Annotated in this window: 64 protein-coding genes and 3 pseudogenes (2 of these 67 running past the window's edge); 29 read left to right on the top strand and 38 right to left on the bottom strand. The window is 64.2% G+C overall.

What is annotated here, in order from left to right; genetic code table 11:
• The 4 genes in view from W823_RS0128560 to W823_RS38895 are tightly spaced (at most 7 nt apart) and all read left to right on the top strand, a layout consistent with a single transcriptional unit that may run on beyond the window.
• Nucleotides 1–341, top strand: partial view of a hypothetical protein gene (locus W823_RS0128560; RefSeq protein WP_023956581.1) — the 3' portion only. It extends 70 nt beyond the left edge of the window; 341 of the gene's 411 nt are visible here — the last part of the coding sequence; the start codon falls outside the window, past its left edge; it ends in the stop codon at nucleotides 339–341.
• A complete protein-coding gene (locus W823_RS38905) occupies nucleotides 292–666 on the top strand; it encodes a YbaB/EbfC family nucleoid-associated protein (protein WP_051406427.1) in 375 nt (124 codons plus the stop codon). Before W823_RS0128560 ends, W823_RS38905 begins: the two co-directional genes overlap by 50 nt.
• Nucleotides 667–673: 7 nt before the next feature.
• Nucleotides 674–1285 carry a recombination mediator RecR gene (gene recR, locus W823_RS38900; protein ID WP_023956577.1) on the top strand — a complete coding sequence of 204 codons (612 nt, stop codon included), beginning with the start codon at nucleotides 674–676 and terminating at the stop codon, nucleotides 1283–1285.
• A gap of 5 nt (nucleotides 1286–1290) precedes the next feature.
• The gene (locus W823_RS38895; protein WP_023956575.1) at nucleotides 1291–1848 is read left to right on the top strand and encodes a uridine kinase; all 558 of its coding nucleotides are present in this window, start codon (nucleotides 1291–1293) and stop codon (nucleotides 1846–1848) included.
• Nucleotides 1849–1852: 4 nt separating this feature from the next.
• Here the strand turns inward: W823_RS38895 and W823_RS38890 are convergent, their stop codons facing one another.
• The 8 genes from W823_RS38890 to W823_RS38860 all read right to left on the bottom strand — a co-directional run bounded on the left by W823_RS38890 (nucleotide 1853) and on the right by W823_RS38860 (nucleotide 8473).
• Nucleotides 1853–2587: a phosphoribosyltransferase gene (locus W823_RS38890; protein WP_023956573.1), complete on the bottom strand. Its 735-nt coding sequence runs from the start codon at nucleotides 2585–2587 to the stop codon at nucleotides 1853–1855.
• A gap of 18 nt (nucleotides 2588–2605) precedes the next feature.
• Complete coding sequence (locus W823_RS38885; RefSeq protein WP_023956571.1) at nucleotides 2606–3154, bottom strand: hypothetical protein; 549 nt, start codon at nucleotides 3152–3154, stop codon at nucleotides 2606–2608.
• Entirely contained in the window at nucleotides 3154–3711 is a 558-nt protein-coding gene (locus W823_RS38880; protein ID WP_152538017.1) for a hypothetical protein, read from the bottom strand. The genes W823_RS38885 and W823_RS38880 overlap by 1 nt, the downstream gene beginning before the upstream one ends.
• Before the next feature lie 22 nt (nucleotides 3712–3733).
• Nucleotides 3734–4459: a type 1 glutamine amidotransferase gene (locus W823_RS38875; RefSeq protein WP_023956567.1), complete on the bottom strand. Its 726-nt coding sequence runs from the start codon at nucleotides 4457–4459 to the stop codon at nucleotides 3734–3736.
• Entirely contained in the window at nucleotides 4459–5730 is a 1272-nt protein-coding gene (locus tag W823_RS38870) for a Mur ligase family protein (RefSeq protein ID WP_023956565.1), read from the bottom strand. The genes W823_RS38875 and W823_RS38870 overlap by 1 nt, the downstream gene beginning before the upstream one ends.
• A 47-nt stretch (nucleotides 5731–5777) precedes the next feature.
• Nucleotides 5778–6716 carry an EamA family transporter gene (locus W823_RS38865; protein WP_023956563.1) on the bottom strand — a complete coding sequence of 313 codons (939 nt, stop codon included), beginning with the start codon at nucleotides 6714–6716 and terminating at the stop codon, nucleotides 5778–5780.
• Nucleotides 6717–6786: 70 nt separating this feature from the next.
• Nucleotides 6787–7752, bottom strand: a complete 966-nt coding sequence (locus W823_RS0128555; RefSeq protein WP_235189464.1) for a glycosyl hydrolase — start codon at nucleotides 7750–7752, stop codon at nucleotides 6787–6789.
• 268 nt (nucleotides 7753–8020) lie between these two features.
• The gene (locus W823_RS38860; protein WP_023956561.1) at nucleotides 8021–8473 is read right to left on the bottom strand and encodes an ATP-binding protein; all 453 of its coding nucleotides are present in this window, start codon (nucleotides 8471–8473) and stop codon (nucleotides 8021–8023) included.
• 256 nt (nucleotides 8474–8729) lie between these two features.
• Between W823_RS38860 and W823_RS38855 the strand changes: the two genes are divergently transcribed.
• On the top strand, nucleotides 8730–9839 hold the full coding sequence (locus W823_RS38855) for a GGDEF domain-containing protein (RefSeq protein ID WP_023956559.1): 1110 nt from the start codon (nucleotides 8730–8732) through the stop codon (nucleotides 9837–9839).
• 46 nt (nucleotides 9840–9885) lie between these two features.
• On the opposite strand, the gene W823_RS38850 is transcribed toward W823_RS38855, so the two are convergent.
• From W823_RS38850 to W823_RS38830, 5 genes are all read right to left on the bottom strand, one after another.
• Nucleotides 9886–10092, bottom strand: a complete 207-nt coding sequence (locus W823_RS38850; protein WP_023956557.1) for a helix-turn-helix transcriptional regulator — start codon at nucleotides 10090–10092, stop codon at nucleotides 9886–9888.
• Nucleotides 10092–10571, bottom strand: a complete 480-nt coding sequence (locus W823_RS38845; RefSeq protein WP_023956555.1) for a DUF2975 domain-containing protein — start codon at nucleotides 10569–10571, stop codon at nucleotides 10092–10094. The genes W823_RS38850 and W823_RS38845 overlap by 1 nt, the downstream gene beginning before the upstream one ends.
• A 100-nt stretch (nucleotides 10572–10671) precedes the next feature.
• Nucleotides 10672–11436 (bottom strand): triacylglycerol lipase, encoded by a 765-nt coding sequence (locus W823_RS38840; protein ID WP_023956552.1) that lies wholly within the window; start codon nucleotides 11434–11436, stop codon nucleotides 10672–10674.
• A 32-nt stretch (nucleotides 11437–11468) separates the two neighbouring features.
• Complete coding sequence (locus W823_RS38835; RefSeq protein WP_023956550.1) at nucleotides 11469–11762, bottom strand: hypothetical protein; 294 nt, start codon at nucleotides 11760–11762, stop codon at nucleotides 11469–11471.
• 71 nt (nucleotides 11763–11833) lie between these two features.
• Nucleotides 11834–12493: a TetR/AcrR family transcriptional regulator gene (locus W823_RS38830; RefSeq protein ID WP_031331821.1), complete on the bottom strand. Its 660-nt coding sequence runs from the start codon at nucleotides 12491–12493 to the stop codon at nucleotides 11834–11836.
• A 175-nt stretch (nucleotides 12494–12668) separates the two neighbouring features.
• Between W823_RS38830 and W823_RS38825 the strand changes: the two genes are divergently transcribed.
• Both W823_RS38825 and W823_RS38820 read left to right on the top strand, forming a co-directional pair.
• A complete protein-coding gene (locus W823_RS38825) occupies nucleotides 12669–13892 on the top strand; it encodes an oxygenase MpaB family protein (RefSeq protein ID WP_023956546.1) in 1224 nt (407 codons plus the stop codon).
• 38 nt (nucleotides 13893–13930) lie between these two features.
• On the top strand, nucleotides 13931–14353 hold the full coding sequence (locus W823_RS38820) for a globin domain-containing protein (RefSeq protein WP_023956544.1): 423 nt from the start codon (nucleotides 13931–13933) through the stop codon (nucleotides 14351–14353).
• A gap of 30 nt (nucleotides 14354–14383) precedes the next feature.
• On the opposite strand, the gene W823_RS38815 is transcribed toward W823_RS38820, so the two are convergent.
• Nucleotides 14384–14977, bottom strand: a complete 594-nt coding sequence (locus W823_RS38815; protein ID WP_023956542.1) for a bifunctional 2-polyprenyl-6-hydroxyphenol methylase/3-demethylubiquinol 3-O-methyltransferase UbiG — start codon at nucleotides 14975–14977, stop codon at nucleotides 14384–14386.
• Nucleotides 14978–15034: 57 nt separating this feature from the next.
• Nucleotides 15035–15670, bottom strand: coding sequence for a TetR/AcrR family transcriptional regulator (locus W823_RS38810; protein ID WP_023956540.1), 636 nt, complete (start codon nucleotides 15668–15670; stop codon nucleotides 15035–15037).
• A gap of 101 nt (nucleotides 15671–15771) precedes the next feature.
• Here W823_RS38810 and W823_RS38805 point away from each other — a divergent pair, with 101 nt between their 5' ends.
• Both W823_RS38805 and W823_RS38800 read left to right on the top strand, forming a co-directional pair.
• Nucleotides 15772–17109: a cytochrome P450 gene (locus W823_RS38805; RefSeq protein ID WP_051406424.1), complete on the top strand. Its 1338-nt coding sequence runs from the start codon at nucleotides 15772–15774 to the stop codon at nucleotides 17107–17109.
• Nucleotides 17110–17161: 52 nt separating this feature from the next.
• Entirely contained in the window at nucleotides 17162–18055 is an 894-nt protein-coding gene (locus tag W823_RS38800) for a LysR family transcriptional regulator (RefSeq protein WP_023956536.1), read from the top strand.
• Nucleotides 18056–18079: 24 nt separating this feature from the next.
• Here the strand turns inward: W823_RS38800 and W823_RS38795 are convergent, their stop codons facing one another.
• From W823_RS38795 to W823_RS59540, 5 genes and pseudogenes are all read right to left on the bottom strand, one after another.
• Nucleotides 18080–18496, bottom strand: coding sequence for a thioesterase family protein (locus W823_RS38795; protein WP_023956534.1), 417 nt, complete (start codon nucleotides 18494–18496; stop codon nucleotides 18080–18082).
• Nucleotides 18484–20340 carry a 2-isopropylmalate synthase gene (gene leuA / locus W823_RS38790; protein ID WP_023956532.1) on the bottom strand — a complete coding sequence of 619 codons (1857 nt, stop codon included), beginning with the start codon at nucleotides 20338–20340 and terminating at the stop codon, nucleotides 18484–18486. The genes W823_RS38795 and leuA overlap by 13 nt, the downstream gene beginning before the upstream one ends.
• 156 nt (nucleotides 20341–20496) lie before the next feature.
• Complete coding sequence (locus W823_RS38785; RefSeq protein ID WP_023956530.1) at nucleotides 20497–21069, bottom strand: nitroreductase family protein; 573 nt, start codon at nucleotides 21067–21069, stop codon at nucleotides 20497–20499.
• 29 nt (nucleotides 21070–21098) lie between these two features.
• Nucleotides 21099–22184: an MFS transporter gene (locus W823_RS38780; protein ID WP_369792594.1), complete on the bottom strand. Its 1086-nt coding sequence runs from the start codon at nucleotides 22182–22184 to the stop codon at nucleotides 21099–21101.
• Nucleotides 22185–22245: 61 nt separating this feature from the next.
• Nucleotides 22246–22506, bottom strand: a pseudogene (locus W823_RS59540) (MFS transporter); the annotation flags it as partial.
• 342 nt (nucleotides 22507–22848) lie between these two features.
• Between W823_RS59540 and W823_RS38775 the strand changes: the two are divergent.
• Nucleotides 22849–23574 (top strand): TetR/AcrR family transcriptional regulator, encoded by a 726-nt coding sequence (locus W823_RS38775; RefSeq protein ID WP_023956528.1) that lies wholly within the window; start codon nucleotides 22849–22851, stop codon nucleotides 23572–23574.
• 8 nt (nucleotides 23575–23582) lie between these two features.
• Here W823_RS38775 and W823_RS38770 read toward each other — a convergent pair whose 3' ends face one another.
• A complete protein-coding gene (locus W823_RS38770; protein WP_369792596.1) occupies nucleotides 23583–24746 on the bottom strand; it encodes a hypothetical protein in 1164 nt (387 codons plus the stop codon).
• A gap of 369 nt (nucleotides 24747–25115) precedes the next feature.
• On the opposite strand from W823_RS38770, the gene W823_RS38765 reads away from it, so the two are divergent.
• The 3 genes from W823_RS38765 (at nucleotide 25116) to W823_RS38755 (ending at nucleotide 28921) form a co-directional block, all read left to right on the top strand.
• Nucleotides 25116–26381: an aspartate kinase gene (locus tag W823_RS38765; protein WP_023956524.1), complete on the top strand. Its 1266-nt coding sequence runs from the start codon at nucleotides 25116–25118 to the stop codon at nucleotides 26379–26381.
• Between the two features lie 2 nt (nucleotides 26382–26383).
• On the top strand, nucleotides 26384–27409 hold the full coding sequence (locus W823_RS38760; RefSeq protein WP_023956522.1) for an aspartate-semialdehyde dehydrogenase: 1026 nt from the start codon (nucleotides 26384–26386) through the stop codon (nucleotides 27407–27409).
• Between the two features lie 99 nt (nucleotides 27410–27508).
• Entirely contained in the window at nucleotides 27509–28921 is a 1413-nt protein-coding gene (locus W823_RS38755; protein ID WP_023956520.1) for a hypothetical protein, read from the top strand.
• A 9-nt stretch (nucleotides 28922–28930) separates the two neighbouring features.
• Here the strand turns inward: W823_RS38755 and W823_RS38750 are convergent, their stop codons facing one another.
• A complete protein-coding gene (locus W823_RS38750) occupies nucleotides 28931–29548 on the bottom strand; it encodes a pyridoxamine 5'-phosphate oxidase family protein (RefSeq protein ID WP_031331814.1) in 618 nt (205 codons plus the stop codon).
• 104 nt (nucleotides 29549–29652) lie between these two features.
• On the opposite strand from W823_RS38750, the gene W823_RS38745 reads away from it, so the two are divergent.
• Complete coding sequence (locus W823_RS38745) at nucleotides 29653–30378, top strand: hypothetical protein (RefSeq protein ID WP_369792593.1); 726 nt, start codon at nucleotides 29653–29655, stop codon at nucleotides 30376–30378.
• Between the two features lie 3 nt (nucleotides 30379–30381).
• Here W823_RS38745 and W823_RS38740 read toward each other — a convergent pair whose 3' ends face one another.
• Nucleotides 30382–31092: a FadR/GntR family transcriptional regulator gene (locus W823_RS38740; protein ID WP_023956516.1), complete on the bottom strand. Its 711-nt coding sequence runs from the start codon at nucleotides 31090–31092 to the stop codon at nucleotides 30382–30384.
• A gap of 123 nt (nucleotides 31093–31215) precedes the next feature.
• Between W823_RS38740 and W823_RS38735 the strand changes: the two genes are divergently transcribed.
• Nucleotides 31216–31716 carry a gluconokinase gene (locus W823_RS38735; protein ID WP_023956514.1) on the top strand — a complete coding sequence of 167 codons (501 nt, stop codon included), beginning with the start codon at nucleotides 31216–31218 and terminating at the stop codon, nucleotides 31714–31716.
• Entirely contained in the window at nucleotides 31716–33116 is a 1401-nt protein-coding gene (locus W823_RS38730) for a gluconate:H+ symporter (RefSeq protein ID WP_023956512.1), read from the top strand. Before W823_RS38735 ends, W823_RS38730 begins: the two co-directional genes overlap by 1 nt.
• A 79-nt stretch (nucleotides 33117–33195) precedes the next feature.
• Here the strand turns inward: W823_RS38730 and W823_RS38725 are convergent, their stop codons facing one another.
• The 3 genes and pseudogenes from W823_RS38725 to W823_RS38715 all read right to left on the bottom strand — a co-directional run bounded on the left by W823_RS38725 (nucleotide 33196) and on the right by W823_RS38715 (nucleotide 35056).
• Nucleotides 33196–33651, bottom strand: coding sequence for a hypothetical protein (locus tag W823_RS38725; protein WP_023956510.1), 456 nt, complete (start codon nucleotides 33649–33651; stop codon nucleotides 33196–33198).
• Between the two features lie 164 nt (nucleotides 33652–33815).
• Entirely contained in the window at nucleotides 33816–34454 is a 639-nt protein-coding gene (locus tag W823_RS38720) for a carboxymuconolactone decarboxylase family protein (protein WP_023956506.1), read from the bottom strand.
• 36 nt (nucleotides 34455–34490) lie between these two features.
• Nucleotides 34491–35056 (bottom strand): annotated as a pseudogene (locus W823_RS38715) (VOC family protein).
• Between the two features lie 65 nt (nucleotides 35057–35121).
• Here W823_RS38715 and W823_RS38710 point away from each other — a divergent pair.
• Nucleotides 35122–35748, top strand: a complete 627-nt coding sequence (locus W823_RS38710; protein WP_031331811.1) for a TetR/AcrR family transcriptional regulator — start codon at nucleotides 35122–35124, stop codon at nucleotides 35746–35748.
• Nucleotides 35749–35750: 2 nt separating this feature from the next.
• Here the strand turns inward: W823_RS38710 and W823_RS0128525 are convergent, their stop codons facing one another.
• Nucleotides 35751–36410 carry a DUF2231 domain-containing protein gene (locus W823_RS0128525; RefSeq protein ID WP_023956502.1) on the bottom strand — a complete coding sequence of 220 codons (660 nt, stop codon included), beginning with the start codon at nucleotides 36408–36410 and terminating at the stop codon, nucleotides 35751–35753.
• 138 nt (nucleotides 36411–36548) lie between these two features.
• Between W823_RS0128525 and W823_RS38705 the strand changes: the two genes are divergently transcribed.
• The 6 genes and pseudogenes from W823_RS38705 to W823_RS38680 all read left to right on the top strand — a co-directional run bounded on the left by W823_RS38705 (nucleotide 36549) and on the right by W823_RS38680 (nucleotide 41599).
• Entirely contained in the window at nucleotides 36549–37028 is a 480-nt protein-coding gene (locus W823_RS38705) for a Fur family transcriptional regulator (RefSeq protein ID WP_023956500.1), read from the top strand.
• A gap of 94 nt (nucleotides 37029–37122) precedes the next feature.
• Nucleotides 37123–38577, top strand: a pseudogene (locus W823_RS38700) (catalase).
• A gap of 137 nt (nucleotides 38578–38714) precedes the next feature.
• The gene (locus W823_RS38695; RefSeq protein WP_030168942.1) at nucleotides 38715–39188 is read left to right on the top strand and encodes a Dps family protein; all 474 of its coding nucleotides are present in this window, start codon (nucleotides 38715–38717) and stop codon (nucleotides 39186–39188) included.
• A gap of 132 nt (nucleotides 39189–39320) precedes the next feature.
• Nucleotides 39321–39803 (top strand): fluoride efflux transporter CrcB, encoded by a 483-nt coding sequence (gene crcB / locus W823_RS38690; protein WP_031331807.1) that lies wholly within the window; start codon nucleotides 39321–39323, stop codon nucleotides 39801–39803.
• Nucleotides 39800–40165, top strand: coding sequence for a fluoride efflux transporter CrcB (crcB, locus tag W823_RS38685; RefSeq protein ID WP_023956494.1), 366 nt, complete (start codon nucleotides 39800–39802; stop codon nucleotides 40163–40165). The genes crcB (W823_RS38690) and crcB (W823_RS38685) overlap by 4 nt, the downstream gene beginning before the upstream one ends.
• 219 nt (nucleotides 40166–40384) lie before the next feature.
• Nucleotides 40385–41599, top strand: coding sequence for an HNH endonuclease signature motif containing protein (locus W823_RS38680; protein ID WP_031331805.1), 1215 nt, complete (start codon nucleotides 40385–40387; stop codon nucleotides 41597–41599).
• Nucleotides 41600–41729: 130 nt separating this feature from the next.
• Here the strand turns inward: W823_RS38680 and W823_RS38675 are convergent, their stop codons facing one another.
• Genes W823_RS38675 through W823_RS38665 form a run of 3 tightly spaced genes read right to left on the bottom strand, consistent with a single transcriptional unit; the run spans nucleotide 41730 to nucleotide 43853 of the window.
• Complete coding sequence (locus W823_RS38675; protein WP_023956490.1) at nucleotides 41730–42488, bottom strand: AIM24 family protein; 759 nt, start codon at nucleotides 42486–42488, stop codon at nucleotides 41730–41732.
• Between the two features lie 10 nt (nucleotides 42489–42498).
• Nucleotides 42499–43224 (bottom strand): AIM24 family protein, encoded by a 726-nt coding sequence (locus tag W823_RS38670; protein ID WP_023956488.1) that lies wholly within the window; start codon nucleotides 43222–43224, stop codon nucleotides 42499–42501.
• Between the two features lie 5 nt (nucleotides 43225–43229).
• Nucleotides 43230–43853 (bottom strand): AIM24 family protein, encoded by a 624-nt coding sequence (locus tag W823_RS38665; protein ID WP_023956486.1) that lies wholly within the window; start codon nucleotides 43851–43853, stop codon nucleotides 43230–43232.
• A gap of 205 nt (nucleotides 43854–44058) precedes the next feature.
• Here W823_RS38665 and W823_RS38660 point away from each other — a divergent pair, with 205 nt between their 5' ends.
• Complete coding sequence (locus tag W823_RS38660) at nucleotides 44059–44538, top strand: hypothetical protein (protein WP_038252721.1); 480 nt, start codon at nucleotides 44059–44061, stop codon at nucleotides 44536–44538.
• Between the two features lie 44 nt (nucleotides 44539–44582).
• Here W823_RS38660 and W823_RS38655 read toward each other — a convergent pair whose 3' ends face one another.
• Nucleotides 44583–45431 (bottom strand): hypothetical protein, encoded by an 849-nt coding sequence (locus tag W823_RS38655; RefSeq protein WP_023956482.1) that lies wholly within the window; start codon nucleotides 45429–45431, stop codon nucleotides 44583–44585.
• Nucleotides 45432–45503: 72 nt separating this feature from the next.
• Nucleotides 45504–46457, bottom strand: coding sequence for a GlxA family transcriptional regulator (locus W823_RS38650; RefSeq protein ID WP_023956480.1), 954 nt, complete (start codon nucleotides 46455–46457; stop codon nucleotides 45504–45506).
• A gap of 83 nt (nucleotides 46458–46540) precedes the next feature.
• Here W823_RS38650 and W823_RS58065 point away from each other — a divergent pair, with 83 nt between their 5' ends.
• Nucleotides 46541–46711, top strand: coding sequence for a hypothetical protein (locus tag W823_RS58065; protein WP_023956478.1), 171 nt, complete (start codon nucleotides 46541–46543; stop codon nucleotides 46709–46711).
• Between the two features lie 39 nt (nucleotides 46712–46750).
• Here the strand turns inward: W823_RS58065 and W823_RS38645 are convergent, their stop codons facing one another.
• Nucleotides 46751–47416, bottom strand: a complete 666-nt coding sequence (locus W823_RS38645) for a hypothetical protein (RefSeq protein ID WP_031331802.1) — start codon at nucleotides 47414–47416, stop codon at nucleotides 46751–46753.
• 248 nt (nucleotides 47417–47664) lie between these two features.
• On the bottom strand, nucleotides 47665–48144 hold the full coding sequence (gene bfr / locus W823_RS38640; RefSeq protein ID WP_023956474.1) for a bacterioferritin: 480 nt from the start codon (nucleotides 48142–48144) through the stop codon (nucleotides 47665–47667).
• Between the two features lie 113 nt (nucleotides 48145–48257).
• Between bfr and W823_RS38635 the strand changes: the two genes are divergently transcribed.
• Together W823_RS38635 and W823_RS57170 are read left to right on the top strand one after the other, a co-directional pair.
• Complete coding sequence (locus W823_RS38635; protein WP_235189463.1) at nucleotides 48258–48911, top strand: fatty-acid--CoA ligase; 654 nt, start codon at nucleotides 48258–48260, stop codon at nucleotides 48909–48911.
• A gap of 16 nt (nucleotides 48912–48927) precedes the next feature.
• Entirely contained in the window at nucleotides 48928–49119 is a 192-nt protein-coding gene (locus W823_RS57170) for a bacterioferritin-associated ferredoxin (RefSeq protein ID WP_030168973.1), read from the top strand.
• Nucleotides 49120–49136: 17 nt separating this feature from the next.
• Here the strand turns inward: W823_RS57170 and W823_RS38630 are convergent, their stop codons facing one another.
• The 3 genes from W823_RS38630 to W823_RS38620 all read right to left on the bottom strand — a co-directional run bounded on the left by W823_RS38630 (nucleotide 49137) and on the right by W823_RS38620 (nucleotide 53200).
• A complete protein-coding gene (locus tag W823_RS38630) occupies nucleotides 49137–50261 on the bottom strand; it encodes a nitronate monooxygenase (protein WP_023956470.1) in 1125 nt (374 codons plus the stop codon).
• Nucleotides 50262–50367: 106 nt separating this feature from the next.
• A complete protein-coding gene (locus W823_RS38625; RefSeq protein ID WP_023956468.1) occupies nucleotides 50368–52749 on the bottom strand; it encodes an FdhF/YdeP family oxidoreductase in 2382 nt (793 codons plus the stop codon).
• 172 nt (nucleotides 52750–52921) lie between these two features.
• Entirely contained in the window at nucleotides 52922–53200 is a 279-nt protein-coding gene (locus W823_RS38620; protein WP_152538016.1) for a hypothetical protein, read from the bottom strand.
• Nucleotides 53201–53379: 179 nt separating this feature from the next.
• Between W823_RS38620 and W823_RS38615 the strand changes: the two genes are divergently transcribed.
• Both W823_RS38615 and W823_RS38610 read left to right on the top strand, forming a co-directional pair.
• The gene (locus W823_RS38615) at nucleotides 53380–53748 is read left to right on the top strand and encodes a nuclear transport factor 2 family protein (RefSeq protein WP_023956464.1); all 369 of its coding nucleotides are present in this window, start codon (nucleotides 53380–53382) and stop codon (nucleotides 53746–53748) included.
• Between the two features lie 55 nt (nucleotides 53749–53803).
• Nucleotides 53804–54229 (top strand): MarR family winged helix-turn-helix transcriptional regulator, encoded by a 426-nt coding sequence (locus W823_RS38610; protein ID WP_235189469.1) that lies wholly within the window; start codon nucleotides 53804–53806, stop codon nucleotides 54227–54229.
• On the opposite strand, the gene W823_RS38605 is transcribed toward W823_RS38610, so the two are convergent.
• On the bottom strand, nucleotides 54226–54647 hold the 3' portion of the coding sequence (locus tag W823_RS38605) for an SDR family oxidoreductase (RefSeq protein WP_031331800.1). The gene runs 325 nt beyond the window's last position; 422 of the gene's 747 nt are visible here — the last part of the coding sequence; its start codon lies off the right edge, out of view — the gene reads right to left on this strand; the stop codon is at nucleotides 54226–54228. The genes W823_RS38610 and W823_RS38605 overlap by 4 nt on opposite strands.

Here is a 54647-nt window from a genome sequence, read left to right as displayed (position 1 = left end):
AGAGTGGGGATTGTTTCCAGGTCCAGCGCGACCTCCCCGCCGGCGACAACGGCTACGAGATCAGCGCCGGGGTCGGGCCGCCGGTGCGAGGGGGTATCGCCGCGTGGCAACGGGTCGGCGACGAGTTTCAGTTCGCGCTGACACCCGAGGCGTCGATGATGTTCGGTGGCAACGCGCGACTGCGGTTCGAGGCCGAGTCGGCGGGCGGCGATACCATCGACAGCATTGCTGCTCATCTCGAACGCATGATGCGCCCGCAAGACAACCCGCCCGACGGCCCGATCGGGCCCGATGACCCCGATCAGCCCTATGAGACAGAGGACAGCAGTGGAACCAGATAACCCGATGGCAGGACTCCTGCAGCAGGCTCAGCAGATGCAGCAGCAGTTGCTGGCCGCGCAGGAACAGATCGCCGCCGCCGAGGTCACCGGAACCGCCGGTGGAGGGCTCGTCACGGTCACCGGTAACGGCACCGGCGAGGTCACCGCGGTGACCATCGACCCCAAGGTCGTGGACGCGGACGACGTCGAGACCCTGCAAGATCTCATCGTCGGTGCTCTTGCCGATCTGAACAGCAAACGCGACGAGCTCACCCAGCAGAAGATGGGTCCGCTCGCCGGCGGACTCGGCGGCCTGGGCGGCGGATTCCCCGGTCTGGGTGGATAGCTGACCCGTGTATGAAGGACCGATCCAGGATCTGATCGACGAGCTGGCGAAGCTGCCAGGGCTCGGTCCCAAGGGTGCCCAGAGGATCGCGTTCCACCTGCTGGCCGTTCCGGCAGGCGACATCGACCGGCTGACCGCCGCGTTGGTGCACGTCCGCGACGACGTGGTCTTCTGCGAGGTCTGCGGCAACGTCTCGGCACAGGTGCGTTGCCGGATCTGCCGTGATGCCCGGCGTGATGCCAGCAAGATATGTGTGGTCGAAGAGCCCAAGGACGTGCAGGCCATCGAGCGAACCAAGGAGTTCACCGGCCGCTACCACGTTCTCGGTGGGGCCCTGGACCCGCTCGGCGGGGTCGGCCCGGACCAACTGCGGATCCGAGAGTTGTTGCGTCGCTTGGGTAACCAGGAAGATGGCGTGGACGTCAGCGAGGTGATCGTCGCCACCGACCCCAACACGGAGGGCGAGGCGACGGCGACCTACCTGCAACGGATGCTTCGGGATTTCCCCGGTCTGTCGGTGACCCGGCTGGCGTCGGGTCTGCCGATGGGCGGCGACCTCGAGTTCGCCGACGAATTGACGCTCGGCCGGGCACTGTCCGGTCGCCGGATCCTGACGTAGCTCTCATGGTCGACGACGCGTGGATCGAACATTTCGCCCGGCAACTCAAGTCGGGCATCGTGGCCATCGACGGCCCGTCCGGCGCGGGCAAGTCGACGTTCGCGGACCGGTTGATGGCCGTGCTCCACGATGTCGGTACCCCGGCTGTGCTGGTGCGTACCGACGACTTCGCGACATGGGACGACCCGGTCGGTTGGTGGCCCGAGCTCGACGAAGAGGTGATCCGGTCGTACTGGCGTGGACACGACTTCCGCTACCACCCGCGTGTGTGGCGGGACGGCCGTCCCGAGCACGGTCCTCGCGTCTGGGTGAGATGGGAGCCGTTGCTGGTGATCGAGGGTGTGTCCAGTGCGCGTGCGCCGGTTCGCAGGCAGCTCACCAGGGCGCTGTGGCTCGATGGCGGCGACGAATCGGAACGTCTGGAACGAGCGGTCGCCCGCGACGGTGAGGCCGAACGCCGGCACCTGATCCGTTGGCAGAACTTCGAACGCGGCTGGTTCGCGGTCGACCGCACCCGCGAGCACTGTGAAGTGGTACCCGAGTTCGCGCCGGAATCGGTCTGACCCGTCAGTCTGGTTCGGTCGTCGGGGTGCGCAGCAGCTCCTGCACCTCGTCGTCGGACACCTGACTGAAGTCGCGGTATGACCGCCCGACCGCAGTGAAGTGGTCAGGTAGTGCGCCGCAGACGATTTCGTCGGCGGCCCCGGTCAGCAGCGAGCAGGTCGACTCCGGTGCGGTACCGGCGGCGACGATCACCTGTGCGGGCCGGCGACTGCGCACCGCGTCGACCGCCACACGCATGCTGGCCCCCGTCGCCAGTCCGTCGTCGACGAGGATGACAACCTTGCCGGTCACCTCGGCGGGTGGGCGCCCCTCCCGATAGACCTTTTCGCGACGCATCAGCTCCCGGGTCTCGGCCTCGAGGACGCGCTGGACGTCGTCGCGACTGATACCGAATTCGCGGATCATCCGATGATTGAGCACCGGTTCCCCGCCCGAGGCCACCGCGCCCATCGCGAGCTCCTCGCGTCCGGGTACCCCTAGTTTTCGGACCACCATCGCGTCGAGTGGGGCATTGAGCGCATAGGCGATCTCCCAGGCGACCGGGACGCCTCCGCGGGCCAGCCCGAGCACGAGGACGTCGCTGCGGTCGGCCAGCTCGAGTTCGCCGAACTTGAGCTGATCGCCGAGAGCGCGGCCTGCTGCACGGCGATCCAAGAACTCGCGTGCTTCCTCACGGCTGTGTCGCAGTCGCATCTGCCTGTCCACCTGCTCCCGTTCACGCTCGGTCTCGGCCGACATCTCCGCCGGCGCGGCGTGCTAGAAGAACTGGGCGGTGGTGATGCACGGCCGGCCGGCTTCGTCGGCCACCTGATACACCGCCCGCGTCTTCTCCGAGATGTCACCTTGCTCCCACGAGAATGCCACGATCACCTCGACTTGGGCAGAGGGTGCAGGGCGCGGCACCACCGCCATCGAATCGATGGTCAGGGTGCTCGACGAGTTACGCGTCTTGAGCTGGTCGGTGGACGTGATCAGGTCGGGCAACGTCTTCTTGGCGAACTCGCCACAGCTGTTCGCCTTGAACACCGCAACCTGCTCGTCCGCGGTCGCCGGGCCGACGTCGTACATGCTGCGCGTCACTGCGGTCGCGACGTCGCGGGCCTGCTGATCGGTGATCGTCGGGCCGGCCGGCGTCGTCGGTGACCGTGTCTCGCCGTCGCCGTCGCCGTTGTCGGGGGCGGTGAGTGTCGCGACGACGGCGGTGAGTGCCACGAGCACGATCAGCACGCCGCCGAGGACCAGTAGCAGTCGGAGGCGACGGTGTGACCCGGGCGGACGGGTCGGGCGCACATGTGGGCCCGTCATCACAGCACCTTCATCATGTTGACGCACAGGGGAATTGCGGAGCGGCTCACGGTGAACTCGATGGCAGCGGGTTCGATGGGGGCCGGTTCGGCGTTGTCCTGACTCGCGGACACCTCGAAGACCGCGAGCACGGTCACCGACTCCGCATCTTGCCGGGCGATGCCGTAGTGCGCGTTGCTGGTCACCAGGCTGCGGCCGGTGGTGGTGACCGTCTGCAGCAGCGAATCGGCGGTGTCGTTCCACTCCTGAAGGGCCGTTCCACAGAGCAGGGCCTGCGCGGACTTCATCGTCGATCTGATGGTGTCAGGGGTGAAGTTGTAGATCGATTCCGTGGTGGCGCGCACCGTGTCGAGGATGGTGTCTTCGGTCGACACGGTGGTAGACGCGGTAGGAGCGCTGGTGGGCGAATCGTCTTCGCCCACAACCGACCACGTGATCATCCACGTTGCGGTGACCACCACCGCGACCACCACCAGGGCGACGGCGAACAACGCGGGAGCGGCGCGGCGTTGGCCGCCCGGATGTGGTGATGTGGGCCTCGACCGAGGGGATGTCATCGGTGCCGGGGTCTGAAGTCGTTCACCCTCGACGGCCCGCGGCAAGGCGCTCACGGCGCAGCAGATCGACCTCTGCCAACGGCAGCGGATCGAGTTGTTCGACGCCCAGTGCGCGGGCGAGCAGCATGTCGGCCAGCTCGGGATTGCGGGCCAGGGCAGGGCCGTGCATGTAGGTTCCGATCACCGAACCCTGCACCACGCCTTCCACCTTCTCGCCCGCGCCGTTGCCGACGCCGTGCTTCACCTTGCCCAGCGCGTGGGCCTCCGGCCCGAGAGTGGTTCCACCGCGGTGGTTTTCGAATCCCGTCAGTGGGGTGGTGAGCCCGGAGGCCGGTGACGGTTCGGTGATCAGCTCGCCGATGCTGCGTTTGTCCTGCGGTGTGGTGGTCACGTCGAGCATCGAGATCCCCTCGACGCGCTCACCAGAAGATGTCTCGTACCAGTGCCCGAGTACCTGGATGGCGGCACAGATGGCGAGAACGGGCCGGCCTGCTTCTGCCGCGCGCTGCAGGCCCGGGTATTTGGTCAGGTGTCGCGTGGCCAGCCGTTGTGCGTAGTCCTCGGCGCCGCCGAGGGTATAGACGTCGAGCGATTCGGGCACGGGATCGGTGAGGTTGATCTGGATGATCTCCGCCTCGATGCCTCGCATGCGTGCGCGCTGGCGCAACACCAGGGCGTTACCGCCGTCGCCGTAGGTGCCCATCACATCGGGGAGTACCAGTCCGATGCGCAATGTGGAGTCGGACATCAGCGAATTCCCTTCTGCGCGCGCGCCAGTGCGTTGTTGAGGTCGCGAAAAGCGGTGTAGTTGGCGAGTACCTCCACCCGGCCGGGCGGGCAGGACTCGATGGCGGCCATCGGATCACCGATGGTGGTGTGCTCGGCGCCCGCATAGATCAACCGGACACCGAGGTCGGTGGCGCGTTCGCCGGAAGCGACCACCTGCATGTTCTCGAATGCTTCGAAACGGACGTCCCACAGCCACGACAGGTCCTCGCCGTCCGGCACCTGACCGTTGACGGCGATGACCAGGCCGTCGGCGTCCTGGTCGATCATCGCCATCGCTTCCTGCCATCCCGCAGGGTTTTTCGCCAGCAGCATGCGGACGCGATGTTGGCCGATCTGCTGTACCGAGTATCGGCCCGCGACCTCGCCGACGGTGCCCACCGCGGCAATGGCTTTTACGGGGTCGGCGCCCAATGCCACTGCCGCGGCAACGGCCTGCGCCGCGTTGCCGCGGTTGGCGTTGCCGGGCACCGCGAGCGTCATCGGGTGCTCGAAACCGTCTGGCCCGTAGAGGTTCTTGTCGTCAAACCACCAGGCGGGGGCCGGCCGCTCGAAATCGGTTCCGGTGGAATACCAGTGGGAACCGTCACGCAGAATCGGCTCACCCGAACGCGGACAGCTCACCGAATCGCCGGCCCATCCTGCGCCCGCGGCGACCCACACCACCTTCGGTGCGTCGTAGGCGGCGGAGGTCACCAGTACGTCATCGCAATTGGCGATCACGGTGGTCTCCGGGTGCCGTGCGATCCCGTCGCGCAGCCGGCGCTCGATCATGTTGATCTCGCCGACCCGATCGAGCTGGTCTCGTGAGAGGTTCAGCAAGATCAGCGCTTCGGGGTTCACGGCGTCGCTCACGTGGGGGACGTGCAGTTCGTCGACTTCCAACGCAGCCCATTCGGCGGGCCGGTTCAACGACAGGGCGGCGACGATGCCTGCGTCCATGTTGGCGCCGTCGGCCTGCGAAGCCACCTCGCCGAGATCGGCCAGCGCTGCCGCGGTCATACGGGTGGTGGTCGATTTTCCGTTCGTTCCGGTGACGACCACCGATCGCTTCCCGCGCGCGAGTGCAGCCATCAGGGTGGGGTCGATCTTGAGGGCCACCAGGCCGCCGATCATCGAGCCCTTGCCGCGACCGGTTTTCTGCGACGCCCATCGCGCCGTGGCAGCGGCTCGCAGGGCGAGTCGTGCCCGCATCGGCAAGCCTGTGGAACTCTTTCGGTCCTCGTCACGCATGGCTGCGAGTTTGTCATATGCCGCCCCGCGTCCGCCGTATGTGCAAGTCAGGGGACCGCCATCGGTTCGTCCGTGGATGAGGGTTCGACGTTCTTCTCTTTGGCGGGTTTCGACTTGGCGCCGGTCACTCCCGCGAAGCAGCCGATGATCACCACTGCTCCGCCGACCAACTCCCACACCGTCGGTGTCTCCCCGAGAATCGCCCAGGCCGCGCTGATGCCGACTATCGGGACGAGCAACGAGAACGGTGCGACCTTGGATGCCGGATGCCGTGTCATCAGGTATGCCCAGAGCCCTGCGCCACCGATGGTGCCGAGAACCACGATGTAGGCCAGGCCACCGAGGGCCACGAGGCCTGTATGTGTTCCCACTGTGGCGATCGACTCGAACCCGGCGGACGGTCCCTCGACAGCCAAGCTGAGGGCATAGAGCGGGATCGGTGGGATCACGGACATCCACAACGCCATGTAGAGGGCGTTGCGGGGGTGGGCAAGCCGTGACCCGATGTTGCCGAAGGCCCAGCCGAGCCCGGCGAGAAGTGTGAGCAGGACCGGGATCAATCCCGCTGAGGCCCCGTGTGCGGCGCGGTCCACGCCGATCACCACCATGCCGCCGACGGCCACGGTGATCCCGACCGTCTGTCGCAGCGACATCTTCTCGCCGAGCAGGAGGACACACAAGATGACCGTGAAGGGGGCCGACGACTGCAGCACCAGGGATGCCAACCCGGTTGGCATGCCCTGGTCCATCGCGAGGAACAGGAAAGCGAATTGCAGCGTGCCGAAACCGAATCCGTAGAGCAGGAACCAGCGCAGGGGAACATCGGGCCGCGGTACGAACAGGATCACCGGAATGGCCATCACGCCAAAACGCAACGCCGCGAAGAACAGTGGCGGGAAGTGTTCGAGCCCGGCGTGGATCGCGAGGAAGTTCAGGCCCCAGAACACCACGACGGTCAGTGCCAGCAGGCGATCGCGGAGTGTCATGGGGACAATTCTCGGGGCTATTGATGGTTCAGTTCAATCGAATTAAACTGCATCGGTTGTGTAGCTGAACTTAACCTTTGGTGGCAATCGGCCCACACGGTTCATTCGGCCCGAATGCCAGCCAATCGGGCAGCGCCGCGGTGAACTCCGCACGGACGGCCGGATCGGCCATCGTCCGCCAGTCGACCTGCGTGTCCGCCTCGGGTTCGTACCTGTCCCATTCGACCCAGTTGACCATCTTCAGCAGGGGGAACTCGTCGGGCACCGTGGGCGCGAAGATCTGGGTCCACCACGACTTCTTGATCGCGAGGGCGCCGGGACCTTCGGGCTCGCCGGGGTTGAACAGAGCTGCGGTCTCCGGGATCGCCACCGGCTTGTTCCGCTGGGTGCCGTACTCGTCGTAGAAGTCGGGTAACACGGTGTCGTCGCCATTCGCCCCGACATAGCTCCCCGTCAGTTGCTGTGCGAACTTGTTCGGTTCGGCGAGTTCGTTCTCGCTCCAGGGAAAGCGGTTGCCCCAGTGATAGAGCGACATCCCGACCCAATCAACCGATTCATCGCCGGGGTAGAAGGCGGCGTAGGGGTCGTCTTCTCGCGTCAGCTGTCCGTTGCGATCACTGTCCAGGTCCGTGAACTCGGCTGTGCCGGGCGCCGGCGAGTATTCACCGTCAGCGAAGGGATATCCACCGGCATAACTGGGAGCCCACATCATTGCCGAGCCGGGAGCGGCGGCGTGCACGGCCGCAGCGACGCGAGCGAATGTCTCTTTGTAGAGCGCCGGTTGCTGACCCCACGGATACCAGGAACCGTTCATCTCATGGGCGAAGCGGACGACAACCGGGACTCCGGATTCATTGAACTCTGCGAGATCGGCGGCAAAGGCCTCGGCGACCTCAGGGGTGACCGTGCGCAGGCCACCAGATGGCTGCACCGTCAGCAACAAGACTTTTCCGTCTTCGCGGACGGTGTCGACGGTCTGTCTCAGGTCGGCTCGCGCGGCATCGTCGTAGGGGATCTCGGTGAAGAACACCGTCACCGCAGGATGGCTACCGAGGTCTTCCGAATAGTCCGCGATCGTTGTTTTCTCCCAGTCGAAACTGGCGCCGTACCAGACCCCTGTGATGGTGACACGGATTCTGACACCGCTGCCGCGCAGTCGGTTGCCTTGTCGTCGGCTTCCGAGTCGGATGTGACGTAGATGTTGCCGACTCCGATGGCCAACGCCACCACTCCCGCCGCGATCGGCGCCCAGAACGTCCTGACGAAGTACCCGAGCCGGCGACCGAATGTTTTGAGATGAAGCGTCACCCTGCCGACGATAACGAATATGCCCGCACTTGGACCCACTCCAGAGTCAAAGTGGTGCCAGACGCTTCCTTGACGAACACGGGCCGGTCACACAGGGCCCGGATGAGTGGAATCCCCCGACCCCGGAAGCGATTGTGCGCGGGCGGTCGCCATCGGCCTCGATCGGACACGGTCACCGAGAGGCGGTCACTCGAGGGGGAGTGGCGTGCCTCGATCGACATGGTCCCCGGGTGTGGGTCACCGACGTAGGCGTGTTCGGCCGCATTGGCGAGAGCCTCATATGCCGCCAGGACGATGGCGTACAGGTGCTCGTCCGAGATCGCGAAGTTCTCGTGGAGCCATCGTCCGAACTCCTGACGCAGGTGGCTGGCTCCCGCAGCGGTCGCCGGCACGTCCGGACGGCTGAACGCGGTGTCGTCATATGAGTCTGCTACCGGTTGTAGGGACATGGTGTTTGCCTACCCAGTCGCTCGCGAACTATGCACGAATGCGGTGGAGAGCCCCCGAATGAGTGGCCCGGATCACTCACACAACCGATCAGTGCCGATGAGTCTGCGATCGGGGAAGGTCCGGCCTCCACGGTTCCGCGTTGATACAGTCAGGTGATTTTTTCGGTGGTGCGGGCGCAAAGCGTTGCTACACATCACGGCTGTCGGGGGGCGGCCAGTACGTCGATGCAGTAGTGACCTGGGGGAGTCCATCACCGTGGAGTTTCTTCGTTCGTGGTGGCGGCAGCCGTTCGACTACCAGTGGACGGTCAACTATCACCGCGTGCGTGGAACGCTGGCAGTCAATCGCATATCCGTCGGGCTGTGGTGCTGCTGCTTCAGCGTCGGAGCCTTCTGTGCACTGACGTCGCCTGCCGGTCCCCGAGGCGGCGCCCCGATCGACATCCTCGTCGGCGTACTCGCTGTCGCCTGTGCTGTCATCGGCGTCGTCTGGCTTGCCGGGCGCTGGCCCCGCCAGTGGATGACCCGGCTGTTCGTCGTCTACACCGATGTCGGCGTCGCGGTGGTGCTGTTCACCTTCGCCGACCTGTTCATCGCGATGATGGGCTGCTCGCTGTTCTCGGTGACCGGTGCGCATGTGACCGCTTTCCACAGTCCGCGGTGGCTGCTCGGGCACCTGAGTTTCGCAACGGCGGTGACGCTGGCTCTCTACGCGTGCGTGGTGTTGGGTTCGGACGCGGACAAGGGCATCGCCACGGCACTGTTGATGGTGTTGCTGCCGGTTCTGCTGGCAGCGCCGATCATCATGCAGTCGGGCCTGCTGGATCTGCGCGAGGACGCCAATGACGCATTCCGGGACCACCTGACCCAGCTACGCAATCGTCGTGGACTCGAAGCGGGGTTTCATCAGCTCCAGTACAGCGGGATCCCGGTGGGGCTGGCGGTGCTGATGCTCGACATCGACGGCTTCAAACAGATCAACGACCAGCACGGACACAGCGGTGGAGACGCGGTACTCGAACGTGTCGCAGCCCGGCTGGTGGAAGTCGCCGGTACTCACGCGCTGATCGCCCGCGTGGGCGGCGAGGAGTTCGCGATCACGCTCGTCGGCACCCCCGAGCAGGCGATCGCATTGGCGCATCGGGTGCGTTCGACGCTGCACAACACGGACGATCGACATCCGATCACGGTGAGCGTCGGGGTTGCGGTCGCCACCCACCAGCAGCTGCGGGCGAACAAGCGGCAGCCGAGCACGGCAACCCTGAGAGCGCTGATGAGGTCTGCGGACATTGCCATGTACCAGGCGAAAAAGCTTGGGGGTAATGGTGTTTCGGTGGATTCCGATCTCGATGACGCGAACTGCTGATCGCGGGATCGCCCGGACCTGGTGTGTCACATCGGCGGTGACACCCTCAGTCGTCGATCCATTCCAATAGATCCCCGGGCTGGCATTCGAGTACCCGGCACATGGCTTCCAGGGTGCTGAATCGAACCGCCTTGGCACGGCCGTTCTTCAGCACCGCGACATTCGCGGGAGTGAGCCCCACACGCTCGGCGAACTCCCCGACACTCATCTTCCGCTTCGCCAACTCCACGTCGATACGCACGACGATCGACATCAGATCACCGCGTCCATGTCCGACCGCAGCGTAGTGGCCTGGCGCAGCAGTGCGCGCATCACAACCATCAACAGGCCCAAGACGGCTCCGCCCATCAGCATCAGGAAGAGGAGAAGCGGCAAGCCCGGATCGTTCGCGTTGAAACCGACGAAGAGGAACACGCCGAGAAGTGTGAGCCAACCGGCGCCGATCGCCCAGACGATTGCCGTGACCCAGACGAGTGAGGCGTGGGTGAAGATGCGGTCGCTGCGCACCAGGGTGAGCAACTTCCAGGTGCAGACGATGACCACCTGGGCGCAGAGCACCCAGAACACGGTGACGGCTGTCGCCGGCCAACGCAGGTAGGCCTGATCGGGTGATTCCTCGGCCATGTGTGCGAATTGTCCTGGCAGGGACATGGTTTGGAACAAGACCAGTATTGCGAAGAGCGATACGAGGAAGACTCGCAGTGCGGTGACGACCCAGCGTTCGTTGAACATGCATCGACTATCACGACAAATCTATCGAATGTCAATAGGTCGATCGGAGCGACGAACTCTGGGTCTGTCCGGTTTCGGTGATATGGATGGTCTGTCGAACTCAGCGTGGCGCGGGGAAAAGTGTTGACGCCAAGGTGATCTCGCCGTCCCGTTCGTTGACGAACGCCCCGGGACACCCTCCGCTCAACGCGCTCGAGACCGCAGCGATCACGCGGTCGTCTGCGGGCTCGACCGCGTGCTCGAGGTTCGGAATCGGGGCCAGCCTGCAGTGGCCGCCATCGAGCCGCCCGTCGGCCAGTTCTTCGTTGCTTCTGATCGAGTAGTACTCGACGTCTCCGGGTGTGTCGTCGCCGTTGTTGAGTTCGGCGATGAACGGGGTCACCGGGCAGCCGTCGAAGCCGAATCCGGGCAATTGGACGCAGCCACCGGGCGAGCCGTACTGAGGGGTGCCGATCGCAATGTAGTCGTCGATACGCTCGGAGCCGCCCAGCGCTTTCAGGTAATGGCGCGACGACAAACCCCCGTAGCTGTGCGCCACCAGCGACAGGCTCTCCACTTCGACTCCGGCCGCGGCACTTTCGACCGACTCCTGGATGGCCTGCGAGTCCGCGTAGAGGTCGAGGCCCTTCACGTCGACCGTGTCGACGGTGTACCCGTCGGCAGCCAACTCGTCCGCCATGTCCTGGAAGAGGTCCACGCTGGAGGTTCCCGGGGCCGGTTGCTGGCCGGGTACCAGCAGCACGATGCGTTGAGGCTGAGTCGGCGTCGATCCGGCCGATGCGGTGGCGGAGCCGATGAGAGTGGCCACCGAAGCAATCGCGAGCGTGCCCATGAGTTTTGTGAGGGCACCCTTAGTGGAAGTCATGGGGGGAAGGTACCCGGCGTTCGGCTTGCAGGCTAGGCCCCCTCCACAAACCTCCCGTCGGGATATTTGCGACCGAACCGCGACACTGCCTTTCCGAACAGCGAGCGCCGTCCGGTCTCGGTGACGCGAACCCCGAGGGTGTAGACATTTGCTCCCTGTTCACGCCACACGGTTGATTGGACCGTGTAGTGAACGCCGTCCTCGACCACCTCCCGGCTGGTCGTCGATTCGTTGTCGTCCGCCCATGCGAGTTCGGTGTAGTCCACGCGCCGGCCCCATTCGGCCAAGTGGGTGTCTGCGAGCCTGCCGGCCACATGTTTGTCCATGGGCAGCAATACTAGGCGCCGCCGACGAGACGCGACGTAGTACAAGACCTACAAACGAGCTGCCGGACAGATCATTTCGGCAATCGACCGACATCGAGCATGGGTACGAGGAATTGCCACGCGATCGCGGCGAGTTGCTCGTCGTCATCGAGGTCGACGACATCGCTGCGGATCGTCAGGAACGACGCGGAGATGCGCACCATCATTTCCGCGATGAGGTCGATGTTCAGTTGTTTGTCGACGTTGCCTGCTTGTTGCTCGCGACGGAGCTGACCCGCCACGAATTCGCGGACCGCCGCGACCATGCGGCCGTCGTCGCCGATCATCGATCCGGCGACCAGGCCGGGTTCGGCGTCGATCAGCCCGCCGATCATCGGATTGCCGCGGATGGCGCGCAGAGAGCTCACGAATCCGAGAACAACTCGCTCGGCCGCGGTCTCGGCGGATCGGATGTCGGTGAGGAAGCGCTCGAAGTACCGCCGGAACTCTCGAAAGATGACCTGCTCGATCAGGGCGTCCTTGGTGGCGAACCGGCGATAGACCGTGATGCGGGACATGTTGGCCCGCCTTGCGACGTCCTCCATGGACGTGCGCTGGACACCGGTGCGGCTGAACTGCTCGTAGGCCGCGTCGAGCAATCGGGTGCGGGTGGTGTCGTCGCCGGCGTCGGTCCTTCTGATCGCGTCTTTGTACGCGCGTTCGAGCATCGCTCGGGTGCTCGACGTCGCCATAGACGAAGACGGTACCGGTTCCCGGGGCTCAGTTCGTTCGAACAGGTGTGAGTCGCACGAGGAAACTGCACCGCTTGTGACCGGCAACACTTTTGTGCTAACCATGTTACTAAGAAACGCTGATTGTTTCATTGCATCAGCGAATGAATTCATGGTCGGACGGGGAGTGAATAGCGTGGACAACTTCAGTAGGCGCAACGCGTTGAAAGCGGGCGGGGTGTTGGGTGCGGCCGGCGCTGCAGCGGTCATCGTTCCGGCGACCCCGTGGACATGGTCGCCGGCAGGTTCGGTGCCGGGAACCGGTAGCGGGGCCGACCCTCGGGGCGTGTGGGACAACGAGGCCGATCCGGTGGTTGCGTCGTTGATCGACCGCGGCGAGGTGCCGCGCGTGAACGAGTTGTTGAAGCACTGGACCAAGAACGGCCAGGCGTTGCCCGCCGGCCTGCCGAATGACCTGCGGGATTTCATCGAGTACGCGCGGCAGATGCCGTCGTGGGCGGATCAGGGCAAGCTGGCCACAGCGGTCGAGTTCAACCAGAAGCGCGGCACCTATCTGGGTGTTCTGTACGGCTTCGCCAGCGGCATGATGAGCACCGTCATCCCCAAAGAGGCGCGGGCGGTGTACTACTCCAAGGGCGGCGCGGACATGAAGGACCGCATCACCAAGACCGCCAAACTCGGGTACGACATCGGTTCGCTCAATGCCTACCAACCTGACGGTGAAATGGTGATCACCTGCGTCAAGACTCGGCTCGCGCACGCGGCGGTTCGGCACCTGCTTCCGCAGTCGCCGCACTGGACAGGGTCTGCGCCAGAAGACATCCCGATCAGCCAGGCCGACATCATGGTCACCTGGCACAGCTTGCCGACCACCGTGATGCGAAACCTGAAGAAGTGGAACGTGCAGATCCCGGCCGCCGAGTCGGAGGGCTTCCTGCATTCCTGGCAACTGGCCGCACACCTGCTCGGTGTGCAAGACCAGTACATCCCGGCCTCGTGGGATCAGGCCGACTCGCAGGCCAAGCAGGTTCTCGACCCGATCCTCGCGCCCACACCCGAGGGCATCAAACTCGCCGACATCCTCCTGGGTCTGGGTATGAATCTGGACCTGACGTTGCTCAGCCGGCCCATTCTCGGTGCGTTGACCCGATTCATGCTCGGCGATCAGGTGGCCGAGTGGCTGCGGATTCCGCGGGAGCCCGTCTGGACGCCGTTGCTCGAAACCGCCTGGGGTCCGTTTGTGGCTGTGCGTGAAGGGCTTCTCGACGTGGGTGTCCCGGAAGAGGCCTACTGGTTGTTCGACGAGTTCTTGCGCCAGTTCGTCTTGTTCTACACCTCAGAACTCCGGATGCCGATCAACATCGAGATACCGGTGATCAACAACCCGAACTACAAGTGATGCCACGGCGCGCATAATCCGCCGGAGTCTTGGAGAGGGTGAACGTGGACAAGGTGTTGCTCGAGCGGAGCCTCATGCTGGTCGCCGACGACGACGTTGGGCTCACAACCGACTTCTATGATCGATTGTTCGCCGAATACCCCTCGGCACGAGCGCTTTTTAGCAGCGACATCCGCCCGCAAGCGCGAATGCTCCAGGATGCCATCGTCGCCGTGCTCGACCACCTCGAGGATCCGACGTGGCTCCGTGCCTCGCTGGGGGCGCTGGGCCAGAGGCACGCATCGTGGGGCGTCACGCCTGAGATGTACAACTGGGTCGCGTCCACGATGATCGCCACCATGGCTGACCGCGGAGGTGCCGAGTGGACGGGTGCCATGACGGATGCGTGGTCCGAGGCACTCGGAGCAGTCGCCGGCATGATGCTGGAGGCCTACCCCGTGCGCACGGATGGATTGGGCTGACCGGGAGGCGGCAAACCTGATGTCGTAGTCCTACTGTGAGCGAACAGCTTTTAGGACCGTGTCGTGTGTGTGGTGTGAGTTTCCGGGAGGGGCGGTCGTCCGGGGCTGGGTGCGGTCGATCAGCACCGTCCACTCGTCGCCGAGGAGCTCGGCGAAGTCGTGTGGGTCGTAGAAGTCCCGCGGGTCGATTCCCTTCCAGTTGTGGCCTTCTCGGATCTCGTGGCCCACGATGAGCAGCGTTCCGCCTGGCGCGACGGCGTTCGCGAGCGCGCGGGCGGTCTGGCCGCCGTCGGACCGGGGAACGCTGTGGAGGTATTGCATCGACACGAGGTCGTATGAGGTCGGCGTCGGCGGGTCGGCGAGCGGATCACCACGTACCCAGGTGATGGCGTCCGAGTCGCCCAATTTCATGGCGCGGTCGATGGCGACCTGCGAGATGTCGACGGCGGTCACCTGCCATCCGCGCTCGGCGAGCCAGCGGGCATCGGCGCCCTCACCGCATCCGAGGTCGAGCGCCCGTCCGGGTGGCAGGTCCGCCACCTCGTCGACGAGGACTGGATTGGGGTTGTTGCTGAAGAGTTGTTCGGCGCTGCTGTAGTGCTCGTCCCAGAATTCTTGGCTCATGTCTCCACAATGGCCGCGAACCGCTGTTTTCGACAACTATTCTTGCTGTTTCGGCAACTACGTCCGAGGAACGTCCGGTCGGGGGCCCAGAAGCGCAATGCAGGCCTCGACCATGGTCTCGGTCATCGAGTTGATCGGCCTGCCGTCCTCGACTGCGACCGCCGTCAGTTCGCGTAGACCTCCCAGCAGCAAGGTGGCCATCGACCGCGATACCGACTCCACGCCTACAGCCCGCATCTGAGGTGTGCTCGTCAACATGACGAGGGTGCCGATCAGTTCTTCCATTGCGTGCCGCTGAACCGGTCGGGCACTGGTTCCCAGGGCGGGGAGCTCGCGAATCCAGCTCAATGTGATGGCTGGATCCATCTCGATCGACTTCACGTATGCGCCGATGGCCTGCCTGATCTGCGTGATCCACCCGGCGTTCGGATCCACAGCTGCCACGATCTCATCGATCATGGAGGTGTTCGCACGCCGTAGCAATTCGATGAAGCAATCTTCTTTTCCGGAGAACTCCTGGTAGAAGGTTCGTCGCGACGTCCGGGCGATGCCGACGATGTCGGCGATGGTGCTCGCCCGGTACCCACGGACCTCGATCGAAGTGGCCAGCGCGTCGAGCAGCCGAACCCGGAATGCTGACCCGCCGGCGTCGGCGGGCTGCAGTTGGTCGACTGACTGCGGGTTGGTTGCCATCGATTCAACGATACGACCCCTTGTTGTCGCCTGGTACGGGAGCGTACCGTCGCAGTGGTACGGCGTAGTACCGGGCGGCGCCGAGACGGGAGCGTTCGAACATGGGGCCAGCTCATACAGAAACGAAAGACAGTCGTCAGGCAGAGGAGTCGGTACACCTGCCGCCTGGTCCACGACTGCACCGGCACGTGCAAGGACTCGCGTTTGTCGCCGCACGTCGGCAGACGATGCAGGTGCTCGCCAGGCGCTACGGGCCGGCGTTCACACTGAACATCCCGGTCTTCGGGAACACGGTGGTGGTATCGGACCCGCACTTGGCCAAACAGCTGTTCACCACACCGGCCGGAGTGCTGAGCAACGTGCAACCCAACCTCGGCCGGATCCTCGGCGACCACTCGATGTTCTCGCTCGAAGGTGACGACCATCGCCGCAGACGAAAACTGCTCACTCCTCCGCTGCACGGCAAGAGCGTGAAGGGCTACGAGCAGATAATCGAGGAAGAGGTCCTGCGCGAGACCGAAGCCTGGCCGGAAGATCGCGAGTTCGAAAGTCTGGCTCCGATGATGCGGATAACGCTCAATGCGATTCTTCGTGCGGTGTTCGGCGCCGATGGGGAGCAGCTCGACTCACTACGGCGCATCATTCCGCCGATGGTCGAATTGGGCTCGCGCCTCGCGACATTGCCGAACACGGCGATCAACCTCGGCCGGTTCGACCCCTGGGAACGATTCATGGCTCGCCGTCGTGAATACGACTCGATCATCGAAGACCTGATCTCCACGGTGCGCAGCGACCCTGACTTCGCCGAACGTACCGACATCGTCTCGCTGATGCTGCGAAGTACTTACGACGACGGGTCGCCGATGTCGACCACAGAGATCGCCGACGAACTGGCGACGCTGCTCGCCGCGGGCCACGAGACCACCGCCACCACGCTGGCGTGGGCGTTCGAGCGATTGCGCCGCAACCCGGATGTGTTGGCCCGCTTGACCGCTGAGGTCGACGAGGGGGACACCGCGTTCCGGCAGGCGACGATCCTGGAAGTGCAGCGCAGCCGGCCCGTGATCGATCTCGCCGGGCGGACAGTGGTGGCTCCTGTGCTGGAGCTGGGCGAGTGGCGCATCCCGCAGGGGCACACGGTGCTTGTCAGCATCTCTCTGCTGCACGACGACAGTGAGCAGTTCGAGGATCCAGAACGATTCGACCCCAGTCGATTCCTGGATCACAAGCCGTCCGCCGCATGGCTCCCGTTCGGCGGTGGAACCCGCCGGTGCATCGGTGCGGCCTTCGCGAACATGGAAATGGATGTCACCCTGCGGACCGTGCTCGAGAAGTTCGAACTGCTTCCGACGACGAAACCTGCTGAGCGGTGGCACAGTCGCGGCGTCGCTTATGCTCCCCGCCGCAAAGGGCAGATTGCTGTTCGTCGCCGCCGTTGAGAATGATGTGGCAGACCTGAAGGTAGGGCCGCCAACTGTGTAGCGTGACCACATGGATCTGCAGCGACTACGAATCCTGAGGCAGCTCGCAGACCGCGGCACCGTGGGAGCCGTAGCTCAGGCGATGAACATGACACCGTCAGCGGTGTCGCAGCAGTTGAAGGTACTGGGCCGCGAAGCCGGGATCGCCTTGCTCGAACAAGATGGCCGGCGGGTTCGTCTCACGGACGCCGGTCGCGCGTTGGTACTACGTGCCGACGAGGTCATCGCCGCTGTGCAGCGGGCCGAGGCGGAGATGGCGTCGTACCGCGATGACGCAGTCGGCGAAGTGCGCTTGGCGATGTTCCCTTCGGGAGCGGCACTTCTGCTGCCGGGTGTCCTCAACCGGATGAGCGATCGTCGGATCCGGGTGATCGCAGGCGACGAAGACGTGAAATATGTTGATGCACCTGCATTGCTGGCCGACTTCGTCGTTGTCCTGACCCATCGGGATGAGCGAGCGCCGCAGGTTGTCGAGGCGAGGGTGTCGGTGACCACCGTGATGCGTGAGCCCATCGACCTGGTGGTCGGGGGTGGTCATCGTCTGGCCGGCCGCAGCGAGGTGACACTGGCCGAACTTGAAGATGAGGACTGGATCAGCGTCCGCGGCGGGTTCCCGGTTGACGACGTGCTGCTCTCCCTTGCGGCGGCGACCGGGGTGGCGCCGCGAGTCACCCACCGCATCAACGACTTCCGCGTCATCGAGTCGATGGTGGCACGTGATCACGGAGTCGCGCTCATGCCCCGGTTCTCCATCCGGGACCCGGACTGCAGCCGCCTTGTTCTCACCGGGGTGCGCGCCGCGCGGGTTTACGAGGCGTTGAGCCGCCCGATGGGTGATCAGCGAGGTGCGGTGAGGCAACTTCTTGCAGCACTTGTCGCCGAGGGTGATTCGGCCGGAGCATGACCATCCGGCAGAACCGGCGGCGGACTACGCTATTGGTGCGCCGCAGGTCAGGATCTGCGCGACGTTATTTGGAATGGCTTGTGGCGCACCGGATTCGTCGGCGTGGACATACACGGTCTCGACGGTGCAGCACTCCCGATCTGCGACCTTCACGTCGAAGCACATCGTGAAACTGGTGCGTCCGACGCGTGGGCAGGTCACATAGACGTCGACCACCTCACCCCAGACCGCCGGCGCGGTCCAGGTGAGCGTCGACTTCTTGACGCGCAGCATCTCGCCGAAATCGAGGACTCCCCGTTGCCGGCAGAACTCCGCGCTGGCCTCGTCGCAGTACAGCAGGTAGTGCGCGTTGAAGACCACGCCCTGCTGGTCGGCCTCGGCGTAACGCACCGGGGCCGACCAGGTGGGACGAGAGCCCTCGGAACCGACTACGGGGCCCACGTGCGTGGGGCCTGCTCGCCGGAATCGGCGTCCCCGCTGCCGTCGGCCACACGCACTGCCCGGTTCACTGCCGAGACCACTGCGCGCAGCGATGCCGTGGTGATCGACGGTGCTATTCCGCAGCCCCACACGGTTTCGCCCCGAACCTGAACCTCAACGTAGGCAGCGGCATTCGCGTCGTCGCCTGCGGTCAGCGCGTGCTCGGCGTAGTCGAGCACCTGCACGTCGTACCCGACGGTCGACAGCGCGTCGACAAAAGCGGCCAGCGGTCCGTTGCCGGAGCCGGTGATTTCTTTCTCTTTACCGTCGACCTTCACGGTCGCCGTGATGCGGTCTTCGCCGCCGTCTTCCTCCGCGGCGTCAACGCGCTGGCGGATCCGTTCGAGCGGCTTGAGCGGCTGCAGGTACTCCTGAGCGAAGACGTCCCACATCTCCTTGGGAGAGACCTCGCCGCCTTCACCGTCGGTGATCTTCTGGATCTCGCGACTGAACTCGATCTGCAAACGGCGCGGCAGCGACAGTCCGTGGTCGGCCTTCATGATGTAGGCGACGCCGCCCTTGCCCGACTGGCTGTTGACCCGGATCACGGCCTCGTAGTTGCGGCCGACGTCCTTGGGGTCGATCGGCAGGTACGGAACCTGCCACAGGATGTCGTCGATGTCCGAGTCGGCCTCGTCCGCGGAGATCTTCATCTGGTCGAGACCCTTGTTGATGGCGTCCTGATGGCTACCGGAGAACGCGGTGTACACCAGATCGCCGCCGTACGGATGTCGCTCGTGCACACCGAGTTGGTTGCAGTACTCGACCGTGCGGCGGATCTCGTCGATGTCGGAGAAGTTGATCTGCGGATCGACCCCGCGACTGAACAGGTTCATGCCGAGCGTCACCAGGCAGACGTTGCCGGTGCGCTCGCCGTTGCCGAACAGGCATCCCTCGATGCGGTCGGCGCCGGCCTGGTAGCCGAGTTCGGCAGCGGCGACAGCAGTTCCGCGATCGTTGTGCGGATGCAGGCTCAGGATCACCGAGTCGCGGCGGGCGAGGTTTCGGTGCATCCACTCGATCGAGTCGGCGTACACGTTGGGGGTGGCCATCTCCACGGTTGCCGGGAGGTTCAGGATGATCGGCTTTTCCGGTGTGGGGTCGATGATCTCGGTGACCGCGTCACACACCTCTTTGGCGTAGGAGAGCTCGGTGCCCGTGTACGACTCCGGGGAGTATTCGTAACGCCAATTGGTGTCGGGGTACTTGACCTCTTCGGCGCGAACCTTGTGCGCGGCGTCGGTGGCGATCTTCTTGATGGCCTCCTTGTCAGCGCGGAAGACCACTCGGCGTTGGAGTACTGATGTCGAATTGTAGAAGTGCACAATGACATTCGCGGCGCCGCGACATGCGTCGAAGGTGCGTTCGATCAGCTCGTTCCGGCATTGCGTCAGGACCTGGATGGTGACGTCCGACGGGATCGCATCGTCTTCGATGATCTCGCGGACGAAGTCGTAGTCGGTCTGGCTGGCCGAGGGGAACCCCACCTCGATCTCCTTGTAACCCATCCGTACCAGCAGGTCGAACATGCGGCGCTTACGTGCCGGGCTCATCGGGTCGATCAGAGCCTGATTCCCGTCACGAAGGTCGACGGCGCACCACATGGGGGCGCGGTCGATCACCTTGTCGGGCCAGGTGCGGTCGGGGACCGCGACGTTCTCGACCTCATCGGCAAACGGGCGATAACGGTGGGCGGGCATCGCGGAATTGCGCTGTGGGTTCCACGACGGTTGCCCGGAAGGAATGGGTCCGGCGGGTTCGCTGATCCGGCTGGAACTGGAAGTGAATGCATCGGCGGCAGGCATGAGGGTCAATCTCCGGGGTTGGGGGAATGAGACCGGCGCGTCAAAGATCCCGCGACGGGAAGCCGGTCTGGATCAGACCCCGCCGCGGCAACCGAGAAGGAGCACGCGCTGCATTTTTGTGACTGTACTCCCGAGGCGCGGAAGTCCAAAGGTGGTTCACCGGTTCTCCGGAACCAATGGTCGTCCCCAGGTCTCGGAGAAGGCGATCTCCGACAACGGCAGGCGGGTGCGTTCGCGGCCATCACGCTCTCGGATGTCGGCGGGCAGAGCAGCGGTGTCAGCGAGTCGGCCGATGGCCAGGACCAGTAGTGGTCGAATCGAGTGCGGAATGTCGAACTGCTGCACCAGGTCTGGCGCGCGGAACCCGCCCATGGGATGGGCGTTCCATCCGTCGGCCTGGGCTTGAACGATCATCTGACCGGCGGCGAGTCCCACGTCGAGCGTGGCGTAGTCGTGCATTTTCGGGTCGTCGGGGAGGTCGTCGGTACACAGGACGATCAGTGCTGAGGCGGCCGGTGCCCACGATTGGTTCCCGCGTTTGAGTGCGTCGGTGATCCCGGCGAATGTCGGGTCACCGCGGCGGCCGACGACAAAGCGGACCGGCTGGCGACCGCCACCCGTGGGCGCCCACCGGCCCGCCTCGAGGATCGACTGCAGATGTTCGTCGGACATGGTTGCGTCGGCGTCGTAGCCGCGTGCACTCCATCGGTCTGCGAGTAGCGGGTGCACGGGCAGCAGCTCCTTGGGCCGGGCGGGGACTAGTCGGTGACCGGCCGGCGTTCGCGGAGAACGATTGCCACCACTGCGGCCACCACCGCCAAGAGTGCCACGCTCACCAGCGACGTGATGTGCAAGCCGTCGACGAATGCGCTGCGTGCGGCGTCGGCGAGAGCACTTCCGGCGCCCGGGTCCAGGGTCTGTGCCTGGGTGAGTGTTTGCGAGAGGGTGTCCTCAACTCCGCTGCCCTCACCGGACCGGCGGAAGACCATCGTGGCCACTGAACCGAGAACGGCCAGTCCGAACGCCGTTCCCAACTCGAAGCTGGTCTCGGAGAGACCGGCCGCCGACCCACTGCGCTGAGCAGGCACCGACGACACGGCGACATCGGAAACCAGCGAGAAGATCACGCCGTAGCCGACGCCGGCCAGCGTGGAGCTGATCAGGTAGACCAGTACGCCATGGTCGACGCCGAGACCGAGCATGCCTGCGTTGCCGACGGCAGCAGCCAGCAGCGAGAACACAAACGCCCAGCGCACCGACATGAACGCAGCGATTCGCGATGCGCTCATCGAGAAGATCGCCACGGCGATCGCCATCGGGATACCGAGAATTGCGGCCTCCAACACATCGCGTCCGAGGACCGACTGCAGGTAGATGCCGCTCAGGTAGCTCAACGCGGCAAGGGTCATCATGCCCGTCAGTGCGCTGCCGATCGCAACGGAGAAACCGGGGCTCTTGAAGAGCTTGAGGTCGATCAACGGATGTTCTATTCGACGCTCGTGGGCGGCGAACAACGCCATTCCGACAATGCCGATGGCCGCGAAGACGGCTGTGGTGGTGTCGAATCCTTCGGCTGCGCCGTGCTTGATGGCGTAGACGAGCGGGAGGATGCCGATCAACGACAGCAGCACGCCGAGGACGTCGAAGGGGGCCGAGCTGGGCGACCGGTATTCCGGGACCAGGCGGGGGCCGAAGACCAAGAGGATCAGCAGTACGGGCACGTTGATCAAGAAGACTGAGCCCCACCAGAACTGGTGGAGGAGTGCGCCACCGATCACCGGGCCGATGGCCGATCCGCCTGCGAACGCCGCCGTCCACATGCCGATGGCCTTCGCCCGGGCCACGGGGTCGGGGGAACATGTTGCTGATCAGCGACAGGCTTGACGGTAGAAGGGTTGCGCCACCTATGCCCATGATGGCGCGGGCGGCGATGAGCGCGCTCGCGTCGGGGGCGAATGCTGCGATCGCCGAGGCTACGCCGAAGAGGCTGGCGCCGACGAGCAGCAGCTTGCGTCGACCGAACCGGTCGCCGAGATTGCCCATCGTGATCAACAGGCCGGCGATGAGGAAGCCGTAGATGTCCACGATCCACAACTGCTGTGTGGCAGAGGGGGCAAGTTCGGCGCTCAGGGTGGGGATCGCCAGGTACAAGACGGAGAAGTCCATGGACACCAGAAAGACCGGCAGCGTCAGTACTGCCAGTCCCAGCCAGGTCCGGCGGTCCGGGCGGCTGGTGCTCGCGTCGGATCGCGGATCGGTCTGTTTGTCGATGATGCTCACGGGGTGCTCCAATCACGCTGCGAACACACGAGCGGACGCCGGCGTTGGCCGCGTTGAGGGCGCTACATGTGTTCGGACGGCGATCGCCCGCTCGTGGCGGCTCGATCAACCTGAGTACAACGTACGCATAAGAGTACGTTGTACGCAAAGCGTTTATTCCATCGTTCGGGCTTTGTTCACCGTCCCGGCCGTGAACACGGACAATGAACGCGGCGAAGGAGAGATGTGATGACAGCACAGGAGGGTGTGGTGAGCGATGGCCTTGAACCGGCACCCGAGTCCGCGAAACTGACCCGCGGAGCGGTGGTCAACGCCGCGATCGAACTCGCGGATGCCGACGGGTTCAGCGCCCTCACCATGCGAAAGATCGCCGACCGGCTCGGCGTTGGCACGATGTCGCTGTACCGGCACATCGCCGACAAGGATGCGCTGCTGCGGGAAATGTCGAATGAGATCGGCATCCGCTTCCCGTACCCGCCCGCCGACGATGCGACGTGGCGCGAGCGGGCGTTGATCGCGGCCGAGGTCGACTGGACCCTGTATCAGCGCCACCCCTGGGTACTGCTGGCCTTCGCATCTCCGCGCACCAGCATGGGCCCGCAGAGCCTGAACTGTCTCGACTGGCTCGTGGACGCCTTCCTCGATCTCGAGGTCACCCCCGCGGTCGCCACCGAGATGGCGCTGACCCTGTGGAACCTCATCGCCGGCACGGTGCTCAGCACCGTCGCCGAACGACTACTGCTCGACCGGGCCGCCGATGAGGATCAAGGTCAGAGTGGACTGGCCCATCTCCTGGCGGGCAATCCCGAGAGCGCGCCGCCGCCCCATCTCGCAGCACTGGTCGGCACGCATCATTCAGAACTCACCGACCCCCGCCATCTACTCACCCAGGGTGTGGCCGCGCTGTGCGACGGGTTCGAATCGAGGGCGGCCAGATTGCGTGACGGTCACTGACGCGCAGGTCACATGGCGTGTGGATAGACCGTCAACATGTGTGCGCCGAACCATGAGCTGAAGGCGACAACCGCGAGCGAGACCAGGATCTGTGTGGACCCGCGACGTTTGGCCAGGCCGATCGCGATCGGGATCAGCAAGACGAACGCCGGGAGCAGCAGTCGGGGGCGGCTCATCATCAGACCGCTCGAGGCGCCGATGGATACGACCACCAGTGCTCCGTACACCGCCACCGGCCACGGCACCCGCTCGGCGAAACTCAGCAACGCCAAGGCGATGGTGATCAGCATGATCCAGGCCGTGGCCACCGGCGCGATTTCGCCGGAGTTCACAAGCGCGTAGTTGATGAACTCGTAGGCGGCCTGGCCGTAGTCGACCCGTGTGTCCCAGCCCTCGGTCTGGATCTTGAACCAGCCGAGTGGTTCGCCCGTCTTGTGCCAGACCACCGCCAGATACCCCAGGTAGCCGAGCGGACTGAGGACGATGGCCGCCCACGCCCTAGGTCCGTCGCGGAATCGCAGCGCCGCAGCCACCACCACGACAACGATCAGGACCACCGCGGTCGGACGGCTCAGTCCGGCCAGCATCGTGCAGACACCGGCGAGCAACCATCGTCGCTCCAGCACGCCGATCAGCGCCCACGCCGCAAGCGCGCAGAACAGCGCCTCGGTGTAGGCCATCGACAAGACGATGCCCATCGGCGCTGCGGCGAACAGAACGGCGAGCAGCAGCCCAGCCCGACGCGGATCGGCCTTGACGCGCACCACCTGGCCGTCGTCGGCCCGGTGGATGTCCTCGGCAAACCAAGCGGTGAAGCGTGCGGGCACGAGCCGGGACTTGTGTTCACGGTTCTGCATCTGTGCGGCGCACAGTGTTCCGATCCGGGCGACACCCACCGCGGCCAGGCACCCGAGCACCACGTTCACGGTGAGGGCGGCACCCAGCGGACTGAAACCGGGCACCTTGTCCAGCGCCCCGGCGAGCAACGGATAGCCGGGGAAGAACGCGTATGGCGTGTCGGAGTCACGCATACCCTGCGCGTCGGTCTGGGTCAGCGGCACGCCCCCGTACCCGTGCTCGGCGATGGCGAGCATCCACTTGCCGTCCCACGCCGAGAGCGCCGCGCCGAGGCTGCTGCCGCGCAGCTGCGTGAACCGCTCCAGCACGAGCATGCCGACCAGACGGATGAGGAGGAAGGCGGCGATCGGCTCGACCCAGTCACGCCGTCGGTACAGGAGGTCGCTGACGGATTCGAATCTCGCTCGGGTCAGCACCTGAGCGATCCTAGTGCCGAACGCTCGCTCGGGGCGGGCGCTGTCGGTTGCACGGCCGATCCGCCAGTTCCGAAGCACGCTAAAGCAATTGCCGCGTGCCCGGCCTGAGCCCCGGTGGGCGGCGGTCTCTCGGCTCGACGGCGCAGCGACACGCTTGCACGTGGGGGAGTTGCGGGTGGCTATCCTTGCACGAGGCGGGAGGCAGTCTTGCACTGTTGCCCGCTCACTGATTTTGAAGGTTCGCAGCAGCTAGAGAAGGGAAACTCGGTGGCTCTGGTCGTGCAGAAGTACGGCGGCTCCTCGGTTGGCGACGCCGAACGGATCCGCAGAGTGGCCGAGCGCATCGTCGCGACCCGTAAGGCGGGCAACGACGTGGTGGTCGTGGTGTCGGCGATGGGCGACACCACCGACGAGCTGCTCGACCTCGCCGAGCAGGTCTGCCCGGCGCCGCCGCCCCGCGAGATGGACATGCTGCTCACCTCGGGTGAGCGCATCTCGAACGCGCTGGTCGCGATGGCCATCAGCTCCCTCGGCGCGGAAGCCCAGTCGTTCACCGGTTCGCAGGCGGGTGTGATCACCACCAGCAGCCATGGCAAGGCCAAGATCATCGATGTCACGCCTGGCCGCGTCCGGTCGGCGCTCGACGAGGGCAAAATCGTTCTCGTCGCGGGCTTCCAGGGTGTCTCGCAGGACACCAAGGACGTCACCACGCTGGGTCGTGGTGGGTCCGACACCACCGCTGTGGCACTTGCCGCGGCCCTCAACGCCGATGTCTGCGAGATCTACACCGACGTCGACGGCATCTACACCGCTGACCCGCGCATCGTCCCGAACGCCCGCCACTTGGCGACGGTCTCGTTCGAAGAGATGCTCGAGATGGCCGCATGTGGCGCGAAGGTGCTGATGCTGCGCTGCGTGGAATATGCCCGCCGTTACAACGTTCCCGTTCACGTGCGCTCGTCGTACTCAACCAAACCCGGCACCATGGTGTCCGGATCGATGGAGGACATTCCCGTGGAAGAAGCCATCCTCACCGGCGTTGCCCACGACCGCAGCGAAGCCAAGGTGACGGTTGTCGGCCTGGACGACAAGCCGGGCTACGCCGCCAAGGTCTTCCGTGCTGTCGCCGATGCCGAGATCAACATCGACATGGTGCTGCAGAACGTCTCCAAGGTCGAGACGGGCAAGACCGACATCACGTTCACGTGCCCCAAGGAACTCGGTCCGATCGCCGTGGAGAAGTTGTCGACGCTGAAGGAAGAAATCGGCTTCAGCTCGATCCTCTACGACGATCACATCGGCAAGGTGTCGCTGGTGGGTGCGGGCATGAAGTCGCATCCGGGCGTCACGGCCACATTCTGTGAGGCCCTCTCGGAGGCGGGCGTCAACATCGAGCTGATCTCCACGTCGGAGATCCGGATCTCAGTGCTGTGCCGCGACACCGAGCTGGACAAGGCTGTGCGCGTGCTGCACGACGCGTTTGATCTCGGTGGCGAGGAAGAGGCCACCGTCTACGCCGGAACGGGGCGATAGCAATGGGTGTACGGGTAGGAGTTGTCGGCGCGACCGGCCAGGTCGGCGCCGTCATGCGAAAGCTGTTGGAAGAACGCAACTTTCCGGCTGACGAGATCCGCTTCTTCGCGTCGTCACGATCGGCGGGCAAGAAGCTGCCGTGGCGTGGTGGCGAGATCGAGGTCGAGGATGCATCGACCGCAGATCCCACCGGCCTCGACATCGCGCTGTTCTCCGCCGGTGCGACCATGTCTCGTGAGCAGGCGCCGCGTTTCGCCGCCGCCGGTGTCACCGTGATCGACAACTCGTCGGCCTGGCGCAAGGATCCCGATGTGCCGCTGGTTGTCTCAGAGGTCAACGGTGAGCAGGCGAAGAACCTGACCAAGAGCATCATCGCCAATCCGAACTGCACCACGATGGCCGCGATGCCGGTGCTCAAGCCGTTGCATGACGCGGCTGGCCTGCAGCGTCTGATCATCTCGTCGTACCAGGCGGTCTCCGGTAGTGGTCTCGCCGGCGTCGAAGAGCTCGCCACCCAGTTGCGGGCGGGCATCGACGATGCCGAGAAGCTGGTGCATGACGGATCGGCGGTGTCGCTGCCTGATCCTGTCAAATATGTTGCGCCCATTGCCTTCAACGTGCTCCCGCTGGCCGGTTCGCTTGTCGACGACGGTTCGGGTGAGACCGACGAAGACCAGAAGCTGCGCAACGAGTCCCGCAAGATCCTCGGCCTGCCCGATCTGCTGGTGAGCGGCACGTGTGTGCGGGTTCCCGTGTTCACCGGGCACTCGTTGTCGATCAACGCCGAGTTCGCGAATCCGTTGTCGGTCGAAGAGGCCACCAAGATCTTGGCTGACGCCGCCGGCGTCACGTTGACCGATGTGCCCACCCCGCTGGCTGCTGCAGGCAAGGACAACTCGTTGGTCGGCCGTATCCGTCAGGATCCGGGCGCACCCGAGGGACGCGGTCTGGCGCTGTTCGTCTCCGGCGACAACCTCCGTAAGGGCGCTGCCCTCAACACGATTCAGATCGCCGAACTGCTGGTCTAGTCGGTAGTTCCTCCGGTTTCGAGCACTTCCTCCGGTTGCAGCCGGAGTTTCTGGCTGGAGTCGGAGGATGTGGCCGGGTGGCCGTGGTTTCATGTGTGGATGTTGCGCGTCCGGACAATTGCAGTTCTGCTCACGACACTGGTCATAGCACTGAACGCCGGGCCTGCCCAGGCGACACCGGGCATCCCCGATGTCGGGCCGCCGGGGACGTCGTTGATCCATGGGGACTTGGCGTCGACGGACACCACGCCGCATCCCGGGCCCGGAGTGGCCGGTCGTGTGGCCGCCTCGTCGTTGCCCGGTGGAGCATGTGCGGCGACCTTCATTGGTAGCGATGGCATGCCCGTGGCGTTGTGCACCGGATACGTGGGTGTCGACCCGCCCGGCGTCGCGGTGCCCACCGTGCAACTCTTCGATCCGGTCACCGCCCAGCCGATCGCGTCCATCCAGCTCACCAAGGGCGGTCTCCTGGGCGGCGTCTACGGATATCTCGACAGCCGCGACCGCGTGGTGATGGCCGACGGATCCGGCTCGGTGCTCAAGGTCGCGCATCGCAAAACCGCTGCCGAGCAGTGGATTCTGTACGTCGCCGAGCGAATCGACGTGAGCGCTCACATTCCCGCCGGAGATGCCATCACCGGATTGGCACCCGACTATCAACAGCGCATCTGGTTCGCGACCACCGGTGGAGTGATGGGCACGATCTCCGCTGACGGCCACGTCGCTTCGATACACCTGCCACCGGGCGAGAGGCTCACGAACGGTTTGAGTGTTCGGCGGGAGGGTGCTTCCGTCCTCACCGATCGTGCCCTCTACGAGATGCACGCCGACGACACCGGCACGCCCACGACCGTCTGGCGGCAGACCTACACTGCGGGGAGTGTCCGAAAGCCCGGGCAGCTGGCTCCTGGATCCGGCACCACACCAACATATTTCGGGGTGGACGACGAGTTCGTGGCAATCGTCGACGACGCCGAGCGGCCCAATCTGATCGTCCGCCGCAGCGACAACGGGTCGGTGGTGTGCGAAACGCCCGCCTTCGGCACCTCCGGGCAAGGCACCGAGAATTCACCGATGGCGTGGGGCAATTCGCTTGTCATCCCCAGTACGTACGGGTTCGGCTATCCGCCGTTCGCGACACCCGGGCCCAGTGACCCGCCGGCCGCGACGTTCGCCGGAGGGATGACCCGCATCGACGTCACCGACACCGGATGCCATCGCGTCTGGGAAACCCGCGATCGTATGGCGACTCTGCCGAAATTGTCGCGATCCGACGGCCTCATCTATGCGCTGGCCTATGCGCCCTCGACTGAAGCATTGGCGGGCAACGGGATTCAGCAGATCGGACCGGTCTACTTCGCGGCCGTCGATTTCGCGACGGGCACGCGGCGAGCCTTCACCGAGGTCGGAGCAGCCCCCGTCGACGAACCCTTGCAATTGACCGGGACCATCGGTGCCGACGGGTCGATGTGGCAGGCGACGGTGGGCCGGATGTTGAAGATCAGCTCGTGAGGCGCTGGATCAGTACAGCTTCTTCCCGTAGCTCTCGCCGTAATACTTCTGCAGCTCTTCGAGATTCGACCCCTTGTTCAACACGTGCGTGATCTCGGCGGGGCTGGGCAACACGTCTGGTTTCCACGTTTCCGGACGCCAGAGGTCGGCGCGCATGAATGCTTTGGCGCAATGGAAGAACACCTCCTCGACGGCGACCTCGAGGGCGAGGATGGGCCGTCGGCCGCGGATCGCCAGTGCGTCGAAGTAGTCCGCGTCCCTCAGAACAGTCGCGGTCCCGTTGATCCTCAGGGTGTCACCCCTGCCGGGGACCAGGAAGTTGGTGCCGACGTGTGGGTTGGACAGCACGTTCAGGTAGCCGTCGACGCGCCGGTTTCCCGGCCGCTCGGGTATGGCGATCGTTCGCGAATCGATGACGTGCACAAAGCCGGGGGGATCGCCTTTCGGCGAGACATCCACGCGACCGTCGGCGTCGGTGGTGGCGACGAAAGCGAAGGGCGACCGCGCCAACCACTCGAGATGCACTGGCAGGAGTTCGGGGCGCACCTTCTTCGCGACGCGATCGATTGGTTCGCCGACCAGGGCGCGCAGTTCTTCGACGCTGGTGACCTCGACACGTGTGTTCATCCGACCATCGTTGTCGGGAACGGTGTCGGACGGCAACCTGGTGGAAAGACGGAAGGTGCGCACTCTGGTCAGGGCGCAGGTGGACTAGTGGAACAATCGACGGTGTGACGCAGGACCCAGACAAGCAGCCGATGGACCCGGACCGCGATGGCCCCGACCTCGAGAAATCGAGTATCGGCCCCGACGGCCCGGTAGAAGTGCCGTCCGACCTCTCCGGCATGCCGTCATTGGCCGAACTCGACGCGATGGATCTGGCGGCGATCGAGGCGGGGCGACAGTCCAAGGACAAAGACCACGCGGTGCTCGATGAGCCGACACCTCCTCCGGCCGCGCTGTACCACGCCTGGTTGCTGTGGCTGGGTGGTGCCGCTGCTGCGCTGGTCAGTGTGGTTTACGGGTTCGTGAACTCGGGGTCCATCAGCGATCTGCTCAACGAGCGCCTCCAGGCCGATGTCGCCCGTGATCCCGGTGCGGCGGCGCCTGCGGACCGCATCGACTCGTTGTCGAGCTTCTTCCCCCCCGGCGATGCTCGTCGCAACGCTTGTTCTGCTCGCCGTGCAGTACCCGCTGCTGGTGGCGACGTCTCGGCACCGCAGTCGGGGTGCCAGGAACGTCTACGTGACCGCTGTGCTGGTGATGCTGCTGTGCATCCCGATGGGTATCGATCTCCTCTTCGACTATCCGTCCATATCCGGCGTCATCAAGTTCATGGGGTGGCTGCAGTTCGCGTTGCTGCTGTTGTCTGCGCTGTTCACTCTGCGTCGTGGCGTCAACCGATGGCTGCCGCCATCGATGAGGATGAAGCCGACCCAGATCATCCGGCCGGGTAACCGCTAGTCCTGGTCGGGTTCGCGAACAGCGTCCGCTGCTTCGATGATGATCTCGCGCATGGCCCGTTCGGCGTCCGCAGGGTTCCGTAAGCGAATGGCCCGGGCGACCGTGTCGTGGAGGTCGATGGCCGCAGGGTTGGGGTTGGTCGGCATCATGCCGTGATGTGTACGACCGGCGAGCACCTCACCGACCACATCGCTCAGCGCGCGGAACATCTCGTTCCCGCTCGCTTCGAGCAGGGTGCGATGGAAGACCTTGTCCGCCAACAGATACTGGTCGAGGTCGCCCGACCGGCCGTGCACGACCATGTCCGAGACCGCGGCAGCGAGGATGCGGCACTGGTGCTCGTCCGCGCGCTCTGCAGCAAGGGCCGCGGCGACCGGTTCGAACCCGCGCCGCAGCTCTGACAGGGTCAGAAGGAAGTCGGTTCGCTCCCCGGCGTCGAGTCGCCAACGGATCAGTCGTGGGTCGAAGACATGCCAGTGGCTGCGGGGCTGAATGGTGATACCGACGCGGCGGCGTGAGGCCACGAGACCCATCGATTCCAAGACCCGGATGGCTTCGCGGGCGACGGTACGCGACACCCCGTACTGCACCCCGATGCTGTCGAGAGTGAGAACCTCGCCCTCGCGGTGATGCCCGGAGACGATCTGCGTGCCCACGCCGGTGAGAACGCTGCCATGAAGTTCACCCACACTCGCGTCTGTTGCCACCGATTTATCTTCTCATTGTCGCCAAGCCTCTTCAAAAGAATGCTTTAAGCACTCAGGCTCTTGCAAAAGTATGATCATTGCGGCAATATCTGTGACCGGCAGCACAAGAGCGAGGAGTCAACAATGCGAGCACCGCTGGTCGTCATGGGGGTGTCGGGGTCTGGCAAGTCCACCGTCGGAGCCGCGCTGGCGCAGCGCCTCCGGGTGCCATTCGCTGATGCAGACGATTTCCACCCGCCGGCCAACATCGCCAAGATGTCCAGCGGACAGCCGCTCGATGACAACGATCGTCACCCGTGGCTGGAGGTGATCGGCCAGTGGATGGCCGATCATGCCGACGGCGGGGTGATGAGTTGTTCGGCGCTCAAGCACAAGTACCGCGACCAGCTCCGGCGGCATTGTCCCGAGGTGTGTTTTGTCCACCTCGACGGCACGCCTGAGGTGATCTCGAAACGTCAGGCAAGCCGGCCGGGGCACTTCATGCCGCCGTCACTTTTGTCGTCGCAGTTCCACACTCTCGAACCACTCGCCGACGATGAGCGAGGAATTGTCATCGACATCGATCAGTCGATCGACGACATCGTCGAGTCCTACATCACCCGGACAGAACACAAGGAGAACTGATGAGCTCACCATCGGCGGTGCTGCTGGCGGCAGACACCGAACTACCCGAGCCGGTCGCCGCCGGGTGGCAGTTGATCCTCGCTGCGCTCGTCGGCATCGCCGTCATCGTCGTGTTGATCACCATCGCCAAGGTGCACCCGTTCCTGGCGCTCGTGGCCGGCGGACTCACAGTGGGAATTGTTGCCGGCGAAGCGGTTCCGGATGTACTGGAGTCGTTCACCGACGGGTTCGGCAGCACCGCGGCCGGAGTCGGGATCCTGATCGCGCTCGGTTCGATGTTCGCAAAGCTCCTCGCGGACTCCGGTGGCGCCGATGAGATCGTCGACACCATTGTGGGGCACGCTTCTCCCCGCATGCTGCCGTGGGCGATGGCCCTCGTCGGTGCGATCATCGGTCTGCCGATGTTCTTCGAGATCGGCCTGGTGCTGTTGATGCCGGTCATCTACCTGGTGGCACGCCGGTCGGGCCTGTCGCTGATCACCGTCGGGATCCCCGCTCTCGCAGGTCTTTCGGCGATGCACGGCTTCGTGCCGCCCCATCCGGGACCGCTGGTCGCCATCGACGTGCTCGGTGCGGACCTCGGAACCACGCTGGCGCTCGGTGTCGCGGTTGCGGTCCCGACCATCATCGTCGCCGGACCTCTCTTCGGAAAACTCGCGGGCCGCTGGGTGGTGCTGCCGGTGCCCACCACGTTCGACGCCGATCCCGAAGACACGCTTGTCAAGACCAAGCGCCCGTCGTTCGCCATCACGATCTTCAGCGTCCTGCTTCCGGTTGTGTTGATGCTGGGCAAGGCCATCGCCGAGATCTTCATCAGCGATGACGACCAGATCGTGCGGCAGGTACTCGACGTGCTCGGAACCCCGATCATCGCCCTGCTGATCGCGGTGGTGGTCGCGATGTTCACCCTCGGGCGTGGGTCGGGAATGGACCGCGACACCATCTCCAAGACGACCGGTGCCGCACTGCCCGCGATCGCCGGCATCTTGCTCATCGTCGCTGCGGGCGGCGGCTTCAAGCAGGTTCTCGTCGACAGCGGGATCGGCACGTTGCTCGCCGATTGGGCCAAAGAAGCGAACATCTCCGTGCTGCTGCTCGCCTGGGTGCTCGCCGCCCTGATCCGGCTGGCGACAGGGTCGGCCACCATTGCCACGATCACCGCGTCCTCGCTCATCCTGGGTCTTGTCGACGGGCTGAGCAGCGGCGAGCTGTCGCTGGTGGTCCTGGCCATCGGTGCCGGCTCGGTCTTCTTCTCACACGTCAACGACGCCGGCTTCTGGCTGGTGAAGGAGTACTTCGGCATGAGCGTCGGCCAGACGATCAAGACGTGGTCGATCATGGAGACCGTGTTGTCGGTGTCCGGCCTCATCGTTGTACTGCTTCTGGGACTGGTGATCTGAGGCAAGCCATCACAGAAACCGCCCACCCGCGATTCACCTTGGAAGGTGACTCTGCGCGTGGGCGGTTTCCGGTGGTGGTCTACGGCGAGACGAGGCAGCCAGGACCGATCGGAGTGCCGGGTTTGACCATGACGGTCTCGATGGGTCCGCCGGCGGATGTCTGAAAGGCCATGATGGCGTGTTCGCCCGGACGATGCGGGGTCCACAGGGCAAATGCGTGGTCGAAAACCACGGGCGATGAGTAGTAGGGGTCGATGTAGTCCCAGATCAACTCCTGCGGGAACAACGTCGACGCCTGATTGAGGTCGACGATTCCCACGCCACTTTCGCTCGGGGAATGCGGCGCGTCAGCGGTCCGAGCGATGACGAGGTAAGTGCACCCGGTGCCGAAAGGCGTGGTCGGCCCACCGCTCAGTCCCGGGACGATGGTGACGTCGGCGACGTCGGCGGAAGCGGCGGGGGCCATCCAGGCGAAGGCGGCGGCCGACAGAGCCATGACGGCAGGAATCAGGCGGCCGACACGTTGTGAGGTCATGGCTCGAAACCTACAGGTTGACGTGTCCTCGCTACGTAGAACGGGAGAACCCGAAAAATGGTGTCCCCGAACATGGTTACGTCAGCTGGGCACCGACCTCGAGTCGTTTTGCTGGAGCGGGTTCGACGTCGTGGTCGATGTGGAAACTGATCGTGTCGACGGCGTCACTCTCCGGAAAGGTCCGCAGACAGATCACGAGCACCGATGCCGGCAGGCACCTCGACCTCGACGACCGGCTCCTCGCGGTCGTCGAACTCGAGGCGCAAGGCGCGACAGATGGTGGCATGCATGTCGTAAAGGCATGTGATGTACGTCAGTTCGAGGATCTCGGGATCGCTGAGATCGGCCTTGAGGATGTCGACGACCGCGCCGGACACCCGACCGCCGTCGAACACCAGACCATCGGTATACGCGAGCACGGCCCGTTCCAGTTCGGTGTAGCAGTCGGCGATCTGCCAGTGCGCGATGGCGGCGATCTTCTCATCGGGCATCCCCAGCGAACGCATCTGTTTGGAGTGCTGGGAGAAGACGAATTGGCTGCCCCGCGCATATCCGGCCCGGCACTGGCCGAGCTCACGCAGCATCGGGTCGAGCGTCGCGTTGCGGTAGAGGGCGAATCCCCTTACTGCATGGTCGAATACGTTGGGTGACTGCGCGAAGACAGTCCACCAGTCGCCCGGAGTGCCGTGAACAGTTCCCCCGTCGACCGCCGGGTCTTTGTCGGGGCCGAAGAGCCTGTCGTAGAAGTACAGGATCTTCTCGTCGGTGACCTCCGCGCGGGGTACTTGGCGAAGACGTGGCACTACAGTTCCTCTCGTCGATGGTCTCGCGATCTCTGGCTACGGAGAGGTTGCCACGCGCCGGTCGGCAGCGGTCTTCGGCTCGTGAGCGACGTCGCATCGGTGAATTCACGAGTCCAGCAGGCGAACTCGAGCAGTACCCCGTCCGGGTCCTGGAAGTAGAACGACCGCACGAATGTGCCGGGATGCACGTGGCGAGACACCCCGAAAGCGCTGTCATCGTGATTGAGCACCTGGCTCACCTTGATGCCCTCGGACGTGAACCGGTCGTAGTATTCGTCGAACTTCTCGGGCGGCACCGCAAAGGCCACGTGGTTCATCGAGCCGACCGCGCTGGCGAGCTCGCCCTCGTCGGGGAGGCCCTTCGGCGCCGCGACACCCGGTGCGGCGTCAGGCGAGTCTGCCAGCCAGAAGAACGCGATGGTGTTTCCGTTGCCGCAATCGAAGAAGAAGTGCTGACCCAGATCGGCCGGTAGCTCGATGGTCTTGATCAGAGGCATGCCCAGGGTGCCCGAGTAGAAGTCGATGGTCCGTTTCATGTCCGAGCACACCAAGGCCAGGTGGTTGATACCGCCGAGTTCGTATTTGGTGTTCACTGCGCCCATGTTCATCTCCCCGGTGTACCGCCGCATGACTTGACAGTCATGTCATGTTTGGACAGAGTGTGACCGTGATCACGCAACCTGTCAAGACCGCGCTTGCGGTCGAGACTTTGACCCCTCGCGGCCGGAAGACCCGGGATGCGTTGCTCGACGCCGCGCGCGTGGTGTTCGAGGAGGTCGGGTTCCTGGACACCAGGGTTGAGCACATCGCCCAGGCCGCGAACGTTTCCTACGGCACCTTCTATCGGTACTTCGAGTCGAAAGACGCCGTGTTCTGGGAACTGAGCACTCGACTGTTCGAGGACATCCACCGCCGAAACGGCGTGGAAGGCAACGCCTCACCGGCGCAGCGGCTCATCAACTCCAATCGTGCGTATTACCAGGCCTATCGGCGAAACGCGAAGCTGATGGCGATCGTCGAACAGGTCGCGACCTTCAACACCGACTTCCGACGCCTGCGCCATGAACATCGCCGCGAACTCATCGAACGCAGCGCTCGCGCGATCGCCCGGTGGCAGGACGACGGCGAGGTGTCAGCCACGCTCGATCCGGAGCTGGCGGCCCGCTCGCTGGCCGCGATGGTGGACCACACGCTCTATTTGTGGCTTGTGCAGGGGGAGGACGCTGACGAGAAGGCCCTCCTCGACACGCTCGACCAGATGTGCCTGGGTGCCCTCGGGCTGAACCGCCCCTGAGGTCAGCGTTCGCGGAGCACGCCGGCGCTTTGTGAGTAGGACAGATGACCGCCGAGCGCACCGGCAACGCCACTGATCGCCAGGCCTGCGAGCGACCAACCTCCACCGCGCAGCGCAAACCCGTTGTGGCGGTGCCACCAGGACCGCGCCAGGCAGCCGAGGCTGACGGTGTTTGCGGCCATGTGCACAACTGCGACCCGGCGCTGGGCCGTGTCGAGCGTTGTGTACTCGGCAAGCCCTGTGATCGAAGCCGGGAGTGCCGCTGCGATGCCGAACGCGACCAGCCGCTGGGCAGCGATGCGCTGGCCGGTGAGGTCCAAGACGGGCACTGCCATCCAGGCGCCGATGGGCACGGTGACCAGCACGGGATGGAGGGGATGCCCGAGCCACCGACCACGCAGAACATCTAGAACCGCGGTCGGGATCGCGCCGTTCACCAGGTCGGCGAGTTGACCCGCCGGCGCATCGACCGCGGAGAGTTCCTCGACGGAGGCGAGGGCGTGCGCCACCGGACGGGGGCCGTCGGGCCGGACCACATCCGTCAGCGACGTGATGGCGTCCGGGTCTGGTCCGTCGTCTGTCGTTGCCGCAGTAGTCGCGCTGGGGTCGTTCGGTGGTGTGGTCACGTGCAGGGGATTCCCGATTTCCGTCGCTTCAATCACATCGGCACCTGTTGTAGTGCCGTACTGGTCCTTGCGGGGGCCTGAGCATCTCGCAGCCCACTCGCACGCCGCCACCAGATTGGATGGATTCCAGATTAAATCTGGACTCAATCCAGAAAAGGGCGTACGGTCGAAGACATGAGTTCGCAGCAACCAACCCCGGACACGCGAGAGCAGTTGCGTGCAGTGGGCCTTCGGGTGACCGCGCCGCGGGTGGCGGTCCTCGAGGTGCTGGAGCGGCATCCCCACTCCACTGCGGACTTCGTCGCCGCTCGCGTCCGCGAACAACTCGGCGGCGTGTCGACCCAGACGGTGTATGACGTACTTCGCGTCTGCTCCGAACGCGGTCTACTGCGGCACATCGAACCGGCAGGCTCGTCCGTCAGGTATGAGAACCGGATCGGTGACAACCACCACCATCTCGTCTGCCGCCGGTGTGGAGCGATCCACGATGTCGACTGCGCAGTGGGGGAGGCCCCGTGTCTCGAACCGAGCGACAAACACGGCTTCGTCATCGACGAGGCCGAGGTCACCTACTGGGGCCTGTGCCCCGACTGCCGGGCCGAGTCCACAGATGGCTCTGCGATCACCGGACTTCCGCGGACGTCCGTGACCTGACGGCGAGCCAACGGGTTCGACGTCACGAAAAAGACTGCAATACAACGTTTCAGGCCGCATCGCAGCTCCCGATGCGGGTATCAGGAGGCACCAGATGACCCCACGTACAACCACCAATCAGGGCATACCGGTATCGAGTGACAACGAGTCACTCACCGCCGGCACGCAGGGACCCATCCTGCTTCACGACCATTACCTGATCGAGAAACTCGCTCAGTTCAACCGCGAGCGCGTTCCCGAGCGAGTGGTGCACGCAAAAGGTGGCGGAGCATTCGGTGAGCTACGAATCACCGGCGACGTCTCCCGCTACACGAAGGCGAAGTTCCTTCAGCCGGGTAAGACCACCGAGTCGCTTGTCCGATTCTCCACTGTCGCAGGCGAACAGGGCAGCCCTGACACCTGGCGGGACCGCGCGGATTTGCCGTGAAGTTCTACACCGAGGACGGGAACTACGACCTCGTCGGCAACAACACCCCGGTCTTCTTCATCAAGGACCCGATCAAGTTCCCCGACTTCATCCGTAGTCAGAAGCGACTGCCCCGGCTCGGGCCTGCGTGACCACAACATGCAGTGGGACTTCTGGACACTGCGGCCGGAGTCGGCGCACCAGGTGACGTGGCTGATGGGAGATCGTGGTATCCCGAAGACCTGGCGCCACATGGACGGATTCGGCTCGCACACCTACCAGTGGGTTAATGCTGCGGGCGAGCGCTTCTGGGTGAAGTACCACTTCAAGACCGATCAGGGCATCGAGTTCCTGACGCAGACAGAGGCCGACACCCTCGCAGGTACCGACCCCGACCACCACCGTAAAGATCTGTACGAGTCCATCGAGAAGGGGAACTTTCCCAGCTGGACCCTGAAGGTCCAGGTGATGCCGGTGGCCGAAGCGGAGGGATATCGGTTCAACCCCTTCGATCTGACAAAGGTGTGGTCGCAGAAGGACTATCCGCTGATCGAGGTCGGCAAGTGGACACTCAACCGCAATCCGGAGAACTTCTTCTCCGAGATCGAGTTGTCATCGTTCGAGCCGTCGAATGTCGTTCCGGGCATCGGCTTCTCGCCCGACAAGATGCTGCTCGGCCGGGTCTTCAGCTACGCCGACGCGCACCGCTACCGAATCGGCGCCAATTACGCTCAACTGCCGGTGAACTCGGCCAAGGCCGCAGTGGTCAACACCTACTCGAAAGAGGGTGCGATGGCGTACAACTTCAGCGGGCCGCAGGTTCCGGTGTACGCACCGAACTCGTTCGACGGTCCACACGCCGATCCTGCAGCGGCCGGCGACGAAGGCCTGTGGGCCTTCGATGGCCAGGCGGTGCGGGCCGGGTACATCGAGCATGAGGAAGACGGCGACTTCACCCAAGCGGGCATTCTCTACCGGGAGGTCTTGAACGACGACGAGCGCGACCGTTTGGTGAGCAACATCGTCGGGCACGTCTCGGACGGAGTGCGTGAGCCTGTACTTTCACGCGTTTTCGACTACTGGAAGAACGTTGATCCCGAACTCGGCAAGAAGGTCGAGGAAGGTGTTCGAGGCGGAATCTGAAGTCGGACTTGCACTCAGGCAAGGCTGACCTCAGCGCTCACATGCCTGACCGGCCGTGACGGACCACGTCGCCATCGGTCAAGATGGTGTTGCCGGATACCGGCCGCACCAATTACTTCAACAGAGAGGAAAGTGCAATGAGCAACCCCATCACAAGCACACTGAACGACGACCAGCAGTCGATCGCCGGAAAGGCGCTGCAGGAGACCTTGGTTGACCTGATCGACCTGTCGCTGATCGCCAAGCAGGCTCACTGGAACGTTGTCGGCAAGCAGTTCCGGTCGGTGCATCTCGAGCTCGACGAGCTCGTCACCGCTGCTCGCGAGTTCACCGACGCCGCCGCCGAGCGGGCAACGGCCATCGGCGTCAGCCCGGACGGCCGGTCCGAGACCGTTGCAAAGACCGCGGGCACCAAGGGATTCGGCGAAGGCTGGACCAAGGACTCCGACGTGGTCGATGCGATTGTCGCGAACATCAAGACCGTGGTCGACGGTCTGCGCACGCGAATCAAGGCCACCGAAGAAGCTGATCCGGTCACCCAGGACCTCCTGATCAGCTTCGCGGCGCGGCTCGAGCAGCTGCACTGGATGTGGCAGGCGCAGGTCGCCTGACCGGATCGGTCAGCAAGTCCAGCGCGTCTGCAGACGCGCTTGTAGAAGAGAGCCCCCACGGCACAGCCCCTCGGCCGTGGGGGCTTTCGCATGCCGTATGCGGTCGGCGCCGTATCGAAGTACATTCACTTGGTGACGCGGCCCGATTCCCACCCCGAACTCCCCGGGGATCCCGACCTCGTGGCTGCACGACCGTTGCACCTGCGTGTGGCCTCGCTCGCGATGGTTTTTGCGGGAGGCCTGCTGGGCACCGGTGCTCGCTACCTGATCGAGCAGGCCTACCCGTTCCACCCCCCGCAGTGGCCGTGGGCCACCTTCCTGATCAATCTTGCGGGCGCCTTTGCGCTGGGCATTGTCTTGGAAGCGCTGGCCAGGATGGGGGATGACACCGGACGCCGGCAGCGTTTTCGCCTGTTTTTCGGTACTGGATTCTGCGGGTCATTCACCACCTACAGTGCCTTTGCACTCGAAGCTTCTCTGCTCGGCAGGGATGGCGAAGTTGTTGTCGCCGTGGCCTATATGGCGACTTCTGTGATCCTCGGTGTGGTGATGGCCTGGGCGGGCATCGCTGTTGCCACAAAGGCACGCGTGAGTCGACCGGCGCCCCGCCGATGATCGTTCTGGTGATGTTGGCCGGCGCGGCCGGAGCGGTGACCCGTTTTCTGGTCGACTCGGAGGTCAAACGCCGCCACCCCGCAGTGTTCCCGTGGGGGACGGTGTTCATCAACGTGTCGGGCTCGTTGCTGATCGGGCTGGTGGCCGGAGTGGTGTTGTTCCACGGCCAACCAAGTGCCTGGCAGACCATCGTCGGGACCGGATTCTGTGGCGGATACACAACATTCAGTACGGCCAGTGTCGAGACGGTGCGCCTCGTTCAACAGGGACGCCACGGGATGGCCCTTTCGAATACTGTTATCCCGCTTGCTCTCTCGGTTGGTGCTTGTGCGCTGGGGCTGTGGCTCGTCTACCTTGTGTGAGTTCGGCGCCCAGGCGTCGGTGGCCTGGGTGCTGTGTGACCGTTTGAGCGGCGGTGTCGTCCAAACGGATGACTATCGAATGTGTGTTCGAATGATTAGAGTGGTGGTAGCTGATCGCATGATGAACCAACTCTGAGATACGTGGGACTACGCCAAATACCTCGGTCGGCTGGCCCAGTGTTGTTGTCCCGATGTTGTTGTCTTGGAGGGGGTGTGGTGATGGCTGTTGTTGATCTGGTGGATGAGGTCATCGGTGTGGAGTTTCCTGATGATCCGGCCGGCATCGTGGGCTTGGTGAAGGATTTGATCGCGTTGCGTAATGCTGTCGAGGCGCGGTTGGCGGCCGGCGCGGCGATCATTGACCGCCTCGGTGTCGCCAAACGTATGGGGTCGACAACCTCGAAGATGTTGCAGGCCAACGGTGCCGCGCCAGCAGTGGCGGCGCGGTGGCTACGCATCGGAACTGGCTTGGTGGGGTTGGAGCGTACAGCTGGATACTTTCGGGACGGGTTCCTTTCCGCCGAGCATGTCGATGCAATAGCTCGGGGTATCAGCCATGTTCGGGGCCGCTTCGTGGGTGTGATGAGTGACGACTTTCGGTGTGAGGTTGAGGGAAAACTCGTGGCTCATGCAATCTCTGGTGCACCGCCCGCGGAGATCGGCCGGATCGCCCGGACGGTGGGTAACAGGGTCGCCGGAGAACAGGGTGGGGTGCCGGCCGCCGAGGACGCTTCGTTGAACAGCCTGGACTACGTCGTCACCGGCGATGGCCGGTTGTCGGGCAGCTTCGATGTGGATGCGGTGATCGGGGAAAAGATGATGGCCGCGCTCGATGTGTGGTCCCGACCCCGTCCTGAACCGGACGGCAGCGCCGATACTCGCACGCCGACGCAACGACGAGCTGATGCCCTGCACCAACTCCTCGACTGCGGTGGCGGTGGGCAAGCGCTGATATCAGCGCCGAGAACGGAAGTTGCTGTGACGGTTCCGGCTGATCATCCCGACTTTGCGTCACTGCGGTGGATGGGTCCGGTCACCGAAGCAACCGCAGCCACGTTGGCGTGTGATGCCACCATCACCTCGGTCACCCTGGACGGGCAGCAGGTGCCAATCGACCTGAGCCCACCCAAGCGCCTGTTCACCGGACCAGTGCGCAAAGCGATCCTGATCCGCGATACCTGCTGCATCAAATGCGGGGCACCGGCAACCTGGTCAGACTGCCACCACATCGTGCACTGGGCCAACGGCGGACCCACCACCCTGGGCAACGGATGCCTCCTGTGCCGGACGTGCCATCGGGCCGTGCACCACACCGACTGGGACATCGTGATGGGCGCCGACGGGCATCCCTGGCTGATCCCACCCGCCGACATCGACCCCACCCGACAACCACTACCGGCCTACAACCGCCGAACCCTCACCCTCGCAGCATAAGTCGACCAGCAGCTGCCGTTCGCGCCCTCGATGTGGTCGAGACCGCGCAAGATCCTTGACAACTCCATAGTGTGAGCTCCGCGCGGGTGTTTTGCGACTCCCAGGCCAGCGGGGGTGCAATTGCCCGCCGTCAGTACTGCTGCTGGCCCGCCATCTGCGTCTGGATTCGTTGCTGCAGGCGTTGCAGTCCCATGGTCGACAACCCGGGGATCTGGCTTTCCAGCTGGCGAACCAGGTTGTGGTCGTTGATCACCTTCTCGCTCGACTGGATGAGAACTGTTCCGGCGCCGGTGAAGTCGAACTGCTGTTCCTCGCCGCTGGCGGCGCCCATCATCGCTGCGCCGGCTGCCATGAAGCCCGTGATCCACCCCTGGTCATAGTGGTGACTGGGGGAGGGGCAATCGGCCCAGCCGACCAGTGCCTCGGGGTCGACCCGCAACGGCGGTTCGGCGAACATGACCGGTCCGTTCGAGGATGCCAGGAACTTGCCGGTGCCGATGAGTGTCAAGTAGCCCGGCACGATCGACTGGTTCAGCTGCAGCCCGGGCTCGAAAGCCAACAGGTTGGCCGCCCGAACCGTGAGGTTGCCGTCTTCGAGGTCGTACGAATTGATGTCGAAGCCGCGGTCGCCGATGATCAGTGTTCCCTGGCCCTGGGCGATCACGTAGTCGCCCATGTACAGCGGCGCGCTGATGGTGCCGGCCAGCGACTGCATCATGGCTGTCTGCATGCCCTGGACCAGAGCCTGGAACTGCATCTGTCCGTAGTAGGCGATCATGGCGCCCTTGGACATGATCCAGGGCTTGGTCAGCTGCATGTAGTACGCGTACGTGTTGCCCGGAATGTTGTCGTCACCTTGCAGCATCGACGGATTCAAGATGTCGCTCATGGCTTTTCCCTTACAGCTTCTGTTCGGATGCTTGGACGAAAACAGTTCCTTGGCCCTGGCACTGCAACTGCATGGCCTCGCCGGCGCCGCGGCCGACCGCGTCGCGCCAGCCCATCGTCGATTTGAGCTGCGTTTGGACGTTGCCGAACGTGCCGACGAAGGCCTGCGGATCCACGATCACCGGATACTGGCCGCCGACCTGGATCTCCAACACCTCACCGTGAGCCAACAACACGACCGAGCCCATGCCCTGGAGTTGGGTGGTGAACATGCCGTCGCCGGTCAATGCGCCGGTGGCAGCTCCGCGCAGAGCACCCATGATTCCGCCGCCTCGGCCGCCGCCGCCCCCGCCGCCCTGCGAGGTCATCGAGACAATCGATGCCTGCAGGCCGGACGTGTAGCCGAGCGTGCGCGATGCGTCAGCGGTGACCGTTCCTCCCTGGGGCATGTCGATGACATGGACGGCAAGACCGGCAAACCCGTAGTGCACGTCGCCATTTCCCTGCGCAAGCATGGTGGCCTCGTGCTCGCCGCGCATCATCCGACCCGCCATGCCCGCGACGGCACCCATGCCGCCCATTCCCGGCATGCCACCCCCTCCTGCGCCGGGGATCTGGTGCGGCGAGAACTGCACCTGACCGGTGTAGAAGAGCATCGCGCCCTTACGCGCAACCACGCCACCGGCGTGACCGACGTTGACCTTGACCACTTTCGAGTTAACTTTTTCAAAGACCATTGCACTCACCGTTCCGCCGGCTGGATGGACACAACACCCTGACCCTGCCACCGCAGCGAGAACGCCTCGCCGCCGTCCTGGCCAATCATCGACCGCCAGCTGACGTCGGTGACAAACGATTGCTGCAGTTGACCTTTGGCAGACACAAACGCATCCGGGTCGACGACCAGAGGCATGTTGGGGCTCACCTCGAGATGAATCAAAGGACCGCCGGCCGACAGCAGGGCAACCTGACCCGTGCCCGACACCGTCGTGGTGAAAAGACCTTGCCCGCTGGACATTCCGCCGAGTCCCGAGAACTGGACATTGGTTTGAAGATTACCGGCCATCGCCAGCAACTGCCGAGACTCCACCTGGATCGTCTCGTTGTTCAGCTGCAACACTGTTGTGTACTGAGCGCCGATCGCGAGGTGGACCAGGCCATTGCCCGTGCACTCCATCAGTTTGAGCGATTCACCGGTGGCCTTCTGTTTGAGGCCGGCGAGCACACCCGCCCCGCCGCCGAATCCGGCTGCCTTGAACTCAACCTGTCCCTGGTACGAGACCATCGACCCGCTGACGGCTTTGATCGATGTGTTGTTGAGCCGCGCCTCGACCACGCGTTTGGTCAATCCGAATAACTCGGCCATGTTGTGCGTCCTCTGAGTTCAAGCGTGCTGAGCGATGACTGACATATCGTAGGCACCAACAACCCAGGTGAACAGCCCGAATCCTCGGTTCGACTGACGTCCGCACACATGGTTCGTCGCGCGGCGCCGCCGAGCGCAGCCGGAATGCCCGATGGGTTCGACCAGACGGACGTGAGCGCTGGTCGGCTGCCGTAACGTGACCGGCGTGAATGATGCGTCGTGGGGTGCGGTAGGTGTCGGGATTTTTCTCATCGCGGTGGTGTTCGGTATCGGCTTGTATGTCCGGTACAGGCAGAACGAGGCGGCTCGGCTTGATCACGACGTCGATCTTGCGGTGAAACTGCGGACGATCGCAGGCCAGGACCCGGTTCGGGCGGCGGCGATCGACGAGTTCGAGACGGCGATCCACGAGCGGTTGTTCTACGCATCCACGGTCGGGCCACGAGCGCGGGGCGCGGCGTGGGCCCTGTTGGGTGCCGTGCTCGCGGCGTTCGGTGCACTTTGGGTCCGCGACGGAGGTGGAGTCATCACGGACGTCGTGCACTACGGATTGGCTGCTGTGGCAGCCGGTTTCGCTCTGACCTTCTTGGTATTTCTGGGACTGACGCTGTACGCGGCAACCAGCATGCCGCGGATTTCGTTTGCGGACTCGTACAGCGACGAGCCCGAAAGCTCCACCGACTGAGGCGAACCCATTGTCGGCGAGGCCTGATCGGTGTTCGGCAGACGTCAGTAGGGCTGGTAGCCGTACGTCGGCGCCTGTACAGGTGCCCTTTTGCGGCCCAACACGATGCCGGCGAGGCTCGTCCCGGTGACCACCAGCAGGGTCAGGGTGGCGAGCACGGCGCCCGGACCTGTCGAGAAATCATTGGTGGCCTCGAAGACCTCGGACTCGAAGTCCGACTCGAACAAGATGCAAATGCTCGGCGCCGCCAAGAAGATGATCGCCAGCAACAGGTGCAGAACCGACAGAACAAAGACGGCGATCGAATTGCCGAAACGTCCTATGTTGCAGAGAATGAGCAGGCCCAGAACGGCGACCGGTAGTACAAAGAGCGGAAGGAACACCCCGGCATAGGGAGCTCCGCTCGCCCCCGATCCCAGATCAACCGATTCTCCTGCTTCGAACACCCGCCCCCAACCGTTGACCGAGGCTCGCGGGCCGCTGCTCGTCTTCGGCTCGAAAGACGCCCAGGTCAACCATCCGTAGGCAACCATGAGTAGGGCCCCGACGAGCGCTGCGGCACCGAAGGCGCGCGTGAGCCCGACCGCAGCCGGCTTGGGATCAAAACCCGGCGTCGGCGCCCCGTACTGCGGTACCCCGTACTGAGTGTTCCCGTACTGCGTAGGTTGCGAAAACTGCTGTGCGCTCGGCTGATACGGCGGTGGGTACGGCACGAACTGATCGGAGGGCTGGGCAGGCGGGTACGGATTGAAGCCACTCTGGTCGACGTGGCCAGGGTGTTGGGGGTCAGCTGGTGCGGCGAACTGCTGCGTGGGTTGCGCGTCGCCGGGCCGGCGGTCAGCCTTGGTCAGGTCTGGACGTGAGCCGAAAGCGTCGCCCGGATCGTTGGTCATGATGTCTGCAAACCCCCGCTGTCGATGTCCGTATTGCCGGTGCACACATCGTAGACACGGACAGCTCGTGGTTCAGCTGGCGCAACCGAAGCGGACGCGGAACGCAGTGGGCGTGATACCGACGATGGCCGAGAAATGGTGTCGCAGCAGGGTCGCCGAACTGAAACCGACCTGACGGGCCACTTCCTCGATGCCGAGATCGGTGGTTTCCAGCAGACTCTGCGCGGCGAGGACCCGCTGCTCGGTGAGCCAGCGCAATGGGCTGGTGCCCACTTCGTCGGCGAACCTGCGGGCAAAAGTGCGTGGGGACATGTGTGCTTTGGTGGCCATGTCCGCGATCGAGATGTCCTGCTTCAAATTGCGCAGCATCCAGTTGAGCACGCGACCGAATCCGTCCTCATCACATTCCGGCACAGGCGCTTTCACGAACTGCCTCTGCCCGCCTTCGCGCTGCGGGGGAACCACCATGCGGCGCGCGATCTTGTTCGCAATCGTCGGCCCGTGCTCGGTGCGGACCAGGTGCAGACTGGCGTCGATACCGGCTGCTGTACCGGCGCTGGTGATGATGTTGCCCTCTTGGACGTACAGCACATCGGTGTTCACGTCGACGTCTGGGAACAGCTCGGCCATCTCCTTGCCGTACTTCCAGTGGGTGCTGGCGGACCGGCCACCGAGCAGGCCGGCGGCGGCGACGACAAACGAACCCGTGCAGACCGACAAGATGTATGCGCCTCGAGCGTCGGCTGCACGGAGTACATCGAGGACCGCCTCGGGGAAGTCGGTCCGGACTTGCCCGGCCGGTATCGCCACCAGGTCCACGTCGGCGCACGCTTCGAGCCCGTACTGCGGAATGACCTGGGCGCCCGTCGTGAAGTTCAGCGGTTTGCCCGGTTCGATACCGCACACGCGGTAGTCGAACTTGGGTACGCCCTCGTCGGTGCGATCTACGCCGAACACCTCGCTGACCACGCCGTACTCGAAAGCGGCAACGGGCTCTTGCAGGATCACGGCAACGGAGCGGAGCATGCCAACCAGTATGGCAGAAAATATGCGAAGACTGGCAAAACAGCCAGTGGTGGCACTATCTGTTCGGGCGCATAGTTTCAGACATGGAAATCGCAATCATCTTGATCCCAGTCCTCATCATCGCCTTCATCGCGTTCTACGAGAACGCCAAGAAGACAGCACACCTACCGCGTGCCCCGTTCGGATTGGACGCCGAGTACGGCCCCGATTCCGCACGGGTGCGCGACGAATTGGAAACCTTGACGCGCCGCTAGAAGCACGTCGGAAGTCACTCGCCGAGTAAGTCCGGAGGGTCAGACGACGTGGAATGCGGTGATGCCGCGCGCCGGCAGGTCATCGAGGATCGGTTTGATGTTCGTGCCGGTCTCCGGCCCGATGCATCCGATGAAGTAGTAGGCGTTGACCATTCCGACGAGTCGGTCGCCGACCACCACGGGGCTACCCGAGTCTCCCTCGACGACGCAGATCTGGCTGGTGTGCGCTGAGCCGTCCGAGAACCACGTGATGCCACAGGTGTTGGCGGTGGTGCGTCCCTGTTTGCAGCCGATCTCGGGGAAAGCGGGGGCCTGCGTGCGGATGCCACGGATGGTGACGCCGCCGACTCGCTGAACGGGGTTCACCTTCGCTGAATCGAAGCGGATGATCGCGTAATCGAGGTCGCGGTGCGTGAAGGTGACCTGGCCGACCGGTCCGAGTCCTTGGGCGGCTTCGACGAACACTGCCTTGCCGGCGGGGCCACAGTGACCTGCAGTGAGACCCACCAAGATGTTGTTCTGGTCGCGGCCGATGGCGGTCAGTGTGCAGGCGCTCGCTGTGCCCTTGTCCTTGTCCACCAAGATTCCTGTCCCACCCCCGATGTTGGCCTTTGCAGGCGCAGCTAAAGCGGTGGACACCCCCAGTGCTGTCAGTGCGACGAGCGCGCACAGAGTTGCAATGAGCGTGGCGGCCTTCTTGAACATCAATTCCTCACGTAAATCTGCCGGGACAATGAGGAACCTACCAGCCGTGTCACGCATCACCGGCACCGTTGCACAGGCTCAGGTCCGTACCGATCAGTTGGTCGGGAACAGATTATGGAGTGCCCAGAACGGTGGAACAGTCAGGCGCGCAGTCCAAGCCGACTGTCGTCGACCTTGTGGCGCTTGCGATCAGCGGGTGTGGGAACCGCCGAGTTCTCGGGAGTCGACGTCCCCACACCCGCCGGAGATCACTTGGGCGGACGGGCCACGCACTGGGCCAGGTACAACTGGTCGCCCAACGTGTTCATCAGTTCGAGCTGCGTCTGCAGGTAGTCGACGTGACCTTCCTCGTCGGCCAGGATCTTCTCGAGCAGAATCGCACTGGTCGAGTCCTGCTTGTCGCGGCACATCACGATTCCAGGCTTGAGGCGTGCGACCACGTCGAGTTCGATCTGCAGGTCACTCTCGAACTGCTCACGCAACGTCTGGCCCACCTTGAGCGAGAACAGCCGCTGATAATTGGGCAGTCCGTCCAGCAGCAGGATCCGGTCGGTGAGTGCCTCGGCGTGGTTCATCTCCTCGAACGACTCGGCACGGGTCTGTGCGGCGATCTCCGTGTACCCCCAGCTGTCCTGCATCTTCGAATGCAGGAAGTACTGGTTGATGGCGGTGAGTTCGCTGGTCAGCTGCTCGTTGAGCAGTTTGAGAACTTCTGGATCTCCTTGCATGAAATCTCCTCACATCGAAGAGCACGTCGTGTCGCCAACGGGAGGGCTGGTCCCGGAGGGGCTGTGCAACACACGTGTCCGGAATCAATTTATCTCGGTACGATGCTGTTTTGGTGGCAACGACGGACCCGGCAGCAGGGATGAACTACATGACGCAGCATTCGCGCATTCTCGCTTCGGACTTCTCGTTGCCGACCGATGAAAAACTCATCGAGCGGTTGTCCGAGAACAACGATGCGCTCGCGCGCCTGGGCGCCCACCACATGGTGATCTACCGGGCGTTGGACAACCCGCACCGCGTGTTCACGACGCTGGGTGTTCGCGCCGATGGGCCGATCGACCGTGTGCTCGCCTCGCCGACCGTCCTCGAATGGTTTGATGCGGCAGGCGTCGAAGAGATCCCTCCTCTGTTCGCCGGTGAGGTTGTCGAGAAGATCGAACTCGAGGGGTCGAATGCCGAGCAGTCGGGCATCATTGTTGCTGCCATCGCCCCGGTGCGTGATGTCGCGGCACTCGTGGAGACGGTGCGGTCGAGCCTCCGGCGCTTCATCTCGTCCGGTGTACGCCGGGTGTGGGTCTACCGTGCCATCGATGACGGTCACGAAGTGATGATCCTGCAAGAACTCGACACCGAAGAGCAGGCGATGCGCTGGTTGAAGCATCCCGACGCGGCCGCCGAGTGGATGGCGGGCGCAGGTGTCGGGGTGTATCCGCCGCTGTTCGTCGGTAAGTTGCAGCGGGTCCTGGAACTACAGCTGCAGGCCTAGGCGCCAGGTCCCCGCCATGTATGTGTGTCTGTGCCAAGGAGTTACGAGTCACGTCGTCGAGCAGGCCGTGGCCGACGGTGCGCGTACCTCCAAGGAGGTTGCCAACGCCTGCGGTGCCGGTCGTGACTGTGGCAGATGTCGACGGACTGTGCGTGCGATCATCGAGGCCCACTTCGCGGACGTGCCCACGGCCGGGGTCCAGCCGTAGGCGACGTCCGCCGAGCCTCAGGTCAGTGCGTTGAGTTGGTCCAGAGTTGTTGTGGCGTCGAGGTATTCCTGAACCCACCGTTCGATGACCGCGGCGGACTTCTCCACCTTGGTGAACTGTCCGACCACCTGGCCGACGGGATTGAAAGCGACGTCCACGGTCTGGTCCGGGTAACGGTGTGTTGCGGCGACCGCCATCCCGGAAACCATGTACTGCAACGGCATTCCGAGCGGCTCGGGGTTCTCCGGCTTCTCCCAGGCCTCGGTCCAGTCGTTGCGCAACATCCGGCACGGCTTACCCGTGAAGGACCGGCTGCGAACGGTGTCACGGCTGCTGGCCGACACGTAGGCGGCCTGCTGCACGGCTGTGTTCTCCGACTCCTCGACCATCAGCCACTGCGAACCCGTCCAGGCGCCCTGGGTGCCGAGAGCGAGAGCGGCTGCGATCTGCTGGCCGCTGCCGATGCCACCGGCGGCTAAAACCGGGATCGGCGCAACCTCTTTGACCACCTGCGGCCACAAGACGATGGACCCGACCTCGCCGCAATGGCCGCCACCCTCGCCGCCCTGGGCGATGATGATGTCCACACCGGCGTCGGCATGTTTGCGTGCCTGCTTGGGTGACCCGCACAGCGCGGCCACCTTGCGGCCGGCCTCGTGGATGTGGGTGATCATCTCCGCAGGCGGTGTGCCGAGGGCATTTGCGATGAGGCTGACCTTGGGATGCTGGAGCGCGATCTCGACCTGGGGGGTCGCGGTGGCCTCGGTCCACCCCAGGAGCTGAAGCGAGTTCTCCTCGTCCTCGGGCAGCGGAACACCGTGGTCGAGAAGGATTTTGCGGCCGAAGTCGAGGGTTTCGGCCGGGACCATCGACTGCAACATCGACGTGAGTTCCTCGGCGGACAGGTTGGAGTCCATGCCCTCGTACTTGTTGGGGATCACGATGTCGACGCCATAGGGATGGTCACCGATGTGCTCATCGATCCAGTTGAGTTCGATCTCCAACTGTTCCGGGGTGAATCCGACCGCACCCAGCACCCCGAATCCGCCGGCCTTGCTCACGGCGACCACGACGTCGCGGCAGTGGGTGAACGCGAAAATGGGGAACTCGATGCCGAGATCGTCACAGATTGGGGTGTGCATGGTGTGCCTCGCAATGCCGGGTATTCAACATGAACATGCTCCGAAATAGAACGTGTTCTAGTTGTGTACCCCGTCGCGCGACGGTTTACAACCCCGGGTACCTGCGTCAGCTCAGATGCTCGGGCTGCGGTTGCGTTTTGTGACTCCAGTCCGATCCGGTCGAGTCCTGATCGGCAGCGTTCTCGGTGGCTCTGCCCTGGCCGGCCGGAACCAGTGAGATGATGATCGACTTCGATGTGGGGCAATTGCTCTGCAGTGCGGTCGAGTCCAGTGGGACAAGGGGATTGGTCTCGGGATAGTAGGCAGCGGCCGAACCCCGTGGCGTCGCATACTCGACGATCCGGAACGACGGCGCGCACCGCACGTTGTCGTCGTCATCCCACTTGGTGACGATGTCGACGATGTCGCCGTCCCGAAACCCCAGCGCGGAAATGTCTTCGCGATGCACGAACACAACACGGCGACCACCCTCGATGCCGCGGTACCGGTCGCTGAAGCCGTAGATGGTGGTGTTGAACTGGTCGTGGCTTCGAAGTGTCTGCAGAATCAGGTGATTCGGCGGGACCTGGAGAACATCGATGGGGGAGACGGCGAACTCGCCGAGACCCGACTCGGTGTCGAAGGTCCGGGAGTCCCGAGGCGGGTGGGGCAAGATGAACCCGCCGGGCCTGCGGACATTCACCTCGTAGCCTTCGCATCCGGGCACCACCTGCGCGATGTGCGCTCGGATGTTGCGGTAGTCGTCGCGCATGGCTTCCCAGTTGATGCCATACCGGTCGCCGATGGTGGCTTCGGCGATCGAGGTGATGATCGCGACCTCGGACTTGAGGTGCGGGCTCGCCGGAGGGAGCGGTCCACGCGAGGCGTGTACCGAGCAGGTCGAGTCCTCTACCGAGATGTACTGCTGCCCACTGGCTTGAACATCCTTCTCCGTGCGACCGAGGGTCGGCAGGATCAGTGCGGTCTCGCCGCACACCAGGTGACCGCGGTTGATCTTCGTGGAGATCTGCACGGTCATCCGAACCTTGCGCAGAGCGTCGAACGTGACGTCGCTGTCCGGGGTTGCCTGGGCGAAGTTGCCGCCCAGACCCAGGAAGAAGTGCGCCTTGCCGTCGCGCATCGCCCGGATGGAGTCGACGGTGTCGAGCCCGTGCTCGCGCGGGGGATCGAACCCGAACTCCTTCTGGATGGCGTCCAGGAAGTGCTGCGGGGGCCGTTCCCAGATGCCCATCGTGCGGTCGCCCTGCACGTTCGAATGCCCCCGTACGGGGAACAATCCCGCGCCCGGCTTGCCGATGTTGCCCTGTGCGAAGGCGAGGTTGGTGACCTCTTTGATGGTGGCGACCGCATTTCGATGCTGCGTCAGTCCCATCGCCCAGCAGAACACCGTGGCCTTCGAATCCCGCAGGAGTTCAGCAGCTTCGGTGATCTGTGCACGGGAGAGTCCGGTGGTGGAGGTGACGACGTCCCAGTCGACGGCACCGACATGCTCGCGCCACGCCTCGAAACCGGTGGTGTGCGCGTCGATGAAATCGTGGTCCAGCGCGTCCCACTCCACGAGTAGGGATCCGAACGCCTGGAAGAGCGCGAGGTCGCCGTTCAAGGCGATCGGCAGGAACATGTCGGTCAGGTCGGTGCCCGGCCCGACCATGCCGCGGGGCGTCTGCGGATTCTTGAAGTTGACGAGTCCGGCTTCACGCAGGGGATTGATCGACAGGATCTTCGCGCCGTTCTGTTTCGCCTTCTCGAGGGCGGAGAGCATCCGCGGGTGGTTGGTGCCCGGATTCTGGCCGGCGATGATGATCAGCTCGGCGTTGTAGACGTCGTCCAGGGTGACGCTCGCCTTGCCGATCCCGATCGATTCCTGCAATGCGATGGACGTGGACTCGTGGCACATGTTCGAGCAATCGGGCATGTTGTTGGTGCCGAAAGCGCGCGCGAACAGCTGGTAGACGAAGGCGGACTCGTTCGAGGCTCGGCCAGATGTGTAGAAGACGGCCTCGTCTGGTGAGGCGAGACCGTTGAGTTCGTCGCCGATGAGCGCGAACGCGTCGTCCCAGTCGATGGGTTCGTAGTGGGTTCCGCCGGGACGCTTGATCATCGGATGAGTGATGCGGCCCTGCTGCCCCAGCCAGTGTTCGGTTCGTCCGGACAGATCCTCGATGCTGTGCGAGGCGAAGAACTCCGGGGTCGCCCGGTTGGTGGTTCCCTCCTCGGCCACCGCCTTGGCGCCGTTCTCACAGAACTCGGCGGTGTGGCGATGGCCCGGGTCGGGGTCCGGCCATGCGCAGCTCATGCAGTCGAAGCCTTCGGCCTGGTTGAGCTTGAGCAGCGTCTTGGCTGTGCGGACCGCTCCCATGTGGCCGAGAGCGCGTTTCATCGAGACGGCCACGGCAGTGGCGCCCGCCGCATGGGACTTCGGCTTCTCGATGTCGAGCTGTGCGAGATCCAGCTCGTTCTGCTGTTCGTCCGCGTCCGGGTCCGGCATGTCGGCCTCCTACAACTCCGAGTCCACCGAGGAGTCCGGAATTGGCCACCCCGATGCGGTCTGCGCGAAGCCGGTGGGTTCAGGCACACACAGGAACGATGACTTTCACGGTAGGGCGTCGCGCGTCATTTGACGAATGGAAACCCCTCGAACAATGCCTCGGCGGATGGCCTCATGCCGCTGCCAGTATTTTGCGCAATCTGTTGGCCTCGACATCCAAACCCCGGAGTTGGACATCGGACGCTGCCATGCCCCGGATCAATGTGGGGCAGTACTCGTCTGACAGTTCCTGAACCGACCACAGCTGATTTGCCGTGCTCGCCCACCGATAGGTGTGGTCGTGCAGGTTCAGGAACTGGAGAGTGGCGAGCCGCGGATTGATGTCGCGGAGGACACCATTGTCGATGGCCTCGGTGATCGCATCTTCGATCAACCGAGCCCCAGCGCTCACGGGAGTTCGGTCCACCGTAGCCGCGTCGTCTGCGCCCGGCGCACGAAACCGCGGTCGAAAAGCCGTCCGCTGGAAGTCGTCGAATCGGACGGGATGAGCCCGTCGTCAGGTGCGCGGAGCGGATGCGCCGTATTTTGTGACATGTCACCCGACAGCCGCGCCGAACACGAGGAGTCCCCATGCCTGACGAAGTAACTGCGTTGATGGAAGCGAACCTGCTGGCGGTCTTCGGTGAGGCCGACCCGACGCGGCGCGCGCAAGCAATAGCGGAGACCTACACCGACGACGTGGTCTGGACGGACGAAGAAGGGGTCACAGTAGGGCGGGACGCCTTGGCTGCCAAGGCCCAGAAGCTGCTCGACGGCATGCAGGGCCTGGTGTTCAGCAAGGTCGGACAGGTGCAGAAGGCCCAGAACTTCGGCCACTTGGCGTGGGAACTGGGCCCTCCCGGACAAGACCCGGTGGCCACCGGATTTGACGCCGCGGTGGTCACGGACGGCCGGATCTCGGCGCTGTACACCGTGATCACCGGGCCCGAGAACGGGTGAGATGGCCTCGAGCAAATGGTTGACCCCGTCTCAACAACGAACGTGGTTGAACTATATGCGGGTCTACCACCGACTCGAGTACGAGATGAACAGCCATCTCCAGGCCGAACTGGGTTTGTCGCTCGGTGACTACACCGTGATGAATGCTCTGTCGGCCGCGGAGGGTCACCGGATGCCGTTGACAAGGCTGGCGACGACCATCGGGTGGGAGCGCAGCCGCCTGTCGCATCATCTGCAGCGGATGAGCCGCCGCGGAATCGTCGAGCGCACCCCGTCCGTCGTCGATCGACGGGTCACCGACGCGGTGTTGACCGAGGCCGGCTGGGAACAGTTGAAGGCCGCGGCACCACAGCACGTTGCCAGGATCCGGCAACTGTTCTTCGCCGACCTCGACGTCACCCAGGAGTCCGAGCTCGCCGACATTCTCGAGGCGGTCTACGAGAACATCCTGCGTGAGGGCACGTTGCCGCGCCCGGACTAGATCTGCTCAGCGCCTCCGTCGACGAACACCTCGGACCCGGTCATGAAGCTGCTCTGGTCGGACGCGAGGAACAACACCGCTGCAGCGATTTCCTCGGGCTGACCAATCCGGCGCATCGGTACCGTGGCCGCTTGCGCGTCGAGCAGGTCCTTCGATTGACCTTCAGGCGCAAGTTCTTTGAGTCCGCGGGTCTCCACCGGGCCGGGGATGACCGTGTTGACCCGGATCTTGCGGTCGACCAGTTCTGCGGCCCACGTCCGTCCGAACGACCGGATGGCTGCCTTTGATGCCGCGTATGCGCCGAAGGAGGGGATTCCGGCAGAAGCGGACGTCGAACCGGCGAGCACTATCGAAGCACCCTCGTTCAGCAGTGGCAGCACCGACTGGACGGTGAAAACCGTTCCGCCCACGTTCCGGT

The sequence above is a fragment of the Williamsia sp. D3 genome, from assembly GCF_000506245.1.
Classification (GTDB): domain Bacteria; phylum Actinomycetota; class Actinomycetes; order Mycobacteriales; family Mycobacteriaceae; genus Williamsia; species Williamsia muralis.
The sequence above is the reverse complement of the archived record's forward strand: the minus strand, read 5'-3'. Positions and strand labels throughout refer to the sequence as shown.

Bases quoted from the DNA above. Each gene is read 5' to 3' on its own strand.
- W823_RS38680 (WP_031331805.1), top strand. From the start codon at position 40,385: ATGGCTGTTGTTGATCTGGTGGATGAGGTCATCGGTGTGGAGTTTCCT.
- W823_RS38670 (WP_023956488.1), bottom strand. From the start codon at position 43,224: ATGGTCTTTGAAAAAGTTAACTCGAAAGTGGTCAAGGTCAACGTCGGT.
- W823_RS38895 (WP_023956575.1), top strand. From the start codon at position 1,291: ATGGTCGACGACGCGTGGATCGAACATTTCGCCCGGCAACTCAAGTCG.
- W823_RS38860 (WP_023956561.1), bottom strand. From the start codon at position 8,473: ATGTCCCTACAACCGGTAGCAGACTCATATGACGACACCGCGTTCAGC.
- W823_RS38875 (WP_023956567.1), bottom strand. From the start codon at position 4,459: ATGTCCGACTCCACATTGCGCATCGGACTGGTACTCCCCGATGTGATG.
- W823_RS57170 (WP_030168973.1), top strand. From the start codon at position 48,928: ATGTATGTGTGTCTGTGCCAAGGAGTTACGAGTCACGTCGTCGAGCAG.
- W823_RS38675 (WP_023956490.1), bottom strand. From the start codon at position 42,488: ATGAGCGACATCTTGAATCCGTCGATGCTGCAAGGTGACGACAACATT.
- W823_RS38815 (WP_023956542.1), bottom strand. From the start codon at position 14,977: ATGAGCCAAGAATTCTGGGACGAGCACTACAGCAGCGCCGAACAACTC.
- W823_RS38870 (WP_023956565.1), bottom strand. From the start codon at position 5,730: ATGCGTGACGAGGACCGAAAGAGTTCCACAGGCTTGCCGATGCGGGCA.
- W823_RS38615 (WP_023956464.1), top strand. From the start codon at position 53,380: ATGCCTGACGAAGTAACTGCGTTGATGGAAGCGAACCTGCTGGCGGTC.
- W823_RS38865 (WP_023956563.1), bottom strand. From the start codon at position 6,716: ATGACACTCCGCGATCGCCTGCTGGCACTGACCGTCGTGGTGTTCTGG.
- W823_RS38800 (WP_023956536.1), top strand. From the start codon at position 17,162: ATGGATCTGCAGCGACTACGAATCCTGAGGCAGCTCGCAGACCGCGGC.
- W823_RS38695 (WP_030168942.1), top strand. From the start codon at position 38,715: ATGAGCAACCCCATCACAAGCACACTGAACGACGACCAGCAGTCGATC.
- W823_RS38650 (WP_023956480.1), bottom strand. From the start codon at position 46,457: ATGCTCCGCTCCGTTGCCGTGATCCTGCAAGAGCCCGTTGCCGCTTTC.
- W823_RS58065 (WP_023956478.1), top strand. From the start codon at position 46,541: ATGGAAATCGCAATCATCTTGATCCCAGTCCTCATCATCGCCTTCATC.
- W823_RS38730 (WP_023956512.1), top strand. From the start codon at position 31,716: ATGAGCTCACCATCGGCGGTGCTGCTGGCGGCAGACACCGAACTACCC.
- leuA (WP_023956532.1), bottom strand. From the start codon at position 20,340: ATGCCTGCCGCCGATGCATTCACTTCCAGTTCCAGCCGGATCAGCGAA.
- W823_RS38750 (WP_031331814.1), bottom strand. From the start codon at position 29,548: ATGAACACACGTGTCGAGGTCACCAGCGTCGAAGAACTGCGCGCCCTG.
- W823_RS38810 (WP_023956540.1), bottom strand. From the start codon at position 15,670: ATGGCAACCAACCCGCAGTCAGTCGACCAACTGCAGCCCGCCGACGCC.
- W823_RS38885 (WP_023956571.1), bottom strand. From the start codon at position 3,154: ATGACGGGCCCACATGTGCGCCCGACCCGTCCGCCCGGGTCACACCGT.
- W823_RS38845 (WP_023956555.1), bottom strand. From the start codon at position 10,571: ATGTTCAACGAACGCTGGGTCGTCACCGCACTGCGAGTCTTCCTCGTA.
- W823_RS38775 (WP_023956528.1), top strand. From the start codon at position 22,849: ATGACAGCACAGGAGGGTGTGGTGAGCGATGGCCTTGAACCGGCACCC.
- W823_RS38655 (WP_023956482.1), bottom strand. From the start codon at position 45,431: ATGACCAACGATCCGGGCGACGCTTTCGGCTCACGTCCAGACCTGACC.
- W823_RS38840 (WP_023956552.1), bottom strand. From the start codon at position 11,436: ATGACTTCCACTAAGGGTGCCCTCACAAAACTCATGGGCACGCTCGCG.
- W823_RS38645 (WP_031331802.1), bottom strand. From the start codon at position 47,416: ATGTTCAAGAAGGCCGCCACGCTCATTGCAACTCTGTGCGCGCTCGTC.
- W823_RS38890 (WP_023956573.1), bottom strand. From the start codon at position 2,587: ATGTCGGCCGAGACCGAGCGTGAACGGGAGCAGGTGGACAGGCAGATG.
- W823_RS38625 (WP_023956468.1), bottom strand. From the start codon at position 52,749: ATGCCGGACCCGGACGCGGACGAACAGCAGAACGAGCTGGATCTCGCA.
- W823_RS38805 (WP_051406424.1), top strand. From the start codon at position 15,772: ATGGGGCCAGCTCATACAGAAACGAAAGACAGTCGTCAGGCAGAGGAG.
- W823_RS38610 (WP_235189469.1), top strand. From the start codon at position 53,804: ATGCGGGTCTACCACCGACTCGAGTACGAGATGAACAGCCATCTCCAG.
- W823_RS38755 (WP_023956520.1), top strand. From the start codon at position 27,509: ATGTTGCGCGTCCGGACAATTGCAGTTCTGCTCACGACACTGGTCATA.
- W823_RS38770 (WP_369792596.1), bottom strand. From the start codon at position 24,746: ATGCTCGTGCTGGAGCGGTTCACGCAGCTGCGCGGCAGCAGCCTCGGC.
- W823_RS38630 (WP_023956470.1), bottom strand. From the start codon at position 50,261: ATGCACACCCCAATCTGTGACGATCTCGGCATCGAGTTCCCCATTTTC.
- crcB (WP_023956494.1), top strand. From the start codon at position 39,800: ATGATCGTTCTGGTGATGTTGGCCGGCGCGGCCGGAGCGGTGACCCGT.
- W823_RS38760 (WP_023956522.1), top strand. From the start codon at position 26,384: ATGGGTGTACGGGTAGGAGTTGTCGGCGCGACCGGCCAGGTCGGCGCC.
- W823_RS38835 (WP_023956550.1), bottom strand. From the start codon at position 11,762: ATGGACAAACATGTGGCCGGCAGGCTCGCAGACACCCACTTGGCCGAA.
- W823_RS38665 (WP_023956486.1), bottom strand. From the start codon at position 43,853: ATGGCCGAGTTATTCGGATTGACCAAACGCGTGGTCGAGGCGCGGCTC.
- W823_RS38705 (WP_023956500.1), top strand. From the start codon at position 36,549: ATGAGTTCGCAGCAACCAACCCCGGACACGCGAGAGCAGTTGCGTGCA.
- W823_RS38905 (WP_051406427.1), top strand. From the start codon at position 292: ATGACCCCGATCAGCCCTATGAGACAGAGGACAGCAGTGGAACCAGAT.
- W823_RS38850 (WP_023956557.1), bottom strand. From the start codon at position 10,092: ATGTCGATCGTCGTGCGTATCGACGTGGAGTTGGCGAAGCGGAAGATG.
- bfr (WP_023956474.1), bottom strand. From the start codon at position 48,144: ATGCAAGGAGATCCAGAAGTTCTCAAACTGCTCAACGAGCAGCTGACC.
- W823_RS38880 (WP_152538017.1), bottom strand. From the start codon at position 3,711: ATGACATCCCCTCGGTCGAGGCCCACATCACCACATCCGGGCGGCCAA.
- W823_RS38725 (WP_023956510.1), bottom strand. From the start codon at position 33,651: ATGACCTCACAACGTGTCGGCCGCCTGATTCCTGCCGTCATGGCTCTG.
- W823_RS38735 (WP_023956514.1), top strand. From the start codon at position 31,216: ATGCGAGCACCGCTGGTCGTCATGGGGGTGTCGGGGTCTGGCAAGTCC.
- W823_RS38830 (WP_031331821.1), bottom strand. From the start codon at position 12,493: ATGGCGACGTCGAGCACCCGAGCGATGCTCGAACGCGCGTACAAAGAC.